52 protein-coding genes, 2 tRNA genes and 1 riboswitch are annotated in these 57,159 nt (G+C 69.9%); of the genes, 30 read left to right on the forward strand and 24 right to left on the reverse strand.

Annotated features, from left to right (window positions below):
* Window positions 1-563: 563 nt before the first annotated feature.
* From ACGFIB_RS20875 to ACGFIB_RS20900, 6 genes are all read right to left on the reverse strand, one after another.
* Window positions 564-3,152 (reverse strand): valine--tRNA ligase, encoded by a 2,589-nt coding sequence (locus ACGFIB_RS20875; RefSeq protein ID WP_393374145.1) that lies wholly within the window; start codon window positions 3,150-3,152, stop codon window positions 564-566.
* A gap of 75 nt (window positions 3,153-3,227) precedes the next feature.
* Window positions 3,228-4,511 carry an ATP-dependent Clp protease ATP-binding subunit ClpX gene (clpX, locus tag ACGFIB_RS20880; RefSeq protein WP_030509563.1) on the reverse strand — a complete coding sequence of 428 codons (1,284 nt, stop codon included), beginning with the start codon at window positions 4,509-4,511 and terminating at the stop codon, window positions 3,228-3,230.
* A 234-nt stretch (window positions 4,512-4,745) separates the two neighbouring features.
* Complete coding sequence (locus ACGFIB_RS20885; protein WP_142572131.1) at window positions 4,746-5,393, reverse strand: ATP-dependent Clp protease proteolytic subunit; 648 nt, start codon at window positions 5,391-5,393, stop codon at window positions 4,746-4,748.
* Window positions 5,394-5,407: 14 nt separating this feature from the next.
* Window positions 5,408-6,052 (reverse strand): ClpP family protease, encoded by a 645-nt coding sequence (locus ACGFIB_RS20890; RefSeq protein WP_268239486.1) that lies wholly within the window; start codon window positions 6,050-6,052, stop codon window positions 5,408-5,410.
* A 355-nt stretch (window positions 6,053-6,407) separates the two neighbouring features.
* On the reverse strand, window positions 6,408-7,802 hold the full coding sequence (gene tig, locus ACGFIB_RS20895; RefSeq protein WP_357244844.1) for a trigger factor: 1,395 nt from the start codon (window positions 7,800-7,802) through the stop codon (window positions 6,408-6,410).
* A gap of 201 nt (window positions 7,803-8,003) precedes the next feature.
* Entirely contained in the window at window positions 8,004-8,870 is an 867-nt protein-coding gene (locus ACGFIB_RS20900) for a helix-turn-helix domain-containing protein (protein WP_357244846.1), read from the reverse strand.
* 274 nt (window positions 8,871-9,144) lie between these two features.
* Here ACGFIB_RS20900 and ACGFIB_RS20905 point away from each other — a divergent pair, with 274 nt between their 5' ends.
* Window positions 9,145-9,624: an ATP-binding protein gene (locus ACGFIB_RS20905; RefSeq protein ID WP_357244848.1), complete on the forward strand. Its 480-nt coding sequence runs from the start codon at window positions 9,145-9,147 to the stop codon at window positions 9,622-9,624.
* 218 nt (window positions 9,625-9,842) lie between these two features.
* Here ACGFIB_RS20905 and ACGFIB_RS20910 read toward each other — a convergent pair.
* Window positions 9,843-9,913: transfer RNA gene (locus tag ACGFIB_RS20910), tRNA-Gly, on the reverse strand.
* Between the two features lie 90 nt (window positions 9,914-10,003).
* Between ACGFIB_RS20910 and ACGFIB_RS20915 the strand changes: the two genes are divergently transcribed.
* Window positions 10,004-10,080 (forward strand) — tRNA-Pro (locus ACGFIB_RS20915).
* Window positions 10,081-10,192: 112 nt separating this feature from the next.
* Window positions 10,193-10,954, forward strand: a complete 762-nt coding sequence (locus ACGFIB_RS20920; protein ID WP_393374150.1) for an enoyl-CoA hydratase — start codon at window positions 10,193-10,195, stop codon at window positions 10,952-10,954.
* Between the two features lie 3 nt (window positions 10,955-10,957).
* Here the strand turns inward: ACGFIB_RS20920 and ACGFIB_RS20925 are convergent, their stop codons facing one another.
* Window positions 10,958-11,380 (reverse strand): VOC family protein, encoded by a 423-nt coding sequence (locus tag ACGFIB_RS20925; RefSeq protein ID WP_223854078.1) that lies wholly within the window; start codon window positions 11,378-11,380, stop codon window positions 10,958-10,960.
* 20 nt (window positions 11,381-11,400) lie between these two features.
* Here ACGFIB_RS20925 and ACGFIB_RS20930 point away from each other — a divergent pair, with 20 nt between their 5' ends.
* The 10 genes from ACGFIB_RS20930 (at window position 11,401) to ACGFIB_RS20975 (ending at window position 21,594) form a co-directional block, all read left to right on the forward strand.
* Complete coding sequence (locus ACGFIB_RS20930; RefSeq protein ID WP_393374153.1) at window positions 11,401-11,898, forward strand: DUF2087 domain-containing protein; 498 nt, start codon at window positions 11,401-11,403, stop codon at window positions 11,896-11,898.
* 123 nt (window positions 11,899-12,021) lie between these two features.
* On the forward strand, window positions 12,022-13,380 hold the full coding sequence (locus ACGFIB_RS20935; RefSeq protein ID WP_393374156.1) for a TrpB-like pyridoxal phosphate-dependent enzyme: 1,359 nt from the start codon (window positions 12,022-12,024) through the stop codon (window positions 13,378-13,380).
* A 161-nt stretch (window positions 13,381-13,541) separates the two neighbouring features.
* Window positions 13,542-15,275 (forward strand): ATP-binding SpoIIE family protein phosphatase, encoded by a 1,734-nt coding sequence (locus tag ACGFIB_RS20940; RefSeq protein WP_142572138.1) that lies wholly within the window; start codon window positions 13,542-13,544, stop codon window positions 15,273-15,275.
* 87 nt (window positions 15,276-15,362) lie between these two features.
* On the forward strand, window positions 15,363-15,929 hold the full coding sequence (locus tag ACGFIB_RS20945) for a TIGR03086 family metal-binding protein (RefSeq protein ID WP_142572139.1): 567 nt from the start codon (window positions 15,363-15,365) through the stop codon (window positions 15,927-15,929).
* Window positions 15,930-16,183: 254 nt separating this feature from the next.
* Window positions 16,184-16,999: a DeoR/GlpR family DNA-binding transcription regulator gene (locus ACGFIB_RS20950; protein ID WP_393374159.1), complete on the forward strand. Its 816-nt coding sequence runs from the start codon at window positions 16,184-16,186 to the stop codon at window positions 16,997-16,999.
* A gap of 93 nt (window positions 17,000-17,092) precedes the next feature.
* Window positions 17,093-18,151, forward strand: coding sequence for a galactose-1-phosphate uridylyltransferase (gene galT / locus ACGFIB_RS20955; RefSeq protein WP_142572141.1), 1,059 nt, complete (start codon window positions 17,093-17,095; stop codon window positions 18,149-18,151).
* 70 nt (window positions 18,152-18,221) lie between these two features.
* Window positions 18,222-18,360: riboswitch (cyclic di-AMP (ydaO/yuaA leader) on the forward strand.
* A gap of 34 nt (window positions 18,361-18,394) precedes the next feature.
* Window positions 18,395-19,306 carry a coiled-coil domain-containing protein gene (locus tag ACGFIB_RS20960; protein ID WP_229689738.1) on the forward strand — a complete coding sequence of 304 codons (912 nt, stop codon included), beginning with the start codon at window positions 18,395-18,397 and terminating at the stop codon, window positions 19,304-19,306.
* A 428-nt stretch (window positions 19,307-19,734) separates the two neighbouring features.
* A complete protein-coding gene (locus ACGFIB_RS20965; RefSeq protein WP_393374162.1) occupies window positions 19,735-20,091 on the forward strand; it encodes a hypothetical protein in 357 nt (118 codons plus the stop codon).
* 32 nt (window positions 20,092-20,123) lie between these two features.
* Window positions 20,124-20,669 carry a TetR/AcrR family transcriptional regulator gene (locus ACGFIB_RS20970; protein ID WP_393374165.1) on the forward strand — a complete coding sequence of 182 codons (546 nt, stop codon included), beginning with the start codon at window positions 20,124-20,126 and terminating at the stop codon, window positions 20,667-20,669.
* A gap of 202 nt (window positions 20,670-20,871) precedes the next feature.
* Window positions 20,872-21,594 carry a DinB family protein gene (locus tag ACGFIB_RS20975; RefSeq protein ID WP_142572145.1) on the forward strand — a complete coding sequence of 241 codons (723 nt, stop codon included), beginning with the start codon at window positions 20,872-20,874 and terminating at the stop codon, window positions 21,592-21,594.
* Window positions 21,595-21,629: 35 nt separating this feature from the next.
* Here the strand turns inward: ACGFIB_RS20975 and ACGFIB_RS20980 are convergent, their stop codons facing one another.
* Window positions 21,630-22,868, reverse strand: a complete 1,239-nt coding sequence (locus ACGFIB_RS20980; protein ID WP_393374168.1) for a serine hydrolase domain-containing protein — start codon at window positions 22,866-22,868, stop codon at window positions 21,630-21,632.
* 202 nt (window positions 22,869-23,070) lie between these two features.
* Between ACGFIB_RS20980 and ACGFIB_RS20985 the strand changes: the two genes are divergently transcribed.
* The 3 genes from ACGFIB_RS20985 to ACGFIB_RS20995 all read left to right on the forward strand — a co-directional run bounded on the left by ACGFIB_RS20985 (window position 23,071) and on the right by ACGFIB_RS20995 (window position 24,890).
* On the forward strand, window positions 23,071-23,703 hold the full coding sequence (locus ACGFIB_RS20985; RefSeq protein WP_357266317.1) for a histidine phosphatase family protein: 633 nt from the start codon (window positions 23,071-23,073) through the stop codon (window positions 23,701-23,703).
* Window positions 23,704-23,789: 86 nt separating this feature from the next.
* Window positions 23,790-24,344, forward strand: coding sequence for a dihydrofolate reductase family protein (locus ACGFIB_RS20990; protein WP_393374171.1), 555 nt, complete (start codon window positions 23,790-23,792; stop codon window positions 24,342-24,344).
* A gap of 36 nt (window positions 24,345-24,380) precedes the next feature.
* On the forward strand, window positions 24,381-24,890 hold the full coding sequence (locus ACGFIB_RS20995) for a DinB family protein (protein WP_191049907.1): 510 nt from the start codon (window positions 24,381-24,383) through the stop codon (window positions 24,888-24,890).
* Between the two features lie 18 nt (window positions 24,891-24,908).
* On the opposite strand, the gene ACGFIB_RS21000 is transcribed toward ACGFIB_RS20995, so the two are convergent.
* Window positions 24,909-26,213 carry a M50 family metallopeptidase gene (locus ACGFIB_RS21000; RefSeq protein WP_357266319.1) on the reverse strand — a complete coding sequence of 435 codons (1,305 nt, stop codon included), beginning with the start codon at window positions 26,211-26,213 and terminating at the stop codon, window positions 24,909-24,911.
* Window positions 26,214-26,403: 190 nt separating this feature from the next.
* Here ACGFIB_RS21000 and ACGFIB_RS21005 point away from each other — a divergent pair, with 190 nt between their 5' ends.
* Complete coding sequence (locus ACGFIB_RS21005) at window positions 26,404-27,009, forward strand: response regulator transcription factor (protein WP_357244875.1); 606 nt, start codon at window positions 26,404-26,406, stop codon at window positions 27,007-27,009.
* 4 nt (window positions 27,010-27,013) lie between these two features.
* Here the strand turns inward: ACGFIB_RS21005 and ACGFIB_RS21010 are convergent, their stop codons facing one another.
* Window positions 27,014-28,126, reverse strand: a complete 1,113-nt coding sequence (locus ACGFIB_RS21010) for a PP2C family protein-serine/threonine phosphatase (RefSeq protein ID WP_357244877.1) — start codon at window positions 28,124-28,126, stop codon at window positions 27,014-27,016.
* A gap of 117 nt (window positions 28,127-28,243) precedes the next feature.
* On the opposite strand from ACGFIB_RS21010, the gene ACGFIB_RS21015 reads away from it, so the two are divergent.
* A complete protein-coding gene (locus ACGFIB_RS21015; RefSeq protein WP_393374175.1) occupies window positions 28,244-29,473 on the forward strand; it encodes a GNAT family N-acetyltransferase in 1,230 nt (409 codons plus the stop codon).
* Window positions 29,474-29,512: 39 nt separating this feature from the next.
* The gene (locus tag ACGFIB_RS21020; protein ID WP_167748302.1) at window positions 29,513-29,680 is read left to right on the forward strand and encodes a hypothetical protein; all 168 of its coding nucleotides are present in this window, start codon (window positions 29,513-29,515) and stop codon (window positions 29,678-29,680) included.
* Window positions 29,681-29,687: 7 nt separating this feature from the next.
* Here ACGFIB_RS21020 and ACGFIB_RS21025 read toward each other — a convergent pair whose 3' ends face one another.
* A complete protein-coding gene (locus ACGFIB_RS21025; RefSeq protein WP_142572154.1) occupies window positions 29,688-30,158 on the reverse strand; it encodes a ribose-5-phosphate isomerase in 471 nt (156 codons plus the stop codon).
* A 106-nt stretch (window positions 30,159-30,264) separates the two neighbouring features.
* On the opposite strand from ACGFIB_RS21025, the gene def reads away from it, so the two are divergent.
* A complete protein-coding gene (gene def / locus ACGFIB_RS21030) occupies window positions 30,265-30,753 on the forward strand; it encodes a peptide deformylase (RefSeq protein ID WP_357244881.1) in 489 nt (162 codons plus the stop codon).
* Between the two features lie 4 nt (window positions 30,754-30,757).
* Here the strand turns inward: def and ACGFIB_RS21035 are convergent, their stop codons facing one another.
* Window positions 30,758-32,164 (reverse strand): aldehyde dehydrogenase family protein, encoded by a 1,407-nt coding sequence (locus ACGFIB_RS21035; RefSeq protein WP_357244883.1) that lies wholly within the window; start codon window positions 32,162-32,164, stop codon window positions 30,758-30,760.
* 95 nt (window positions 32,165-32,259) lie between these two features.
* Complete coding sequence (locus tag ACGFIB_RS21040) at window positions 32,260-32,868, reverse strand: mycothiol-dependent nitroreductase Rv2466c family protein (protein WP_393374179.1); 609 nt, start codon at window positions 32,866-32,868, stop codon at window positions 32,260-32,262.
* A 183-nt stretch (window positions 32,869-33,051) separates the two neighbouring features.
* Between ACGFIB_RS21040 and pepN the strand changes: the two genes are divergently transcribed.
* Window positions 33,052-35,616 (forward strand): aminopeptidase N, encoded by a 2,565-nt coding sequence (gene pepN, locus ACGFIB_RS21045; protein ID WP_393374181.1) that lies wholly within the window; start codon window positions 33,052-33,054, stop codon window positions 35,614-35,616.
* A gap of 194 nt (window positions 35,617-35,810) precedes the next feature.
* Window positions 35,811-36,782 (forward strand): hypothetical protein, encoded by a 972-nt coding sequence (locus tag ACGFIB_RS21050; protein ID WP_393374183.1) that lies wholly within the window; start codon window positions 35,811-35,813, stop codon window positions 36,780-36,782.
* Window positions 36,783-36,785: 3 nt separating this feature from the next.
* On the opposite strand, the gene ACGFIB_RS21055 is transcribed toward ACGFIB_RS21050, so the two are convergent.
* Window positions 36,786-38,213, reverse strand: a complete 1,428-nt coding sequence (locus tag ACGFIB_RS21055) for an amidase (RefSeq protein ID WP_142572160.1) — start codon at window positions 38,211-38,213, stop codon at window positions 36,786-36,788.
* A gap of 195 nt (window positions 38,214-38,408) precedes the next feature.
* Between ACGFIB_RS21055 and ACGFIB_RS21060 the strand changes: the two genes are divergently transcribed.
* Together ACGFIB_RS21060 and ilvD are read left to right on the forward strand one after the other, a co-directional pair.
* Entirely contained in the window at window positions 38,409-39,188 is a 780-nt protein-coding gene (locus ACGFIB_RS21060; protein WP_229689737.1) for a nuclease-related domain-containing protein, read from the forward strand.
* A gap of 108 nt (window positions 39,189-39,296) precedes the next feature.
* Window positions 39,297-41,135: a dihydroxy-acid dehydratase gene (gene ilvD / locus ACGFIB_RS21065; RefSeq protein WP_393374187.1), complete on the forward strand. Its 1,839-nt coding sequence runs from the start codon at window positions 39,297-39,299 to the stop codon at window positions 41,133-41,135.
* Window positions 41,136-41,192: 57 nt separating this feature from the next.
* Here ilvD and ACGFIB_RS21070 read toward each other — a convergent pair whose 3' ends face one another.
* Together ACGFIB_RS21070 and pip are read right to left on the reverse strand one after the other, a co-directional pair.
* Entirely contained in the window at window positions 41,193-41,636 is a 444-nt protein-coding gene (locus ACGFIB_RS21070; RefSeq protein WP_142572163.1) for a hypothetical protein, read from the reverse strand.
* Between the two features lie 284 nt (window positions 41,637-41,920).
* Window positions 41,921-42,880, reverse strand: a complete 960-nt coding sequence (gene pip / locus ACGFIB_RS21075) for a prolyl aminopeptidase (protein WP_393374190.1) — start codon at window positions 42,878-42,880, stop codon at window positions 41,921-41,923.
* A 163-nt stretch (window positions 42,881-43,043) separates the two neighbouring features.
* Between pip and ACGFIB_RS21080 the strand changes: the two genes are divergently transcribed.
* Window positions 43,044-43,538: a helix-turn-helix transcriptional regulator gene (locus ACGFIB_RS21080; RefSeq protein WP_142572165.1), complete on the forward strand. Its 495-nt coding sequence runs from the start codon at window positions 43,044-43,046 to the stop codon at window positions 43,536-43,538.
* A gap of 74 nt (window positions 43,539-43,612) precedes the next feature.
* On the opposite strand, the gene ACGFIB_RS21085 is transcribed toward ACGFIB_RS21080, so the two are convergent.
* The 3 genes from ACGFIB_RS21085 to ACGFIB_RS21095 are packed head-to-tail and all read right to left on the reverse strand — an operon-like array spanning window position 43,613 to window position 45,226.
* Complete coding sequence (locus tag ACGFIB_RS21085) at window positions 43,613-43,837, reverse strand: FmdB family zinc ribbon protein (protein WP_191049891.1); 225 nt, start codon at window positions 43,835-43,837, stop codon at window positions 43,613-43,615.
* A gap of 52 nt (window positions 43,838-43,889) precedes the next feature.
* Window positions 43,890-44,705 (reverse strand): GNAT family N-acetyltransferase, encoded by an 816-nt coding sequence (locus tag ACGFIB_RS21090; protein ID WP_393374193.1) that lies wholly within the window; start codon window positions 44,703-44,705, stop codon window positions 43,890-43,892.
* An 11-nt stretch (window positions 44,706-44,716) separates the two neighbouring features.
* Window positions 44,717-45,226, reverse strand: a complete 510-nt coding sequence (locus ACGFIB_RS21095; RefSeq protein ID WP_191049889.1) for an HNH endonuclease — start codon at window positions 45,224-45,226, stop codon at window positions 44,717-44,719.
* A gap of 299 nt (window positions 45,227-45,525) precedes the next feature.
* Here ACGFIB_RS21095 and ACGFIB_RS21100 point away from each other — a divergent pair, with 299 nt between their 5' ends.
* Complete coding sequence (locus ACGFIB_RS21100) at window positions 45,526-47,589, forward strand: prolyl oligopeptidase family serine peptidase (protein WP_393374195.1); 2,064 nt, start codon at window positions 45,526-45,528, stop codon at window positions 47,587-47,589.
* A 10-nt stretch (window positions 47,590-47,599) separates the two neighbouring features.
* On the opposite strand, the gene purU is transcribed toward ACGFIB_RS21100, so the two are convergent.
* The 4 genes from purU to ACGFIB_RS21120 all read right to left on the reverse strand — a co-directional run bounded on the left by purU (window position 47,600) and on the right by ACGFIB_RS21120 (window position 53,007).
* Window positions 47,600-48,448 carry a formyltetrahydrofolate deformylase gene (gene purU / locus ACGFIB_RS21105; protein WP_142572170.1) on the reverse strand — a complete coding sequence of 283 codons (849 nt, stop codon included), beginning with the start codon at window positions 48,446-48,448 and terminating at the stop codon, window positions 47,600-47,602.
* A 220-nt stretch (window positions 48,449-48,668) separates the two neighbouring features.
* Window positions 48,669-50,582, reverse strand: a complete 1,914-nt coding sequence (locus ACGFIB_RS21110) for a tetratricopeptide repeat protein (RefSeq protein WP_393374198.1) — start codon at window positions 50,580-50,582, stop codon at window positions 48,669-48,671.
* Window positions 50,583-50,829: 247 nt separating this feature from the next.
* Window positions 50,830-51,396 carry a GNAT family N-acetyltransferase gene (locus tag ACGFIB_RS21115; protein ID WP_357244907.1) on the reverse strand — a complete coding sequence of 189 codons (567 nt, stop codon included), beginning with the start codon at window positions 51,394-51,396 and terminating at the stop codon, window positions 50,830-50,832.
* A gap of 21 nt (window positions 51,397-51,417) precedes the next feature.
* Window positions 51,418-53,007 (reverse strand): tetratricopeptide repeat protein, encoded by a 1,590-nt coding sequence (locus ACGFIB_RS21120; protein WP_357244909.1) that lies wholly within the window; start codon window positions 53,005-53,007, stop codon window positions 51,418-51,420.
* Window positions 53,008-53,341: 334 nt separating this feature from the next.
* Here ACGFIB_RS21120 and ACGFIB_RS21125 point away from each other — a divergent pair, with 334 nt between their 5' ends.
* The 4 genes from ACGFIB_RS21125 to ACGFIB_RS21140 all read left to right on the forward strand — a co-directional run bounded on the left by ACGFIB_RS21125 (window position 53,342) and on the right by ACGFIB_RS21140 (window position 57,070).
* Window positions 53,342-53,602: a hypothetical protein gene (locus tag ACGFIB_RS21125; RefSeq protein WP_142572173.1), complete on the forward strand. Its 261-nt coding sequence runs from the start codon at window positions 53,342-53,344 to the stop codon at window positions 53,600-53,602.
* A 457-nt stretch (window positions 53,603-54,059) separates the two neighbouring features.
* Window positions 54,060-55,070 (forward strand): mechanosensitive ion channel family protein, encoded by a 1,011-nt coding sequence (locus tag ACGFIB_RS21130; protein WP_393374202.1) that lies wholly within the window; start codon window positions 54,060-54,062, stop codon window positions 55,068-55,070.
* A gap of 35 nt (window positions 55,071-55,105) precedes the next feature.
* A complete protein-coding gene (locus ACGFIB_RS21135) occupies window positions 55,106-55,489 on the forward strand; it encodes a globin (RefSeq protein ID WP_393374204.1) in 384 nt (127 codons plus the stop codon).
* A 30-nt stretch (window positions 55,490-55,519) separates the two neighbouring features.
* Window positions 55,520-57,070: a glycoside hydrolase family 13 protein gene (locus ACGFIB_RS21140; RefSeq protein ID WP_393374207.1), complete on the forward strand. Its 1,551-nt coding sequence runs from the start codon at window positions 55,520-55,522 to the stop codon at window positions 57,068-57,070.
* The last annotated feature ends 89 nt before the right edge of the window (window positions 57,071-57,159 follow it).

Genomic DNA, 57,159 nt, shown 5'->3' on the forward strand with positions numbered 1-57,159 from the left:
GCCGCTATGACGGGGTCATGCATGATTCATGCACTGGCTTTTAGCACACTGTTGAGTTCTCAAGAAACGGACGCGACCACCATCACCCGAAACCCTTTAACAGGTCCCGCACTCCGGGGCGTTTCACCGTTTGTTCTTTTTGTTTTTCTTTTGTCCTGCTGGTCTTAATTCTTCCCGACCGGCTCTTCCGTGTCAAATCCGCCCCACCGGGACCTAATTTGACCGGAAACCCGCCAACCGACAGGAATTCGACCACCCCGTTTCCGGGGCAACCCCTCTAACTTACCCGAATTCTGAAAGCCCGTCGAATCGCGACGATGCATCCCGAAATCGGGTTCGTTGAAAGGGAGTCGCTGAGAGCCTAGCAGCCGATCTCCGGAGGGAGATTCAGGCTCGCCGGTCCTCGGCGCGTGCAGAAAGACTAGCACCCCTCGACGGGTGCCGCGCACAACTTGGGCAACTTTAGTGTCCTGCCCTGTCTTCATGCCGTTCAAACCTCAGCCGGCACAAAGCCAGGAGTGCCTGTGCGCCCTCGCCGGGACGAGGGCGCACAGAGCGACGCCCTACGCCGACAGGGCGGCGAGCTGGGCCTCAAGACGGGAGATGTCCTCGGCCGACTGCTCGGCCCGCCGGCGCACCTTCGCCACGACGTCGTCGGGCGCCTTGGCCATGAACTGCTCGTTGCCGAGCTTCGCCGTGACCTGCGCCTGCTCCTTGCGGGCCGCGGCCAGGTCCTTCTCCAGCCGCTTCCGCTCCGCGACGACGTCGATGGCTCCGGCTGTGTCGATCTCCACGAGCACCGTGCCGACCGTGAGCCGAGCTGTCGGGTTGAAGGTGTCCGCGGGTTCGTCCAGACGCAGCAGGACGCGGATCGCCCCCTCGTGGGCGGCGAGAGCCGTACCGGACAGGGACAGTCGCGCGGCCACCCGCTGGCCGGGCTTGAGGCCCTGGTCCGAGCGGAACCTGCGCACCTCCGTCACGAGGTTCTGCAGTGCGGAGATCTCCTGCTCGGCCGCGGGGTCGAGCAGTCCGGGCGAGGCCGAGTGCCAGGGAGCGACCACGATCGACTCCCCACCGGTCAGAGCACGCCACAGCTCCTCGGTGACGAACGGCACGAGCGGGTGGAGCAGCCGGAGCAGCGCGTCGAGGACGTGCCCCAGCACCCGCTTGGTGTTCTCGGCCACCGCGCCGCCCTCGGCGAACTGGACCTTGGCCAGCTCGACGTACCAGTCGAAGACCTCGTCCCAGGCGAAGTGGTAGAGGGCGTCGGAGGCCTTGGCGAACTCGAATTCCTCGAAGGCCGCGTCGACACTCGTGACGACCTCCTGCAGGCGCGACAGGATCCACCGGTCGGCAGCCGTGAGGTCGTCGGGCAGGCCGTCGGAGACGGCGCCGTTCATCAACGCGAATCGGGTGGCGTTCCAGATCTTGTTGCAGAAGTTGCGGGATCCGGCCGCCCAGTCCTCGCTGATCGCCACATCGGAGCCGGGGTTGGCGCCGCGGAGCAGCGTGAAGCGCGTGGCGTCCGCGCCGTATCGCTCGATCCAGTCGAGCGGGTCGACGACGTTGCCGAACGACTTCGACATCTTCTTGCCGAACTGGTCGCGCACCATGCCGTGCAGCGCCACGGTCCGGAACGGCGGCTGGCCGTCCATCGCGTACAACCCGAACATCATCATCCGGGCGACCCAGAAGAACAGGATGTCGTAACCCGTGACGAGCACGGACGTCGGATAGAAACGGGCCAGCTCGGGCGTGGCGTCGGGCCAGCCCAGCGTGGAGAACGGCCACAGCCCGGAGGAGAACCACGTGTCGAGGACGTCCTGGTCCTGCTCGTAACCGGCCGGCGGCTCCTCATCGGGCCCCACGCAGACCATGTCGCCGTCCGGGCCATACCAGACGGGAATCCGGTGTCCCCACCACAGCTGGCGTGAGATGCACCAGTCGTGCATGTCGTCGACCCAGTCGAAGTAGCGTTTGGCCAGCTCCGGCGGGTGGATGCGGGTGCGGCCGTCGCGCACGGCGTCACCGGCGGCCTTGGCCAGGGGTGTGACGTTGACGAACCACTGCAGCGACAGCCGCGGCTCGACCACGGTCTTGCAGCGGGAGCAGTGCCCGACGGAGTGCACGTACGGCCGCTTCTCGGCGACGATGCGGCCCTGCTCACGCAGCGCGGCGACCACGGCGGGCCGTGCCTCGAACCGGTCGAGGCCCTGGAAGGGCCCGTGGGCCGTGATGACGCCACGCTCGTCCATGATGACGAGCGACTCCAGGGAGTGGCGGCGCCCGATCTCGAAGTCGTTCGGGTCGTGCGCGGGGGTGACCTTCACCGCGCCGGTCCCGAAGGAGGGGTCCACGTGCTCGTCCGCGACGATCGGGATGCGCCGCCCGGTGAGCGGGACCTCGACGAGCCTGCCGACCAGGTGCGCGTAGCGCTCGTCGGCGGGGTGGACGGCGACCGCGGTGTCGCCCAGCATGGTCTCGGCACGGGTGGTGGCGACGACGATCTCCTCGTCGCCCGAGCCGTAGCGGATCGAGACGAGCTCGCCGTCGTCGTCGCTGTGCTCGACCTCGATGTCGGACAGGGCGGTCAGGCAGCGGGGGCACCAGTTGATGATCCGCTCGGCGCGATAGATGAGACCGTCGTCGAACAGCTTCTTGAAGATCGTTTGGACGGCTCGGGAGAGCCCCTCGTCCATCGTGAAGCGCTCACGCGACCAGTCCACGCCGTCGCCGAGCTTCTTCATCTGGCCGAGGATCCGGCCGCCGGACTCCTCCTTCCACTGCCAGACGCGCTCGACGAACGCCTCACGGCCGAAGTCGTGGCGAGACAGGCCCTCCTTGGCGATCTCGCGCTCGACGACGTTCTGCGTGGCGATGCCGGCGTGGTCCATCCCGGGAAGCCACAGCGTCTCCATGCCCCGCATCCGGGCTCGGCGGGTGAGCGCGTCCTGGACCGAGTGGTCGAGGGCGTGGCCCACGTGGAGCGACCCGGTGACGTTGGGCGGGGGAAGCACGATGCTGTACGGCTCGCGCCCGCTGCCCGGGTCCGCGGTGAAGTAGCCCGCCGATACCCAGCGCTCGTAGCTCCGGATCTCGACATCGGCGGGGGCGTACTGGGTGGGCAGCTCAGACGTAGTCACGGTGCCCAATTCTAGGGACGTCCGGACGCCGCCCGAGCCGTCACCGCACGCCCTGTGGACAACACGCCGGCGAGGGCCCCCGCCTCAGGCCGACTTCTCCCTCGGAGTCCGCTGCTGCTTGGCCTGCAGCTGGTCGCGTGGCACCAGGGTCGGATTCACGTGCTCCAGCACGGCTTCGCGGGTGATGACGACGCGGGCCACGTCCTGGCGGGAGGGCACCTCGTACATCACGGACTGGAGGACTTCCTCCAGGATGGCGCGCAGACCGCGGGCGCCGGTGCCGCGCAGGATGGCCTGGTCGGCGATGGCCTCCAGGGCGTCGTCGGAGAACTCCAGCTCGACATTGTCCAGTTCGAGCAGGCGCCGGTACTGCTTCACGAGCGCGTTGCGCGGCTCGGTGAGGATCTGGATCAGCGCGTCCCTGTCCAGGTTGTGCACGGACGTGATCACCGGGAGCCGGCCGACGAACTCGGGGATCATGCCGAACTTCAGGAGGTCTTCCGGCATGACGTCCGAGAAGATGTCGGAGGAGTCCATCTCCTCCTTCGAGTGGATGATCGCGTTGAAGCCGATGCCCTTCCTGCCGACCCTCGACTCGATGATCTTCTCGAGGCCGGCGAAGGCGCCGCCGCAGATGAACAGCACGTTCGTGGTGTCGATCTGAATGAACTCCTGGTGGGGGTGCTTGCGCCCGCCCTGCGGCGGCACACTCGCCGTCGTCCCCTCCAGGATCTTCAGCAGGGCCTGCTGCACGCCCTCGCCCGACACGTCCCGCGTGATCGACGGGTTCTCGCTCTTACGGGCGATCTTGTCGACCTCGTCGATGTAGATGATGCCGGTCTCGGCCTTCTTGACGTCGTAGTCGGCGGCCTGGATCAGCTTGAGGAGGATGTTCTCCACGTCCTCGCCGACGTAGCCGGCCTCGGTCAGCGCGGTCGCGTCCGCGATGGCGAACGGCACGTTGAGCATCTTGGCGAGAGTCTGCGCGAGCAGGGTCTTGCCCGACCCGGTGGGGCCGAGCAGCAGAATGTTGGATTTGGCCAACTCCAGGCCGTCGTCGCGGCCCCGCTCCCCGGACTGGACGCGCTTGTAGTGGTTGTAGACCGCCACCGACAGCGCCTTCTTCGCCTTGTCCTGTCCGATGACGTACGCGTCGAGGAACTCGTAGATCTCGCGCGGCTTGGGGAGGTTGTCCCACTTGAGCTCGGAGGACTCGGAGAGCTCCTCCTCGATGATCTCGTTGCAGAGATCGATGCACTCATCGCAGATGTAGACGCCTGGTCCGGCGATGAGCTTCTTGACCTGCTTCTGGCTCTTGCCGCAGAACGAGCACTTCAGCAGGTCTCCCCCGTCGCCGATGCGTGCCACCCCAGATACTCCTTTGCGTGGGACCGCCCCTGCTGCCGCGGTCGTCTCCGTCCGCACCTTGCTCACGATCCGGGCTCATGATCCTGGGTCATGAGCCGGCGATCGCGATCCGGTGCGAAAACGTCATCCCGCTCAGGTTTCGACGTTACCGTCTCTCGGGCCCTCAGTGAGCCCCCTAGCGGTGAGTCGCACCGGAACGTGCCCAAATGGGCACCGTTCCGGTGCGGCGACTCCTCAGGAAGCGGCGACAGCCGCCGTGCGCTTCTTCCGCGACGGGATGATGTCGTCCACCAGCCCGTACGCCTTCGCCTCCTCGGCGCTGAGGATCTTGTCACGCTCGATGTCCCTGCGGACCTCGTCGGGCGCCTTGCCCGAGTGCCTCGCCACGATCTCTTCGAGCAGCGACCTCATCCGCAGGATCTCACGAGCCTGGATCTCGATGTCACTGCCCTGGCCGCCGCCCTCGGTGTAGGGCTGGTGGATCAGCACGCGGGCGTTGGGCAGGGCGAACCGCTTGCCCGGCGTGCCGCCGGCCAGCAGGACCGCTGCGGCCGAGGCCGCCTGCCCGAGGCAGACCGTCTGGATCTCGGGCCGGACGAACTGCATGGTGTCGTAGATCGCGGTCATCGCGGTGAACGAACCACCCGGCGAGTTGATGTACATGCTGATGTCGCGGTCCGGGTCCAGCGACTCCAACGTCAGCAGCTGCGCCATCACGTCGTTCGCCGAAGCGTCGTCGATCTGGACGCCGAGGAAGATGATGCGGTCCTCGAACAGCTTGTTGTAGGGGTTCATCTCCTTGACGCCGTACGACGTGCGCTCGACGAAGGAGGGAAGGACGTAGCGGCCGTTGATGTCACCCGGCCGGATCAGCTCACTCATCTGGGAAGCTCCAGTCACGAGACGGCGCCCTCAGAGGGCACCTGGCGGGCGCTGCGCACCACGTGGTCGATGAAGCCGTAGTCCTTGGCCTCCTCGGCCGTGAACCAGCGGTCCCGGTCGGAGTCACGCTCGATCTGATCGAGCGGCTGGCCGGTGTGGAAGGCGATCCGCTCCGCGAGCGTCTTCTTCACGTAGAGCATCTGCTCGGCCTGGATCGCGATGTCGGCCGCGGTGCCGCCGATGCCGCCCGACGGCTGGTGCATCATGATCCTGGCGTGCGGAAGCGCGTACCGCTTGCCGCGTGCACCGGCACAGAGCAGGAACTGCCCCATGGAGGCGGCCAGGCCCATGGCGACCGTGCAGACGTCGTTCGGCACGTACTCCATCATGTCGTAGATCGCCATCCCGGCGGTCACCGAGCCACCCGGAGAGTTGATGTACATCCAGATGTCGCGGTCCGGGTCATCGGCGGCGAGGAGCAGGAGCTCAGCGGCCAGCCGGTTGGCCACATCGTCGTTGACCTGGGTGCCGAGCACCACAATCCGCTCACGCAGCAGGCGCTGGTAGAGCTGGTCCTCGAGGCGGGAGGGGCCACCCTCCGGGCTCCGGGCCTCGAAGCCGGAACCATCGGTCGGGAAGAAGGTCGGCGGGCTGGTCACAGCGTCACCTTCCGATGCGTCGAAATCGATTGGCTTTGCTTGTGACCTTAACGCGCGACGCAGACAGGTCATGCCCGTGCGCCGTACTGTTCGCTGACGGCGCATGCCCGGCTCGCGGCGGGGGCCCGCACCGCACCGCTCGGGTTTCCCGTCGTGGCCGCTCGGCCGGGGGCACAGGGATCTCGGCCGTGCGATTACTCCCCGTCACGCGGCAAGAAACAACTTTGCAGGGATTTACCCGTCTATAACCGGAAACCCCCGGCGCACCCGAGTGCGACGGGGGTTCCACCATCACCACCACACCGACCGGCCTCCCGGCCGGTCGGTGGCAGAGGTCAGGCGAGAGCCTGGGAACTCAGCTCTGCTCGGCCTCGTCGGCGGACTCCCCGACGCCCGCCTCCTCCACGCCCACAGCCTCCTGCTCGGGGTTGAGCTCGGCGTAGATGGCCTTGACGTCCACGTCGTTGCCGGCCGTGTCGGTCACCTTGGCCGCGTCTCCGACGAGGGTCTTGGCCTTCTCGCGCACGATCTCCATCATCGCCAGCGGGAGCTGGTTGTTGTCGGCGAGGTGCTGGGCCAGCGTGTTCGGCGCGACGTTCATCTGCATGGCGCGGCGCACCACGAAGTCGGTCAGCTCCTGCTCGCTGACACCGATCTCCTCCGCGTTGACGATCTTGTCGAGCACGAAGCCGGACTTCAGCGCCTTAGCCGAGGTCGCCTCGTATTCGGCGAACAGCTCCTCCTCGGTGGTCTGCTGGAGGCGGAGGTACGCCTCGCGGCTCAGGCCGCTCTCGGCGACCTGGTGCTCGAGGTTGTGCTTGCGCGCGTCGATCTCCGCCTGGAGCGCACTCTCGGGCAGCGGGATGTCGATCCTGTCGAGCAGCGCGTCGAGGGCCTTCTCGCGGCTCTGCACGACCTGGTCCACCAGCTTGTTTCGGCGAACCTGCTGACGGATGCTGTCCTTGAGCTCGTCGAGCGTGTCGAACTCGCTGGCGAGCTGCGCAAACTCGTCGTCGAGCTCGGGCAGCACCTTCTCCTTGACCGACTTGACGTTGATGATCACGTCGGCCTCCTCGCCGGCGTTCTCACCACCGACGAGCGTGGTGCGGAAGGTCTTCTCGTCGCCGGCGGTCATGCCCTCCAGCGCGTCGTCCAGGCCCTCCAGGACCGAGCCCGCGCCGACCTCGTACGACACGTCGGCGGCCTGCTGCTCGTCGAGGTTGCGGCCGTCGATCTCGGCGCGCAGGTCCATCACGACGTAGTCGCCGTTCTGGGCCGGCCGCTCGACACCGGCCAGCGTCGCGAAACGCTGGCGCAGGGCCTCGATCTGGGCGGCGATGTCCTCGTCGGTCACCTCGGCGGGGTCGACCACGACCTCGGCGCCCTGGTAGTCGGGGACGTCGAAGGCGGGACGGATGTCCACCTCGGCGGTGAACTCGACCTGCTCACCGTCCTCGATCTTGGTGACCTCGATCTCCGGCTGACTGACCGGGAAGACCTCAGTCTCGTCTACGGCCTGGCCGTACAGTTTGGGCAGCGCGTCGTTCAGGGTCTCCTCGAGAACCACCGCGCGGCCGAAGCGCTGCTCGATGATCCGGGCCGGCACCTTGCCAGGGCGGAAGCCGGGCACGCGCACCTGCTGCGCGACCTTCTTGTACGCGGCCTGCAGGCTCGGCTCGAGCTCCTTGAATGGCACCTCGACGGTGAGCTTGACCCGGGTAGGGCTGAGCTCCTCGACAGCGGTCTTCACGGGGTGGTCTCCTTGATCCAGCATCTGGTGATCGCGGGCACGTCGTGCACGGCAACCGCGGCACAATAACGCGCGCCGCGCCCACGTGAGAGGCGCAGGATCACCGTCTCGCCTGCACGCGACCTGTCTGGGCATGCTCGACTGTGGCGGGTGTCCAACGCCAAGGGCAGTCTAGAGCAGATGAGGCCCGGTAGCGACTGATCAGAGGTCGGCCATGATCTGCCGCAGTAGGTCCACCGTCTCCGTTGGGGTGGTGCTGACCGCACAGAGGCGTTCCATGACCTCGCTGTAGCGATCGACTTCTTCCCGTTTATCCAGGTAAAGCGCGCTGGCGAGCTGCTCGACGTACACGATGTCGGGCAGGTCGGGATCGCCGAACCGCAGGATGCTGAAGGCACCGCCCTCGGCGGCGTGTCCTCCGTAACTGAACGGGATGACCTGAATCGTCACGTTGGGCTGGTTCATCAGGTCGATGAGGTGCTGGATCTGACCCCGCATGACCTCGACACCGCCGATCGGACGGCGCAGCGCGGCCTCGTCGATGACAGCCCAGAACTTGGGGCTGTTCTCGCCGTCGAGGATGCTCTGGCGTTCCAGCCGCAGGTCCACCCGCCTGGCGATCTCCTCCGGCACCGCGCCGACCGCGCCGGCCATGATGACGGCCCGCGCGTATTCCTTTGTCTGCAGCAGGCCGGGAACGAACTGCACCTCATAGGTGCGGATGCGCTCGGCGGCCTCCTCCAGGCCGACGTACGCCTGGAACCACGAGGGAAGCAGGTCGTTGAACCGGTGCCACCAGCCGGGCTCGTTGGCCCGCTCGACCAGGTTCATCACGACGTCACGCGTCTCCTCGTCCTCCACTCCGTAGAGGGCGAGAAGGTCGACCACGTCGCGTTCCTTGAACCCGACCCGGCCCAGCTCCATCCGGCTGATCTTCGACTCGGACGCCCGGATGCACTGGCCGGCCTGGTCACGGCTGATGCTCCTGCTCTCGCGGAGCTTGCGGAGCTGGGAGCCGAGAAGGATGCGCAGAGCCGTCGGACCCGATCCAGCCTGGATCTGTATCACGGCGCCTCCCTCTCACCTCGGCCCTGTGTGCCGCAAGGGACGACCCGCACGACACCCCCAGCCCACACAGTGTCACCACTTCGGGCTCCGATGACAAGGTCTGATCTACGTGTCCCTGACAGTAAGGACTACCGCAGCGTGCGTCTGCACGTGACAATTGCACGTGCATTTGGGTCTTGCAGCGGCAGGAGCCGCTGATCCATCATGTCTAGGTGCATATTGGGTCAAATGTGCACCAGCCCTCGATTCAGGCCAGCGGGAGGTACGGGCAACCATGTCGGACGAGCCCAAACCCGGCGGCCAGCTGACCCGCGACGTGGGATTCGGCTGGTTCCGGAGGACGGCAGGGGCGTCCGATACGACGATGTGCCCCCTGGCCCCCCAGGCCGACTCCGTCAAGACCGCGCGTGACGTCACGCGGATGACCCTGCAGCGGTGGGGCCTGTCGGAGCTGAGCGACGACGCCGCGCTGGTCGTGAGCGAACTGGTGACGAACGCCGTCCGTTACGCGCTGTGTCCGGCGACCCGCCTCATCCACCGGCCGTTGACACTGACGCTCCTGCGCCTCACCCCGCACGTGCTGCTCGCCGTCTCGGATCCCAGTGACCAGGCGCCGTCGCCCGTGCAGCCCGACTTCGTCTCCGAGCACGGCCGCGGCCTCTACATCGTCGAGACCTACAGCCAGGCGTGGGGCTGGGACGCCCTGGACGAGGGCGGCAAGGCCGTCTGGGCCCTGTTCCATACCGGCGGCTGACCGTTTCCCGGCGCCTCGCGCCGGCTCCACGATGTACGGGCCGGAGTCGCGACGGGCGCTCACGCGGTCGGACGGCCCCGCCTCGACCGGATGACAGGCACGAGGAAAATATTCGGGCGTGTGACGGACGCGGCAGAAATCCGGAGGCTGTAAAAGATTGCGGCCCACCGTCGCGATAACGCCGCGGCGACTCCTCCGACCTGGGCCTTCATCATCAGAGCGGACGACGGGAATCGAACCCGCGTAGCCAGTTTGGAAGACTGGGGCTCTACCATTGAGCTACGTCCGCGCGCGCCCGGTGTCCATCTGGTCTAGACTTCATCCGGTCGTCAGGGCGTAAGCGTACCGGAGTCTCGGAGCGTTCGCGTACCCGACGAGACGGGGCGTGGCGCAGCTTGGTAGCGCGCTTGCTTTGGGAGCAAGAAGTCGCAGGTTCAAATCCTGTCGCCCCGACCAGCACTCAGGCACGTCAAAGGCCGCCTCCGGCGAACGGAAGCGGCCTTGTCCGGCGCGCGGGGTCCGGCGCGTCTCCCGGAACCGCCGTACCCCCCGGAACCTGAGGAGCATCATGGACGACCTGGTCCTCGTCGACCGGCCCTCCGAGGCCGTCGCGGTCGTGACGCTGAACCGCCCGCGCAAGTACAACGCGATCTCCAAGGCGCTGCTCGAGGAGTTCCAGGACACGCTCCAGCGGCTCGCGGAGGAGCCCGCCCTGCGCGCGATGGTCCTCACGGGGGCCGACCCCGCCTTCTGCGCCGGCCTGGACCTCGGCGAACTGGAAGCGGCGGTGCAGATCGGCCACCCCGACTCCATCCTCCCGCTGCGGAACTTCCCGGTGCCCGTCATCGGGGCGGTCAACGGCGTGGCGGTGACCGGCGGCCTGGAGTTCGCGCTGGCCTGCGACTTCAGGATCGCCAGCGAACGGGCGAGGTTCGCCGACACCCACACCCGCGTCGGCATCGTGCCCTCCTGGGGCATGACGGCCCGGCTCAGCCAGGCCGTCGGGCAGGCCTGGGCCAGGCAGATGACGTTCACCGGGGATTTCGTCGACGCCTCCCTGGCTCTGCGCATCGGCCTGGTGAACGAGGTGGTCGCGCACGACCGGCTGCTGCCCCGGGCCGTCGAGCTCGCGCAGAGCATCGCGACGACGACCCCGGAGACGCTGGGCAGGATCCGGGAGATCTACGACCTCCTGCGCGACGGCACCGGCGCCGACGGCCTCCGGGCCGAGCTGGAGATCGGCCGGGACGGCCTCGCCGTCGCCGGCCCCGACGATTTCGCCGCCCGCAGGCGCGCCGTGTTCGACCGGGGCCGGGCGCAGAACCGCTGAAGGTCACTCCTCCTCGACGTACGGATGGGTCAGGAACTCGATGGCATGGCCGTCGGGGTCGTCCACGTACACCCCGCGGCCGTGGTGACGGTGGTTGATCTGCTGTGGCTCCAGGTGGTGGGGGCCGCCCCAGTAGGGCAGGCCCCGCTCGGCGATGCGGGCGCAGATGTCGTCGAACTCGTCTTCGGAGACGAGGAACGCCAGGTGCTGCATGACGATCCGGTCCCGGTCGACGATCGAGTCTGCGTAGTCGATCGTCACGCCGTTGCCGACCCGGACCGTGGCGAACGGCCCGAACGCGCCGGGCTCGGGCTCGCCGAGCAGCCCGGTCAGGAACCGCGCGGACTCGAAGCGGTCGCTGCTGTGCACAATCGTGTGGTCCAGTTGAGCGGTCACGTCGCCCTCCAGGTTTCCTACGGTCTTCATCGACGCAATACCGTGGACGGGTGATCGACAAGCACATCTCCCGCGTGCTGGGGCTGCTGGGGCAGGACGACACGCTCCGGGTCCTCGCCGGGCTGGTCCTGCGTCCCGGTGAGCCGCTGGACAAGGTCACCGGGCTCGACCGGGAAGTGGTGTCCAGGGCCCTGGACCGGCTGGAGCGGGGCGGCCTCGCCGTACGGGACGGGGACGGCTGGCGGGCGCGGCCCGAGACCTTCCGCGACCTGCTGCGCACGATCCCCTCCACGCCGGCGGACCCGATGGACGCGTTCCTGGTCGACGGGCGGCTCGTCTCCATGCCGGCGAAGAGGACCAAACGGCTCATGGTGCTCGACTACATCGCCCAGGTGTTCGAGGTGGGCGTGCGCTACCCGGAGAAGGAGGTCGACGTGGCGCTGCGGGCGTTCCACGACGACTACGCCGCCCTGCGCCGTTACCTGGTGGACGAGGGGTTCCTCACCCGGGAGTCCAACATCTACTGGCGCTCGGGCGGAACCGCCTGACGCACCGCCTGACGCTCCGTCTGACACACCCTCTGACACACCGTCTGACACACCGTCTGACCGGGTCCGGCCACATCGGCGGTCGCCCTTTCCCGCCACGCCCCGGGCGCGGACACTGGAGTTATGGGCGAGCCGACCAGAGTCCTTCTCGACGAGTCCCGGATCCCCCGGAACTGGTACAACGTCGTCCCCGATCTGCCCGCGCCTCCCCCGCCGGTGCTCCACCCGGCGACGCTGCAGCCGGTCGGCCCCGACGACCTCGCCCCGCTCTTCCCGGCGGCGCTGATCGAGCAGGAGGTGTCGGGTGAGCGGTTCGTCCCGATCCCTGACGGCGTCCTCGACGTCTACCGCCTCTGGCGGCCCACGCCCCTCATCCGCGCCCGGCGCCTTGAGCGCGCGCTCGGCACGCCCGCGCGGATCTACTACAAGTACGAGGGCGGCAGCCCGTCGGGCTCGCACAAGCCCAACACGGCGGCCCCCCAGGCGTACTACAACGCGCGGGAGGGCGTCCGGAGGCTGACCACCGAGACCGGTGCGGGCCAGTGGGGCTCCGCCCTGGCGTTCGCCTGCGTACAGTACGGCCTGGCCTGCGAGATCTGGATGGTCAGGGCGTCGTACGAGCAGAAGCCGTACCGCCGCACGCTGATGAAGATCTACGGCGCGACCCTGCACGCCAGCCCGTCGGCGGTGACCACGGCGGGCAGCAGGATCCTGGCGCAGGATCCCCACTGCACGGGGTCGCTGGGCATCGCGATCAGCGAGGCGGTCGAGGTCGCCGGGCAGCACGACGACACGCGCTACGCCCTCGGCTCGGTGCTCAATCACGTCCTGCTGCACCAGACCGTGATCGGCGAGGAGGCGCTGGAGCAACTGGCCGTCCTCGGCGAGACGCCGGACGTGGTGATCGGCTGCACCGGCGGCGGCTCCAACTTCGCCGGGCTGGCCTTCCCGTTCCTGCGCGAGAAGCTGGCGGGGCGCATGAACCCCGTGCTGCGAAGTGTCGAGCCCGCCGCCTGCCCGTCCCTGACCCGCGGAGCCTACGCGTACGACTTCGGCGACACGGCGGGGTTCACGCCGCTGATGAAGATGCACACGCTGGGGCATACGTTCGTGCCCGACCCGATCCACGCCGGCGGGCTGCGCTACCACGGCATGTCGCCGTTGCTTTCGCACGTCTACGCGCTGGGCCTGGTGGAGGCCGTGGCCGTCACACAGACCGAGTGCTTCGACGCGGGGATCCGCTTCGCCAGGAGCGAAGGGATCGTGCCGGCTCCCGAGCCCGCGCACGCGGTGGCCGCGACGATCGCGGAGGCGTTGCGGTGCGCCGAGTCGGGCGAAGAGAAGGTCATCGTGATGTCCCTGTGCGGGCACGGCCACTTCGACCTGCCCGCCTACGAGAGCCGGCTCGCCGACCGCCTGGAGGATTTCACCCTCCCGCAGGAGCGGATCGACGCGGCCCTCGCGCACCTGCCCGCCGTCTGATGGGGCGCATGCCCGCTGATATCCGTTTCGTCCCTTGACCGGCGGGTACGGCTGCGCCACGCGCCGTCATACCGACTGGAGCACTCATGTCAAACGGCTGAAATGCGCGGTATCAGCTCCATACGATTCTGGAACACCATCCGCTCTCTCCGGAGAATTCGTTGAACCGGAACTGCGTCATCAAGGACCCCGCCCCGGGTAACCGGGCGCAGTGGCGCCGCAGCAGCGCCGCGTCCGCGCACGAGCGGCTGGCTTTCCTGAACGAGGCGAGCCGGCGGATCGGCAGCACGCTCGACTTATCCGAGACGAGCCGCGAACTCGTCGACGTGGCGGTCCCCCGCTTCGCCGACGCGGCGGCCGTCATGGTGCAGGACCGCCTCACGGCGGACGGCGAACTGTCGTCCCGGCCGGTGGACGGGAGCACCCTCGTACGCCGGGTCGCCGTGGCGGTGGCCGGCGCCGATCCGGACGCCTGGATGAAGGCCTTCCCCGTCGGCGAGGCGACGGTCTACCCGGCGATCCTTCCGCAGGCCCAGTGCATGGCCGGCAGCAAACCGCTGATGTATCCCGCGCTCGACAAGGAAAGCGCCCGGCTGATCGGCGCCAGCCTGGACCGGGAGGAGGCGGTCGCCTCGCTCCTGACCGACTCCTCGTTCCTCGCGGTGCCCCTGCGGGCGCGAGGGCGGGTGCTGGGCTGCGCGGTCTTCATCAGGCACCCGGGCAGCCTGGCGTTCGAGGAGCAGGACGTGGTGGTGGCCGAGGATCTGGCCGCCCGCACCGCCCTGTGCATCGACAACGCCCGGCTCTACACCAGGGAGCGCAGGACCGCGCTGACCCTGCAGAGCAGCCTGCTGCCCGTCGAACTGCCGCAGGCGCTCGGCATGGACATCGCCTCGCGCTATCTGCCGGCCAGCGACCTGATGGGTGTCGGGGGCGACTGGTACGACGTGATCGCCCTGCCCGGGTGCCGTACCGCCCTGGTGGTGGGCGACGTCATGGGCCACGGAACCAGGGCCGCGGCGACCATGGGCCAGCTCCGCACGGCCGCGCGGACGCTCGCGAGCCTCGACCTGCCGCCCGACGAGGTGCTGTTCCGGCTCAACCTGATGAGTCAGGACCTCGACCCGAGCCAGATCGCCACGTGCATCTACGCCGTCTACGACCCGGTCACGCGCAACTGCGCGCTCGCCCGTGCCGGGCACGTGCCGCCGATCCTGCTGCACCCCGACCGGTCGACCGAGATCATCGAGCTGCCCTCGGGCCTGCCTCTCGGCATCGGGAGCGACCCGCTGGAGTCGCGCGAGATGGTCCTGCCGGCCGGGAGCGTGCTCGCCCTCTACACCGACGGCCTCGTGGAGAGCAGGGAGCGGGACCTGGACGCGGGGATCATGGGGCTGCGCCGCCTGCTCGCCGGTCCGATCGAGGACCTGGAGGACATGTCCGACGCGATCATCAGCAGCCAGCGGGCGGGCCACGAGCGTGACGACATCGCCCTGATGGTGGCCAGGGTGCGCGATCTCGACCCGGACGAGGTGGCGACCTGCCCGTTGCCGTCCGATCCGCGGTTCGTCTCGCACGCCCGCCGTTTCGTCCGCGGCACCCTGCAGAGGTGGGGGCTGAGCCCCCTGGTGGACAGCACCCAGCTCATCGTGAGCGAACTGGTCACCAACGCGCTCAAACACGGCTGGCCGCCGATCGAGCTGCGCATGCTGCGCGGCCGCACGCTGGTGGTCGAGGTCGTCGACGGCTCCCCCGCCGCTCCCGCCCCGCGCACGGCCGCCCCCGACGAGGACACCGGCCGCGGTCTCCAGCTGATCAAGCGGTTCGCCTACCGCTGGGGCACCCGGCCCACCCCGTACGGGAAGATCGTCTGGGTCGAGCAGCACCTCCCTTGACCCGGGGGTTCACTCCCCTTAGAGCGTGTATGACTGATCGTTGAGAAGAGTTACGGTCGAATGGGGAGTTCGTGGCGAGGAGGGGACATGATCGACATCCGTGACGCGTACCGCAGGGCGCTGGACGGTTTCGGGGACCGCCTCCATCTCGTCCGCCGCGGACAGTGGGAGCTGCCGACCCCTTGTATCGACTGGGACGTCCGGGGGCTCGTCAACCACGTCGTGGCCGAGAACCTGTGGGCCCCCGAGCTGCTGTCCGGCCGTACGGTGGCCGAGGTGGGGGACGCCTTCGAGGGCGACGTACTCGGCGACGACCCGCTGAAGGCGTTCGAGGCCTCCGCGCAGGGCGCCGTCCAGGCGGTGTACGCCGAGGGCGCCCTCACCAGCGTGACCCACCTGTCCTTCGGCGACGTACCGGGCGAGGAGTACATCACCGAGCTGTTCGCGGACGCGCTGATCCACACCTGGGACCTGGCACGTGCCATCGGCGGGCCGGAACGGCTCGACCCCGAGCTCGTCGCCTCCTGCTCGGAATGGTTCGAGAAGGCGCGGGAGGACTACCGCGAGGCGGGGGTGATCGGGGATGAGCGGGGCGTCCCGGCCGGCGCCGACCAGCAGACTCACTTGCTCACCGCCTGGGGCAGGAACCCATAGGTCCTGCCCCGGGGACCGCCGCACGGTCCTCGCAGGGCTAACGCCCTGTGGGCCGCCTGCCGTGGTTGGCCTTCTTCTTCTTGCGTGCCTTCGACTTGCGTGCGCGCCTGCCCATCACGACCGCCTTCCGTCGAGTACGGCTTTCGCCCACTGTCCTCCCCCGGACCCCGAGCGGCAAGGGGCAGACCCCCAACTCAACACGTCTCCACGTTCGTGGGGCATAATTTGTTTGAATCTGTTGACAGGAGTGGTGAATGCTGGCCCAGCAACGGCAGCAGGCGATCCTGGAGAGGGTACGCAGAACCGGCGGGGTGCGCGTCGCGCAGCTCGTACGCGACCTCGGGGTCTCGGACATGACCATTCGCCGCGACCTTGAGGTCCTCGCGGAGCGCGGCCTGATCGTCAAGGTGCACGGCGGGGCGACCGCCACCGGCGCCGGCTCGACGGAGGAGCCGGGCTTCGCGGCGAAGTCCGTGCGGCAGCAGGCCGAGAAGGAGGCCATCGCCCGCCGGGCCGCCATGCTCGTACGGCCCGGCAGCTCCGTCGCCCTGTCGGCCGGGACCACGACCTGGACACTGGCCCATCACCTGGTGGACGTGCCCGAGCTGACCGTCATCACCAACTCCGTTCAGGTGGCCGACGTCTTCCACCGGGCGGGACGGCCCGACCAGACCGTGGTGCTGGTGGGAGGCGTGCGTACGCCCTCCGACGCGTTGGTCGGCCCGGTAGCCGTGGCGGCCGTCCGCTCCCTGAACGTCGACACGCTCATGCTCGGCGTGCACGGCATGAGCGTCCGGGCCGGTTACACCACGCCGAACCTGCTGGAGGCGGAGACCGACCGCGCCCTCGTCGCGGCCGCCCAGCAGCTCGTGGTCCTGGCCGATCACACCAAGTGGGGGACGATCGGCATCAGCACGATCGCCGCCCTCGATGAGGCCGGCGTGGTCGTGAGCGACGTCGGCCTGCCGGAGGAGGCGCGCACCGCGCTGTCGGAGCACGCCGGCGAGCTCCTCCTCGCCGATCCCTCCGGGGAGACCGAGCTGGAGACCCCGCTGGAGACCGCACTGTGACGCCGGACCTCTGGAGCGAGCCCGCTGCGCCCCCGGACGTCTCGAAGCCCGCCGCGACCCGGGACACCGCACCGTGAAACTGGAGACCGCTCTGTGAAGCGCACCATCACCCATCTCGCCGACGGCCGTGAGCTGATCTACTTCGACCGGCGCGACGACGCCGACCACAGCGCCATCGACCCCCGGGACCTGCCGCCGCGCCCGCTCGCCTCCGAACTGCGCTACGACCCCCTGATGGACGAGTGGGTGGCCGTGGCCCGGCACCGCCAGACGCGCACCCACTTGCCGTCCGCCGACGAGTGCCCGCTCTGCCCGGGCCATCCCGGCTCGGAGATCCCCTCGCCCTACGAAGTGGCGGTGTTCGAGAACCGCTTCCCGTCGTTCAGCTTCAACACCGGTGCGTACGAGCAGGTGGGCGGGCTGAGCGAGGTGCGGCCGGGGATCGGGCGCTGTGAGGTCGTCTGCTTCACCTCCGACCACAACGCGTCGTTCAGCTCGCTCAGCGACGAGCAGGCCGAGCTGGTCGTCGAGGCGTGGGCCGACCGCACGGCCGAGCTGTCCTCGCTGCCCGGTGTGGAGCAGGTCTTCTGCTTCGAGAACCGCGGCGCCGAGATCGGCATCACGCTGCCGCACCCCCACGGACAGATCTACGCCTATCCGTACGTCACGCCGCGTACGCGGCAGATGCTGGACGCCGCCGGCCGCCATCAGGGCGGCAACCTGTTCGCGGACGTCCTGGCCGCCGAGCGGAAGGGCCCCCGGGTGGTGGCCGCCAACGAGCACTGGACGGCCTTCGTCCCGGCCGCCGCGCGCTACCCGTTCGAGGTGCACGTCTACCCGCACCGTCAGGTGCCCGACATCCCTGCGCTGTCCCCGGAGGAACGGGCCGCCTTCGCGCCGCTCTACACCGAGGTGCTGCGCCGCCTCGACGGGCTGTTCGGCGTCGTCATGCCGTACGTCGCGGCCTGGCACCAGGCCCCGGTCACCTACCGGCGCGACCTCGCCTACCTTCACCTGCAGCTTTTCACGATCCGGCGCGCGCCGGACAAGCTGAAGTATCTGGCCGGATCGGAGTCGGCCATGGGCGCGTTCGTCAACGATGTGCTGCCCGAGGAGGCCGCCCGGATGCTTCGAGAGGCGATAACGGCTTGATCTCCGGTTGGTTGCGACTTTGGTGGCAGCCACGGTTTCTTTACCACTAGTATCCCTGACACCGGCCGTCACAACCGGTACGCCTAATCCCGGGCGCCCTGCCCGGGAGCCGGGGACCCAATCACGCACCTGGGGTCAAGGCAGTAGCCTGCCCGGGCTTCTCCAGCCCGAACCCGTCAGCTAACCCGGTCGGCAGATGGAGAGGAGTGGGCTCTGCCCCGCGCGTTCCCCCTGGCTGTCGGCGTGCTCGCCTCCGCCGTCCTCGTGTTCGGCACGGCCGCGCCCGGCGCCGCCGACCCCAAGCCGACGGAGAAGCAGCTCAAGCAGGAGCTGTCGGACCTGCGGAAGAAGGTCGACCGGCTGATCGGCGACTACAACGCCAAACGCGTCGCCCTCGCCAAGGCCCGCGTGGAGGAGAAGGCGGCACGCGGCCGGCTGGCCAAGGCCGAGGCCGACTACGAAGCCGCCAGCGACGCCGTACGGCAACTCGCCGGGCTGCGCTATCAGACCGAGAGCGCGATGGTGCTGCCCGACATGAACACTGCGGCCCTGAACTACCAGCTCAAAGAGGAACAGGCCGCCAGGCTCGCGCGCTTCGACCAGGTCCGCGGCGAACGGCAGCAGGCCGCGGACGCCGCCAAGACGCTGACCGGACACCTGAAGACGCAGGCGGCCGAGGTCGCCGGACAGCGCGAGGACGCCGAGGATCTCATCGACGAGATCAAGGACAAGCTCGACGCGCTGATCCCGATCGCGCCGGGAAAGCGCGCGGGCGGGTCGTGGGCGCCGGAACTGCCCAGTGGCTCCGACAACATCACGCCCCGGATGCAGTTCATGCGCACCGAGGTCGGGCAGCACTTCGCCCTGCGGTTCCCGATCGGCTGCTACCGCGCGGAGAACAGCGGCGAGCACCCCCTCGGGCGCGCATGCGATTTCATGATGAGCTCGGGCGGCGCCATGCCCTCACCCGAGATGAAGGCGCTCGGCGACAGCCTGGCCGCCTGGGCCATCAAGAACGGGCCGAAACTGGGCGTGATGTACGTGATCTGGCAGCAGCGCATCTACAACCTCGGCCGTCCGGGCTGGCGGACCATGTCCGATCGCGGCGGAATCACCGCCAACCACTACGACCACGTACACATCTCGATGTACTAGAAGGCGTGCCTATTCCGTCTGATGTGGTATCCGCATCAGTGGCATAGGCGTTCTCACAGGTCAGGCGCGGCCTTCGGCGTGAACGTAGGGGCCTGGTGATGCCTTGACTGTTGAGCTTCTGACCTTGCGCGCGTCGACGACGCCTACGTCCGCAAGTACGGGAGCCTCGCGAGTGGCGCCACCGGCGACCGCGTGCGACAGGCCACCATCCGCATCGACCCGTTCGCCGAACTGGTGGCCGCGCCGGTACCACCACCGCCGTCAACGAATGACCCTCCCGGTCCCGTTCGTGCGGTACCGGGACCGCCCCGGGAAGGACGCGTCATGCTCGCGTGGTGTCGCGAGCATCGATCCGTACCGGACTTGCGTGTCCGGTACGATGAAGGTTAACCGGACACAGAGGTCCGGATAGATGAGAGGGTTTGCTCGTGACATTTGCACGCATCAGTGACGCCATCCGCGACGTGGCGTTCGAGCCTCGACTTGACCTTCACGAGGCTCTGGACAAGTACTACGCCCCCGACTACATCCACCGCGGCGACGGACGTGTGCTAGACCGCGCCGGGTTCGCGGACATGGTCGCCGGCATCCGCAGTCGAGTCGTTGAGGGTACGGTGACCGTGCTCGACGAGTTGTACGACGGTTCGCGCTATGCCGAGCGGCACCGCTACACGATGACCTTGACCGACGGGACGATCATCAACCGGGAGATCTACTTTTTCGCGACATTGGCCGAGGACGGTCGCTTCCGCCAGGTGGACGAGGCCGGCTTCGACGTCCGCTGAAAGGAACCCGAGATGCCCGAACCCATCCGACCATGACGGTGAACGTGCCCCGGCGCGCGGACGCGCTGCGCAACCACGAGCGGGTCGTCGCGGCAGCCCGCGAACTGTTCGCAGAGCACGGCCTTGACGTCACGGTGCCCCAGGTGGCCGAGCGGGCTGGGGTCGGGCGGGCGACGGTCTACCGCAGCTTCCCCAGCAAGGAGGAGCTGGTGCTCGCGATAGCGCGGGAGAACTTCCGCTCGCTGGAGGACCGTACGCTGGCCGCTCTCGCCGCCGACGACGCCTACCGCGGATTCGCCGACTATGTGCCGGATCTGCTCGATCGTCTCGCCCGCGACCGCGGCCTCGCGGCGGCGTTCTTCGAGGCCCACCTGGTGCCTGCCGCGAAACTTGTCGACCTGATCGGCCGGCTGGTCGAGGCGGCGAAGGTATCGGGCCTGATCCGCCAGGACGTCGGCGTCCTCGACGTCCGTGTCGTTCTGTGCGGCGTGGTCCGCCAGCTCATCGTGCTGGACGAACGTGACCCGGCTGTCTGGCGCCGCTACGCGGACATCATCCTCGCCGCCTTCCGTCCCTGACCACGGCCTACGGCTCTGTAACGAATGCTCCGCAACCTTCACCCCGACACCTGAAGCTCGCAGAGGCCAGCATTCGCACAGCTTGATAAAGCCACTCCGCCAGGAGTCCGCAAGCCGTCCACCTGCATGTTCGATCCCGCCAGGTCGGGTCAGGGCACATCGAGGGCGTCTGTGTGCGTGCGGTGCGGCTTAGCCTGTCCGCATGCGACGCTTCAACGACGAAGACCTCACAGGCGCGGAGTTCCGCGAGTGCGACCTGAGTAGGGCGCGGCTGGTCGGTGTGGTCATGCAGGACGTTGAGATCGACGGTTTGGTCACGAACCTGGTGGTCAACGGCGTGGAGGTGATGCCGTACGTCGAGGCGGAGCTCGACCGCCGGCACCCGGTGCGGCTGCTGATCCGTTCCGACGAACCGGCCGACCTGCGCGAGGCCTGGCGACAGCTGCGGAAGGCGTGGGCGACGACTACCGAGCGGGCCGGGTCGATGGCCGAGGGCAGCGAGGATCTCGGCGTCGACGGCGAGTGGTCGATGGTCGAGACTCTGCGTCACCTCGTCTTCGTGCACGACTCGTGGTTTCGGCGCTGCGTGCTCGGGCTGACCGAGCCGTTCACGGCGATGGGACTGGCATCTCCGTTCGTGCCGGATCAGGAGGGGCTGGGGCTGGACAGGTCCGCCCGGCCGAGTCTCGGCGAAGTGTTGAGCGTGCGCGATCGGCAGGCGTCGGAGATTGAGGCGTGGCTGGCCGAGGTCACACCCGAGCAGCTCGCGAAGCCCGCCCCGGTGCCGGACGACGACAGATGGCCCCCGTATGCCAAGGGCCGGCGCGTGCGGCAATGCCTCGGCACCGTGCTCAACGAGGAATGGGAACACCACGGTTTCTGCGTGCGCGACCTGGACAAGCTGTCGCGTCGGGCGGCTCCGTAGGTGTGGTGATGAGGGATCTTCGCCAAGGGCGGGGGTCAGAGCCCGTAGTCGGCGAAGAGGTTCGTCGTCGGCCAGGGACTGACGGCGTCCGCCGCCTGGTGGAGCAGGAGGTCGATGTCGCCGTAGCCGAGGCCCGAGGGGTCGTCGCGCTGGTTGAAGAGCACCACCCAGCTCAGCCCGTCCCACCGCCGGACCATGAGCGTGGAGGTGCCCGGGAGCGAGCCGTCGTGCCAGGTGTTGAGGCCGCCGGTGACCGGGCGGACGAGCCAGCCGAGCCCGTAGTACCAGCCGTCGGGGTTCACGATGTCGGGCTGGGCGAACGCCTGCGCGATGCTCGACGAGGTGAGCAGGCCGGGAGCGTCGAAGATCGTGGTGAACTTCGCCATGTCGACGGCCGAGGAGAGCCAGCCCCCGTGCGCCGCCATGTTCTCCAGGTTGAAGGCGCCGTACTGGAAGGGCACGAGGTCTCCGGAGGAGTCGAGCACGGTCGTCCCGGTGTACTGCGAGGAGTAGGTCACCTCCGTCGGCTGCCGCAGGCTCTGCGCCGTGCGGCCGAGGACCATGCGCTGGATCCCCACCGGGGAGAGCACGTTCTGGCGGACGTACGTGTCGTAGGGGAGGCCGGTGACCTCCTCGATGACCTTGCCGAGCAGCATGTAGCCGTAGTTCGAGTAGGCGTAGTGCGTGCCGGGGTCGTCGTCGAGCTCGAACTGCGACGTGTAGTCCATGATGTTCGCCTGCGTCACCGGCAGCGGCACCTGGAGCCCGTCCCTGATCGCGAGGTCCCGGAACATCGGATCGAACGACCTGTCGGAGTCCCAGCCGCCGACGTGCTGGAGCAGGTGGAGCACGGTGACGTCGCCGAGGTCGGAGTCGGCGGCGGTGCTGAGCCCCAGCATGGGCGCCACTTGGGCGGACAGGCTGAGACTGCCGTCCTGGACGAGCTTCATGATCGCCGTGGCGGTGACCGGCTTGCTCATGCTCGCCAGACGGAACAGCGAGGTCGGCCCGGCCTGCGGGCTGGTGTTCTCCGTCCAGTTGTAGCCGCGCGCCAGCACCAGCCTGCCCTGGCACACCACGGCCAGCGACGCGTACGGGATGGCACGGGCCTGCATGAAGCTCTTGAGCGTGTCGTCGAACGGCTGCAGCGCCGGAGCGCTCTGCCCGGTAATGGTCCATGTGCGGGTCCCCGCGGCCGCGGGACGGGCCTGTACGGCGGTCACCCCCGCCGCGACACCGGCGAGCAGCCGGAGCGAGTCTCTACGGGTCAACATGACAAATTTCCCCCGATCTTGGTCAAAAGACGACGAGGGATGATCATAAGGTCACGAGTTGATCTCTGTCAGGAAATCTCACGCAGTCGAATTGCGAGGATCACGGGCGGCGGCCGGCGCAGCCTGCCACTCGCCGGGAGAAGGGCGGATCGGGTTATCGTCCTTCCATGACGAGTGACCTCGTGATCAGGCCCGCCCCGTGATGGATGGCTTCGTCCGGATCTGGTGCCTGCGCCATGCCGAATCGGAGAACGTCACGGCCGGTGTCGCCGGGGCCGTTCCCGCCGCGCCTCTGACGGGACGCGGGCGCGAGCAGGCGGCCGGGGCAGCCGGAATCCTCACCGGCGAGCCCATCGCCGGAATCTATTGCAGCACGGCGCTACGCGCCCGGCAGACCGCGGAGTTCCTCGCCCCCTCGCCGGATGTCACCATTGTCGGAATGCCCGAGTTGGCCGAGGTCGGCATCGGCAGGTACGAGGGGACGACCGACCCTGCCGTCCACCGGCTGACCGCGGACGTGCTGCGCGCCTGGGTCGTGGACCATGACCTTGAGCGGAAGGTCGCCGACGGTGAAACGGGTCGTGAGGTGGTCGCCCGGATGACCGCGGCGTTAGGGGTGATCACACGAGCGCATCGAGGAGAGACCGTCGCGGTCGTCGGTCACGTCGCCAGCCTTACCGCGGCGCTGGCGGCGCTGTGCCGCCTTGGAGCGGACGTCTGGGGGGCTCCATTACCGCACGCCACACCCTTCGCCGTGGACTTCGACGGCGAAGACTGGCACTGTCCTTCCTGGCCGGGGGCGCGGCCGCGGTGGACGATGGACCCGTTCAGGTGACGACGACGTGAGATTCGAAGACCTGCCGGCCGTCCGTACGGACGGCAGTGACATGCGAGGCGAATTCAGGATCGAGGAGTCAGGCCGTGGCTGAGCTCGTAGCGGACGTGTTCGTGTCGATGGACGGCTTCGCCGCCGGTGTGGACGTGGGGCCCTTCTTCGGCTACGCGGGTCCCGGCCTCGACGCCTGGATCCGCGAGGCCACCGAGCAGCCGCAGCTGATGCTCATGGGGCGCGTCACCTATGAGGCGCTGGCGGCCATCTCGTCCGCGGCCGCGGACGAGGCGAGCACCCGGATGAACGACCTGCCCAAGGCCGTCTTCTCCAACACCCTGCGAGAGCCGCTCGCGTGGAAGAACACCCGGCTCGTACGCGGCGACCTCGCCGAGCGGATCACGGCGCTCAAGCAGGAGTCGGACGTGCCGCTGCGCTCGATCGGCAGCCTCACGCTGGTGAGAAGCCTGATGGAGCTCGGGCTGGTCGACCGGTTCCGGGTGATGGTCTTCCCCCTGACGCTGGGCGGCGACGGCCGGGAGCCCGCCTACGCCGGATACCCCCGGACCGGGCTGGAACTGACCGGCACCAGGGTTTTCGACTCGCGCGTCGTCCTGCTCGAATACCGACCGGCGAGCTTCAAATGACATGACTCCGCACCGCGACTCGGGCAGGATGCCGGGATGACCGACACACGTATCGATCCCCCTGTCACCGCGGGCGAGCGCGCGATGCTGCGCGCCTGGCTCGACTACCACCGCCAGACCCTCGCGGCGAAGTGTGCGGGCCTCACGGAGGAGCAGTTGCGGCTGCGCTCGGTGCCGCCCTCCAGCATGTCGCTGCTCGGCCTCGTACGGCACATGGCCGACGTCGAGCGCGCCTGGTTCCGGCGCCGGCTGAACGGCGAGGACCTCGGCGGCATCTACTACAGCGACGACGACCCGGACGGCGAGTTCGACAACGTGGACACCGCCTCCGCCGAGGAGGCCTTCGCGACCTGGCACGCGGAGATCGAGCACGCGCGGGCGGCCGAGGAGGCCTGCGCCGACCTGGACGCGACGACGAAGACGGACCGCCAGGGAGTGCACTACTCGCTGCGCTGGATCATGTGCCACATGGTCGAGGAGTACGCCCGCCACAACGGCCACGCCGATCTGCTGCGCGAGCGCATCGACGGCGTGACCGGCGAATAGCCCCCGGCCCGACGGGGCTCAGCCGGACAGACGGACCGGGTTGACGAGGTCGGCGTAGATGAGAAGGCCGCCCATGACGACCAGCAGGGCCGCCATGACGTACGTCAGCGGGAGCGCCTTGGCCACGTCCACGTGACCGGGGACGGGCCGGCGGCGCACCCGTGCGAAGACCCGCTTGACGCCCTCCCACAGTCCGCCGGCGATGTGACCGCCGTCCAGCGGCAGCAGCGGGATCAGGTTGAACATGCCCACCGCGAGGTTCAGCGCGGCCAGCAGGTTGATGAAGATCTGGATCTTGTTTTCGACCGGGAGGTCCGAGGCGGCGATCTCGCCGCCGATGCGACCCGCCCCGACGATGCCGATCGGCCCGTTGGGGTCGCGCTTCTCGCCCGAGAACGCGGCGTTCCACACGCCGACCATCTTCTTGGGGATGTTGACCATCGCGACGGCGGTGCGCTCGGTCAGGTCCCACATCTGCCCGACGACGTAGCCGGGGCCCTTCTTCTCGACGACGGTGGCCGGGCTCACGCCCAGGAAGCCGACGTTCTTGTCGATCTTGTCGGGGTCGGTCAGCGAGGGCATGTCCTGCGCGATCAGGTCGACGCTCACGTCGGTGCGCTGCCCGCCCCGCTCGATGCCGAGCGTGGTCACCCCCGCTCCGCGCTCCCGGATCAGCCGCTGAGCGTTCTCCCAGTCCTTCACCGGCGTGCCGCCGATGGCGACGATGTGGTCGCCGGGCCGCAGACCGGCCTTGGCGGCGGGCGTCAGTGGGTCGCTGTCCCGGCAGTCGCGGTGCTCCGCCTCGGCGGCGGGGATGGCGCACTTGGACACCGAGGACACGACCGGCGTCAGCTCGCGGACGCCGAAGCCCATCATCACGACCGCGAACAGCACGAACGCGAGCACGAAGTTCATCGCCGGGCCGCCGGTCATGATGATGACCTTCTGCCACCAGGGCTTGCGGTAGAAGACCCGGCCCTCGTCGCCCGGCCGGATCTCCTCCGAGGCGACCGCACGCGCGTTCTCGATGAGGCCCTGCCACGGGCCGGTGGAGACGCTGCGCAGCCTGCCCGGCTCGTCGGAGGCCCGCGGGGGAAGCATGCCGATCATGCGGATGTAGCCGCCGAGCGGGACCCACTTCACGCCGTACTCGGTCTCGCCCCGCCTGCGTGACCACATCGTGGGCCCGAAGCCGACCATGTATTGGGTCACGCGGACGCCGAAGAGCTTGGCGGGCACGAGGTGCCCGATCTCATGCAGCGCGATCGAGACCAGCAGACCGACGAAGAGGATCCCGAATCCGGCCACGAAGAGCCAGCTCATCAGCGCGTACCCCCGAGGTGGAGAAAGTGCCCTGGCAGACGAAGCACCTTTCGAGCGTAGCCCACCCGCGTGAGCGCGAAGGCTTTTCCGGCGTGGCTTCGGCTTGCCCATGTGTGACCGATTGGGGACACTTCGTTGACAGTACGCAATTGGTCGATCACCCTTTGAGAGACGTCCAGTGAGGAGAACCTTGATCCGGATCCTGGTGGCCGAACACCTTCCGTTGGTACGGCGAGGCCTGGTCGCGTCCCTCGACGGGGAGGACGACCTGCGGGTGGTCGCGGACGTCGGGTCGGGCGAGGACATCGTGCCGGCGGCTCTGGAGCTGCGGCCGGACGCCGCGGTCATCGACGCGGACCTGCCCGGGGTGGACGGGCTCACCGCGGCCGCGCGGCTGGGAGAAAAGGCGCCACGCTGCCGGGTGATGCTGCTTTCGGCGCAGCCCAGCCCGGGTCACTTCAAGCGGGCCTTCGCGGCGGGCGTCCTCGGCTATCTGAGCATCGAGGTGGCCCCCGAGCATCTCGCGGACGGCATCCGTCGGATGGCGACCGGGCGCCGGGTCGTCGACTCCGAGCTGGCGGTGGCCGCGCTGGAGGCCGCCGACTGCCCGCTGACGCCGCGGGAGCACGAGGTGCTGCGGCTCGCGGCGGGGGGCGGGCGCTCGAAGGACATCGCCGCCGAGCTGGGCCTGTCCGTCGGCACCGTGCGCAACCACCTGTCGCGCATCCTCGTCAAGACGGGAGCGCGCAACCGCGTCGACGCCGTGAGAATCGCCACCGACTCCGGCTGGCTGTAGGAAGTCAGGGCCGCCAGATCAGGACGAGCGCGCAGTCGTCGTTGTGGCCGGAGGACATCGACTGGACGAGCTGCCGGGCCTTGTCGCGGAATCCCGACGGCAGCAGCCGCTCGGCCTCGCCCAGCAGCCGGTCGAGCCCGGCGTCGATGTCCCGGCCGGGCTGCTCGATCAGCCCGTCGGTGAAAAGCATGAGCGCGTCGCCCTTGCGCAGCACCCCGCTGTCGGTCTCGCAGGCCAGGTCGGGCACCACGCCGAGCACGACGCCCTTCGCCGTGGAGACCCGCCATGTGCCCGACCCGGCGTCGAACCGGACCACGGGCGGGTGCCCGGCGGAGGTGATGGTGTACTCCCCCGTGGAAAGGTCGAGCTCCAGGTGGACGGCGGTGACGAATCCCTCGTCGCCGAGCTGGCGGTGCAGGTAGGAGTTGCACGCGGCCAGGAAGTCGTCCACCGAGCCGAGCAGGCCGCCGAAGGTGCCCGACAGCATGAGCGCGCGGGTTCCCGCGTCCACGCCCTTGCCGGAGACGTCGACGACCGCCACCCGGACCCGGTCGCCCTCCCTCATCGAGACGACGAAGTCGCCGCCGAACGACGATCCCCCGGCCTGCTTCAGCACCACCTTGCCGCCCCAGTCCTTGGGCAGCGGCGGCAGCTCGCTCTGCCGCTTGAGCCTGTCGCGCAGCTCCAGCAGCATCGCGTCGCCGCGCAGGCCCTGGACGCCGAGCTTGCCCCGCGTCCGCGCCATCATCCAGGCCAGCACGGCGGTGAAGGCCATCGTGATCAGCAGGCCGGGGCCGACGCTGGGCACTTCCCTGATCGGTCCCATGTACGCCAGGGCTGCGACGACCACGCACAGCAGGATCGTGAGGCTGCGCAGCCGGAGCTGGAGGCCGCCGATCAGCGTGAACAGGATCAGCAGCGAGGGCGAGAACCAGTACGCCGACACCTCCGCGTCGAGCACGCCGATCACGACGGTGAGCATGACGAGAGCGATGAGGAGGTACCGGTCCTTCGACCACACCTTCCTCACGAAACGGACCGACGGCACCAGGAGCGGCACGCGCGCCAGGAGTGCACGCAGCCGAGGAGGGATCAGCGGCGCCGGACGGGAAGTCATGATGGCCTCGACTGTATCCGGACATCCCAGATGGCGGCACCTGCTTGACCAACGTCTAGATCATGCGGCACGGATATTGGGTCGCCCCACCCCGCGGCCCGCTTCTACGGTGATTCGATGAGCATCACCGTACGCCCCCTCGGGGACTCCGAGTGGCCGGCCTTCGTCGCCGTCGACTACGAGGCGTTCAGCGCCACCTATCCCCTGGAGATGGCCGACCGCTGGCGCGAGGTCGTGGAGCTCGACCGCCTGCTGACCGCCTTCGACGGCGACCTGATGGTCGGCGGCGCCGGCGCGCTGTCCTTCGAGATGACGGTGCCCGGCGGACCGATCCCGGTGGCCGGCGTCACGTCGGTGGGCGTGCTCCCCTCGCATCGCCGCCGCGGCGTGCTGACCGCGCTGATGACCCGGCAGCTGCACGGCCTGCACGAGGACGGGCGTGAGGCCGTCGCCGCGCTCTACGCCAGTCAGGCGGGCATCTACGGGCGCTTCGGGTACGGCAGGGCCGCCGACACCCTGTCCTTCCGCATCCCCACCCACGGCTCGGCCTTCACGCGCTCGGCCCCCGCCGACCCGGCGCTGCGCCTGCGCGTGGCCGCCCCCGCCGACGCGCTGCCCGGCCTTCGGCGGGTCTACGACGCCGTACGGCCCGGCCGTCCCGGCATGTACGCGAGGTCCGACGGGTTCTGGAAGACCGAGATCATTCCGGACACCGAGCACGACCGGGGCGGGATGGGCCCGCTGCGCTGCCTGATCGCGGAGGACGCGACGGGGGTGCGCGGCTACGCGCTGTTCCGGGCGAAGGCCGGCTGGAACGAGCACGGCGTGCCGGACGGGGAGGTCCGGCTCCTGGAGCTGATGGCCTCCGATCCCGCCGCGTACGCGCTGGTCTGGCGCGGCGTCCTCGACCGGGACCTGTGCTCGGTCGTCCACGCCGGGCGGCGGCCGGTGGACGACCCGATCATGCACCTGCTGGCCGAGCCCCGCCAGCTCAACGCGGTCTGGCTCGACGACCTGTGGATCCGCCTGGTGGATGTGGACCGGGCCCTGGCCGCCCGCGCGTACGCGGCTCCGGCCGACCTGGTGCTGGAGATCGAGGACGAGGTCTGCCCGTGGAACGCCGGCCGCCTCCGCCTGGTCACCGGCAAGGCGTCCTGCGAACCGACCGGCGCGCCCCCCGACCTCACGCTGCCGGTCGACGTGCTGGGCGCGGCCTACCTCGGCGGGCGGCCCCTGCGGGCGGCGGCGGACGCCGGGCTGGTGCGGGAGCACCGGCCGGGGGCGCTGCGCGAGCTGTCGGCCGCGATGGCGTGGGACCCGGCCCCCTGGGGCTGCCGGGTGTTCTGACCCGCGCCCCGGGCGTCCGGACCGCGTAGGCTTCGGGGCATGGCGCTGCAGAGTTTGCAGATCACCGCGATCACGGCCATGCGGGCCCGCGACGTGTCCCGGCCGACGGCCGAGCAGCAGGAGGCCGCCGACCAGCGGCCGCTGCGCGACGAGACGCCCCGGCGGGAGCCCCGCCGGGGCCGGGACAGGGACAGGGACACCCGCTAGAGGCAGCTCAGGCAGGCAGCGGCGGCAGTTCGCCGGTGGTCTCGAAGTCGGCGAGCTGGCGGATCCGCCGGGCGTGCCGTTCGGCCCCGGAGAACGGCGTGGCCAGGAAGAGCCCGACGAACCCGGCGGCCTCCTCAGGCGTGTGCTGCCGGGCGCCCAGGCTGATCACGTTGGCGTCGTTGTGCTCGCGGGCCAGCTTCGCCGTTTCCTCGTTCCAGGCGAGGGCCGCGCGCACCCCCCGCACCTTGTTGGCGGCGATCTGCTCGCCGTTCCCCGAGCCGCCGATCACGACCCCGAGGCTGCCCGCGTCGCCGGCCACGCCCTGCGCGGCCCGCAGCACGAACGGCGGGTAGTCGTCCTCCGCGTCGTAGACGTGGGGACCGCAGTCCTCCACCTCGTGGCCCTGCTCCTTCAGCCAGGAGACCAGGTGATTCTTCAGCTCGTAGCCGGCATGGTCGGCACCGATGTAGACACGCACGACATGAGTTTCCCAGAAGGACCCTGGCGGAGACGACCCCGGGCTCCATTAAAGTAATAGCCAAGACGGGCTTCCGTCCCTTACACCCCGGCCTCCCAGGAGTGTCATGCGCGAGCTTCGTTATGTCGGCGACCCGGTCCTGCGCACCCCCGCCGAACCGGTGACGGACTTCGACCGCGAACTGCGCCGGCTGATCGACGAGATGTTCGCGCTCATGTACCAGGCCGACGGCGTCGGGCTCGCAGGGCCGCAGATCGGGGTGGGCCGGCGGCTGTTCGTCTACGACATCAGCAACCGCAAGGGCCACGTGATCAACCCGGAGCTGACGATCGACGACCCCGAGCAGGTCGTCGAGGAGGAGGGCTGCCTGTCGGTGCCCGGCAAGGAGACCGGCAAGCCGCTGTACGCCCCGACCGCCCGCGCCGCAGGGGTGACGGTGCGCGGGGTCGACAAGCTCGGCCGGTCCGTCACCGTCAAGGCCCGGGGCATGCTCGCCCGGTGTTTCCAGCACGAGTTCGACCACCTTGAGGGCACGCTGTACGTCGACCGGCTGGGCAAGGACGAGCGCCGCAAGATCCTCCTGCAGACGCCCTGACGTCCTACAGCTGGATGGCCTTGACCTCCAGGAACTCTTCCAGGCCGAACTCGCCGAGCTCGCGGCCGATTCCCGAGCGCTTGTAGCCGCCGAACGGCGCCATCGTGTTGAACCGGCCGCCGTTGACCGCCACCTGCCCGGTGCGCAGGCGGCGCGCGACCGCGAGCGCCTTGTCCTCGGTGCCCGCCCACACCGCCCCCGACAGCCCGTACGGCGTGCCGTTGGCGATCTCCACGGCCTCGCGCTCCGACCCGAACGGGACGATCACCAGCACCGGGCCGAAGATCTCCTCCTGCTCGATCGCCATGCCGGGCGAGACCCCCGCGAATATCGCGGGCTCGACGTAGTAACCACGTTCCATGGGGTTGTCGGTCCCGCCGAGCACGAGGCGGGCGCCCTCCTCCTGGCCGCGGTTGATGTACCTGACGACCCGGTCGCGCTGGGCCGCGGACACCAGGGGCCCGAGGCGGGTGCCCTCGGCGAACGGATCACCGGGGACGTAGGCGCCGGCCGCCTCCACGGCGAGCCGCACGGCCTCGTCGTACTGGTCCCAGTGGACGAGCATCCGGGTCAGCGCCGAGCAGGTCTGGCCAGAGTTGAGGTAGGCGCCCGCGACCCCGTGCTTCACCGCCTTCTCCAGGTCGGCGTCGGGGAGGATGACGTTCGCCGACTTGCCGCCCAGCTCCAGGGCCACCCGCTTGACCGTCTCGGCCGCGAGGGCCGCGACCCTGCGGCCGGCTCTGGTGGACCCGGTGAACGAGACCATGTCCACGTCCGGGTGGGCGGCGATGACCTCGCCGACCACCGGCCCGTGGCCGCTGACCATGTTGAACACGCCGGGCGGCAGCCCGACCTCGTGGAAGATGTCGGCCAGCGCGTACGCCGCCAGCGGCGCGACCTCGCTCGGCTTGAGCACGACGGTGCAGCCGGCCGCGAGGGCCGGGGCCACCTTGCACACCACCTGGTGGAGCGGGTAGTTCCACGGCGTGATCGCGCCGACCACGCCGACGGGCTCCCGCACGATGAGCGAGTTGCCCACGCGGCCGCCGTCGAACTCGTACCGCTTGGCGAGGTCGGCGTAGGAGGCCAGCACCTCGGCGGGCATCAGCGTCTGCACCTTCAGCGCGAGCGTGAGCGGGGCGCCCATGTCGGTGGCGATCGTCGCCGCGATCTCCTTGGCGCGCTCCTGCAGCAGCCCGGCCGCCGCCCCCAGGAACGCGGCGCGTTCCGCCGGGTCCAGAGCCGACCATGCGGGGAAGGCGGCGCGGGCGGCGGCGACGGCGGACTCGACGTCGGCGGGCGCTCCGGCGGGCACCCGGTCCACGACCTCCTCGGTCGCGGGGTTGACGACGTCAACGGCCTCGCGGGAGGAGGACGGGACCCAGGCTCCGTTCACGTAGAGGTGACGCATGCCACTCATCCTTGCGCCTCGGCTGTCAGATGGCGAGTCCTCGGACCGAAACCTTTCCGCTCGGTTCGCGCGGGAGTGAAGGAGCCTGTGAAGTCTCAGGTGAAGATCGGATTACGGGTCCTCGACCTCTTCAGCTCGAAGAAGCCGTCGGTGCCGGCGACGAGCAGGACGCCGTCCCACAGGCGCGCGGCGGCCTCACCCCTCGGGATCGGCGACACGACCGGGCCGAAGAACGCCGCGCCCTCGACGGCGATGACCGGCGTGCCGACCTCCTGGCCGACCAGGTCGATGCCCTCGCCGTGCGAGCGCCGGATCTCCTCGTCGTACTCGTCCGAGTCGTGGGCCGCCACCAGCGCGGGGTCGAGCCCGGCGGCGGTCAGGGCCTCGGCGATCGTGTCGTGGCCGCGCTCGCGCCCCTCGTCGTGGAAGCGCCTGCCGATCTCGGTGTAGAGGTCGCCCAGGACCTGCTCGCCGTACTTGTCCGCGGCGGCGGCCAGCACCCGTACGGCGCCGAGCGTCTTCTTGACCCCCTCGCGGTAGTCGGCGGGGATGTCCTTGTCCTCGTTCAGGACCGCCAGGCTCATGATGTGCCAGCGCACGTCGATGGGACGCAGCGCGGCCACCTCGTGGATCCAGCGTGAAGTGATCCACGCCCAGGGGCAGGCGGGGTCGAACCAGAAATCGACAAGCTTTCGGTCGGACACTGTGACACCCTCTCGAACGGAATATGGTTCCCTCGGTCGTCAACCCGGGCAGGAAATCTCCTATTCCAGGTAGGAGCGATCTCGAACCCGTCATGTCTCCGCGACGTGGCAGGATTCATGCAATCCCTGACGCGACGGGGCGGCGGGGATCGGGGGCGTCGACCATGCGATGAGGAGCTGTGTGTGGCAGGGAATCTGACACGGGACGAGGCTCGGGAGCGCGCTCGGTTGCTCTCCGTCCAGTCCTACCAGGTCGAACTCGACCTGACCGAGGGCGAGGAGCGGTTCGAGAGCGTCACGACGGTCCACTTCACGTCGGACCGCGAGGGGGCGGACACGTTCATCGACCTCCACGGTGCGCACGTGCGGAAGGTCGTGCTCAACGGCAGGGAGCTGGACGTCAGCACCTACGACGCCGAGAAGGGCCGCATCCCGCTGCCGAGGCTGGCCGCGCGCAACGAGTTGCGCGTGGACGCCGACTGCTCCTACATGCGCACCGGTGAGGGCCTGCACCGCTTCGTCGACCCCGTGGACCGGCAGGTCTACCTGCACAGCCAGTTCGAGACGGCCGACGCGCACCGGATGTACGCCTGCTTCGACCAGCCGGACCTCAAGGCGACCTTCGAGCTGACCGTCCTCGCCCCCGCCGCCTGGGAGGTGGTGTCCAACGCCGCTCCCGACACCGCGGAGGCGCTGGAGGAGCACCACGGGCGGCACGGCACGCTGCAGGCCGCCAAGCGCTGGCACTTCCCGCCGACCCCCGTGATGTCGACGTACATCACGGCCCTCATCGCCGGGCCGTACGCGGTCGTGCGGGACGAGCACGACGGGATCCCGCTCGGGATCTACGTGCGGCGCTCGCTCGCGCAGTATCTCGACCCCGAGAACATCTTCGAGGTCACCAAGCAGGGCTTCGACTTCTTCCACCGCGTCTTCGGCCTGCGCTACCCCTTCGGCAAGTACGACCAGCTGTTCGTGCCGGAGTTCAACGCGGGCGCCATGGAGAACGCGGGCGCGGTGACGTTCCTAGAGGACTACGTCTTCCGCTCGCGGGTGACCGACGCGCTCATCGAGCGCCGCGCCGAGACGATCCTGCACGAGATGGCGCACATGTGGTTCGGCGACCTCGTCACCATGCGCTGGTGGGACGACCTGTGGCTGAACGAGTCGTTCGCCACCTACATGTCCGTGCTGTGCCAGGCCGAGGCGACCCGGTGGGGCCAGGGCGCGTGGACCACGTTCGCCAACGTCGAGAAGGCCTGGGCCTACCGGCAGGACCAGCTGCCCTCCACCCACCCGATCGCCGCCGACATCCCGGACATGCAGGCCGTCGAGGTCAACTTCGACGGCATCACGTACGCCAAGGGCGCCTCGGTGCTCAAGCAGCTCGTCGCGTACGTGGGGCTCGACAACTTCCTCGCCGGGGTGCGCGACTACTTCAACGAGCACGCCTGGAAGAACACCTCCCTGCAGGACCTGCTGTCGGCGCTGGAGCGCACCTCCGGGCGCGACCTGTCGTCCTGGTCGAAGGAGTGGCTGGAGACCTCGGGCGTCAACACGCTGCGGCCGTCTTTCACCACCGACGACGAGGGCCGGTTCCTGAGCTTCGACGTGCTGCAGGAGGCCACGCAGGAGCACCCGACGCTGCGCTCGCACCGGGTGGCCGTCGGTCTGTACTCCCTGCGCGACGGCGTGCTGTCCAGGACCAAGCGGGTCGAGCTCGACGTCGTCGGCGCGCGCACGGCCGTGCCCGAGCTGGTCGGCGAGGTCCAGCCCGACCTGGTGCTGGTGAACGACGACGACCTCACCTACGCCAAGATCCGGCTCGACGAGCGGTCGCTGCGCACCCTCGTGGGCGGCGGGATCACCGCGTTCACCGAGTCGCTGCCCCGCGCGCTGTGCTGGTCGGCCGCCTGGGACATGACGCGGGACGCCGAGATGGCCACCCGCGACTACGTCAAGCTGGTCGTCTCCGGCATCGACTCGGTGCGCGACATGACCGTCCTGCAGACCGTGCTGCGCCAGGCCCGGCAGGCCGTGCAGCAGTACGCCGACCCGGCGTGGCGGGCCACCGGCCTTGCCGAGCTGGCCGGCGCGCTGCGCCGCCTCGCCGCGGCGGCGGAGCCGGGCTCGGACCACCAGCTCGCCTACGTCAACGCCCTCGCCGCGACCGCCACCTCGCCCGAGGACCTCGCGTTCCTCAAGGGCGTGCTCGACGGCGGCGAGGCGCCCGAGGGCCTGGCCGTCGACACCGACCTGCGCTGGACGCTCATCCAGGCGCTCGTGTCCGGCGGCGTCCTCGGCGCCGGCGACATCGACGCCGAGCTGGCCAGGGACGCCACGGCGACCGGCGAGCGCTCGGCCGCCACCAGCCGGGCCTCGGTCCCGACCCCGGAGGCCAAGGCCGAGACCTGGGCGACGATCGTGGGAGGCAAGCTGAGCGGCGCGCTTCTGCGCGCCACGATCCTCGGCTTCGTGGACCCGCACCACCCCGAGCTGCTGGAGCCGTACGCCGACCGGTACTTCGAGGAGGTCGGGCGGATCTGGAGCGAGTGGACCTCCGACATGGCGCAGAACTTCGCCATCGGCTGCTACCCCGCGCTGCTGATCCGTCCGGAGACCGTGGCCCGCACGCAGGACCACATCAGCGCCGCGCAGCCGCCGCACGCGCTGCGCCGCCTGCTGCTCGAGGGCGCGGACGGCGTCAGCCGGGCGCTGCGTGCCCGGGCGCGGGACGCCTCCGCCTGATCAACGTCTGTCTGGTCCGCGTCCGCCTGATCCACGTCGGGCCGCACGATCACGATCCCGAGGGCCCCGGCACACCGCCGGGGCCCTCGGGCGTGCCGGGGGACAGGTGGTACGGCGGGCGGGCACCTGAAGGCGGGCACATGAAGGCACGGCGGGAGGCGGACGCCCGTCGGCGTGCTGAGTAGGGTCGTCGGGTGCACTCAGCCCACGACCTGTTGAACGCCCTGGCCGGGAGGTACTCGTTCGGCGACGTCGGCGCGCTCGCGCCGGCCGTGCTCGGGGAGGGCGGGCGGGCCGCCCTGGTGGCGTCGGTCTGCGAGTTCGGCCAGCGATTACTCACCCTCGACGCCGAGGACTTCCACGCCGAGATCGACGCCCAGACGGTGCCGGCCGACCTCCGTAGGCGCGCCCGCGCGTGCCACATGCCGCAGACGCCGAGAGAGCAGCCGCGCGGCGCGCTCGACTCGCTTCGGCCGGCGTACGCGTTGCTTCTCGAGGTCGTCGAGGCCCGCTGGCGGCGGCGCGAGCTCAGCTCGATGATCGCGGCCGTGCACATCTGCAGCGAGTATCTTCCGCTGCTCGCCTTCGAGCCCGCGCTCGGCCACGCGGGCGACCCGGTTCGCTGGCCTGAGGGCCTGCGCGCCCCCGGCAGCCGCTTCGGGGTCATGCCCGACCGGGAGTGCGACCACACGAGAGCGGAGCGTTCGGCGGCGGAGCGGACGCTGCGGGTGGCCGTGGAGCCGCCCGCGGGCTGGCGGGCCTACTTCGACCGGCAGCACAGCCAGGTCGCGGGGGCCCTCGCCACCTGCGCCGGCCGGTGCCGCACTCCCTGCCCCGCCCTCGGCTGGGTGCCTGACCTCGCCGGCCTGGCCACCCGCTGCCGGATCGCGCTGGCGTTCGCCGAGACCCCGCTCGTGCGGCTGCGCCACGCCGCCCCGGTCGGCCACGGCTTCGGCGTGCCGTCGCCGGAGGAGGTGCTGGAGGCGTGGGAGCGCAGCCGCACCGCGCTGGCCAAGCACGACGCGGCCGCCGCGGTCACCGCCGACGACGGTTTCCCGCTGCCGGGGCTTCCCGCCCTGTTCTCCGCCGTCGCGGCGGCGCCGGTGCGGCCGGCCACGCTGCTCGCCGACGTCTCGGCCTACGTCGTCGAGCTGCTGCGGGGTTAGCCGTCACCAGACCGGCGGCCTGCGGTCCCCCCAGAAGCCGCCGACCGACGCCTCCACCTGGGACGACAGCGAGATGAGCGTGCCCTCGTCGCCGTACCTGCCGGCCAGCATGACGCCGATGGGGAGGCCGTCGGGCGTCCAGTAGAGCGGGAGGTTGACCGCGGGCTGGCCGCTCACGTTGTAGATGGCCGCGAAAGGCGCGAAGCGCATCATCCGCTCGAACGTCTCCTCGGGCGACTCGACGTCCTCGAACCAGCCGACCGGCACGGGCGGCTGGGTGACGGTCGGCGAGAGCACCGCGTCGTAGGCGTCGGTCACGAGCAGCGCGAACCGGGTGGCGAGCTGGAGCGTCGACTGCGCCTGGAGGAACTCGGGGGCCGAGATCGCGTGGCCGCGCTCGCGCAGCCACGCGGTGAGCGGGCGCAGCTTGGGTTCCAGTTCCTCCGCCACGGGATGCATGCAGGAGAAGCTGAACCACATCTTGACGAACTCGGGCACCACGTCCGGGCCGAACGGCGGCGCGATCTCCTCCACCTCGTGACCGAGCGACTCCAGCACCGCCGAGGCGCTCTCGTACGCCGCCAGCACGTCGGGGTGGACCTCCGCGCCGGGCACGGCGGGGGTGGCGAACCGGGCGATCCGCAGGCGGCCCGGGTCCCGCCCGGCGTAGGCCGAGAACGACCCGAGCGCCGGCGCAGGGGCGTGATAGAGGTCGCCGGGATTGTTGTGCGCCATGGCGTCCAGCAGCGCCGCGGCGTCGGCGACGTTCCTGGCCAGCGGCCCGCTGGTCGACAGTCCCGCGAGGTCGGGCATGATCGGGGCCGAGGAGATGCGGCCGCGGCTGGGCTTGATGCCGTACAGGCCGCAGACGGAGGCGGGAATGCGGATCGAGCCCGCGCCGTCGCTGCCCTGCGCGGCGGGCGCGAGACCGGCCGCGACGGCGGCCCCCGCTCCCCCGCTCGATCCCCCGGCCGACCGCGTGGTGTCCCACGGCGTGCGGGTGGGCTCGTGCAGGTAGGTCTCCGTGTAGCAGGGCATGCCGAACTCGGGGGTGCTGGTCTTGCCCAGCATGATCGTGCCGGCGTCCCGGAGGCGCTCGACCATGCTGTCGTCCGCGGGCGCGACGAACCCCTCGTACGCGGCCGAGCCGAAGTGGACCGGCACGTCCTTGACGAAGTTGAGGTCCTTGATCGGGATCGGCACGCCCAGCAGCGGGGGCAGGTCCTCCGCGTCACCGGCGGCGAGCCGGGCCTCCTGCTCGCGGGCCTGGACCAGGGCCCGGTCGGCGGTCACCGTGACGAACGCCCCCAGACGGGGGTTGAGCCGTTCGATGCGCTCCAGGTAGTGCTCGGTGATCTGAACAGGAGAAAGTTCACCCGTACGTACGGCTGCCGCCTGCTCAAGGGCGGTAAGATCGTGAATGTGCGCCACGCTACCGAACGGTAAGGCCCCTGGCCGCGGATATCTAGAGAAGATACCCGCACTTCCGCGCAACGAATCGGCTCAAGCAGGCCACAAAAGTATGAACCATCCAACACTAGGCAAGCCGCTGACGGCTCAACTACCGTGAGTGATGTGGATACCGGTCTAGCGCCAGAAGACGGTCACGATACGTCACCTATATGGGTGGGTGACCAAACCTCAGAGCAGGCGGAACGCCCTTCGGCGCCACCTGAGGCGCCGGCGTCTCCCACGTACGCTCCGGTCGAGCGCACGTCGCTGAGCATCCTGTGGCAGGACACGCGATACCGCCACCTTCGTCGCCGGGCCGTCATCGCGGTCGCGGCGGGCGTGGCGTTCGGCGTGCTGTTCGGCAGCTGGCGGCTCGGGCTTACCGCGGCCATCCTCGCGTGCGTCGCCGACGCCGTCTACCGGGCGAGGACGGTCTCGTCCATCCCCGCGTGGCGGCGCGCCTCCGCGGCGGAGCGTCAGACGGAGGCCCAGCTCAAGAAGCTGGAACGCAACGGCTACAAGACGCTGCACGCCCGCGCCATCCCCGGCAGCGAGGCGCAGATCGACCACCTCGTGGTGGGGCCCACCGGCGTGTACGCGGTGGACTCGGAGAAGTGGGACAAACGGCTGCCCGTGCGGGTCCAGTCGCACCGCAAGCTCTTCCACGGCCCGTTCAACCAGAAGCCGCGGCTCGACGAGGCCCGGTGGGAGGCGGCGCAGGCCAGCGACCTGATCAGCAAGGCGCTCGGCCGGGAGATCACCGTGGTGCCGTCCCTGGCCATCTACGGGCCGCCGATCCCGTGGCGCATCCTCAACATCCGTGAGGTGGACGTCTTCTCCGGCGGGCTGGTGCGCAAGTGGATCACCAAGCGGGAGAGGTCGCTCACCAACGCGGAGATCGACGCGATCCACCGGGCCGCCGAACGCGTGCTGCCCGCGCGGTATCCCGAGTAGACACGTCCCGACACCAGACGTGTCCCGACTCGTGGACAGCGGGTCTCGGCAGCCGGGCGCTGGCCGTACCATTTGAAGACTCAGTAGTCTCCAGATGGGGGTCCATCGATGCCCGCACTCAGGTCCCGCACTGTCACTCACGGCAGGAACATGGCCGGCGCCCGCGCGCTGCTCAGGGCCACGGGCGTAGCGGGCAGCGACCTCGGCAAGCCGATCATCGCGGTCGCCAACAGCTTCACGCAGTTCGTGCCCGGCCACGTGCATCTGCGCGAGGTCGCCGAAGTAGTGGCCGGCGCGGTCCGCGAGGCGGGGGCCATCCCGCGCGAGTTCAACACGATCGCCGTGGACGACGGCATCGCGATGGGCCACGGCGGCATGCTCTACTCGCTGCCGTCCCGCGAGCTGATCGCCGACGCGGTCGAGTACATGGTCAACGCGCACTGCGCCGACGCGCTGGTCTGCGTCTCCAACTGCGACAAGATCACGCCCGGGATGCTGCTCGCCGCCTTCCGGCTCAACATCCCCACGATCTTCGTGTCCGGCGGCCCGATGGAGGCCGGCAAGGTCCCCGGCCGCAAACTCGACCTGATCGACCCGATGATCGCCTCCGCCGACGCGAGCGTGTCGGACGCCGAGCTCCTGGAGATGGAGGAGAACGCCTGCCCGACCTGCGGGTCCTGCAGCGGCATGTTCACCGCCAACTCCATGAACTGCCTCGCCGAGGCGATCGGCCTGGCCCTGCCCGGCAACGGCACCACGCTGGCCACCCACAAGGCGCGCAAGACCCTGTTCGAGAACGCGGGACGGCAGATCGTCGACCTCGCCCGGCGCTACTACGAGGACGACGACGAGTCGGTCCTGCCGCGGAACATCGCCACCCGCGAGGCGTTCGAGAACGCGATGGCGCTCGACGTCGCCATGGGCGGATCGACCAACACGATCCTCCACATCCTGGCCGCCGCCCGTGAGGCGGGCGTCGACTTCGGGCTCAAGGAGATCAACGAGCTGTCGCTGCGGGTGCCGTGCCTGTGCAAGGTCGCCCCCGCGACGATGAAGTACCACGTCGAGGACGTGCACCGGGCGGGCGGCATCCCCGGAATCCTCGGTGAGCTGGACCGGGCCGGGCTGCTCCACCGCGACCTGCCGACCGTCCACTCCGCCTCCATCGCGGAGTACATCGCCAAGTGGGACCCCAAGTCTCCCGAGGTCACCGGCGAGGCCGTGGAACTGTGGCACGCGGCGCCCGGCAACGTGCGCACGGTGAAGGCGTACTCGCAGGACGCCCGCTGGGAGTCGCTCGACCTCGACCGCGCCGAGGGCTGCATCCGCGACCTCGACCACGCCTACACCAAGGACGGCGGCCTCGCCGTGCTGTACGGGAACATCGCGCAGGACGGCTGCGTGGTCAAGACGGCCGGCGTGGACGAGTCGATCTGGCGCTTCTCGGGCCCGGCGGTCGTGTTCGAGTCGCAGGAGGATGCCTCCGAGGGCATCCTCGCCGGCAAGGTCAAGGCCGGCGACGTGGTCGTCATCCGGTACGAGGGCCCCAAGGGCGGCCCGGGCATGCAGGAGATGCTCTACCCGACGAGCTTCCTCAAGGGCAAGGGCCTGGGCAAGGCCTGCGCGCTGATCACCGACGGCCGCTTCTCCGGCGGCACGTCGGGCCTGTCCATCGGCCACGCCTCTCCCGAGGCCGCCGAGGGCGGGACGATGGCCCTGATCGAGGACGGCGACATCATCGAGATCGACATCCCCGGCCGCTCGATCGAGCTCAAGGTGGCCGAGGACGTGCTGGCCGCCCGCCGCGAGCGGCTGCTGGCCGACCTCGGCGGCTACCGGCCGCGCGACCGCCAGCGCACGGTCTCGGCCGCCCTGCAGGCGTACGCCGCGCTCACCACCTCGGCCTCGACCGGAGCGTCCCGCGACCTGTCCCAGCTCTCCCGCTGAAACCATGAGAATGCGGGGCCGCCCCTCCGAAGGGGCGGCCCCGCATTCTCATGCGGGTCAGCTGTAGGAAACCGACTGCACACTGCAGTTGGTCATCCACGGACCGGGATAGACCGGGGCCGTCGTGCAGCCCCAGGTGGCGGTCACGGTGGTGGTTCCCGCGGGGATGCTGACGCTGCCGGCGGAGCCGGCGAAGTCGTACATATGGCCCTCGCTGCACATGGCGGAGACGCTGACTGACGTCGTCCCACTGGCCAGCGTCTTCGTGAACTGCCACGCGTGCGTGGCCGGGACCGCGACCAGGCTGGCGTACGGCACCCCTACGACGGAGATGGGGTACCAGTCTCTGGTGTCCCCGAAACTGTTGTAGTTGAGGCAGTCCACCGTGGCGTTCAGCGTTACGGCGTCGGCCGCGGCGGGGTTGGGCGCGAGCGCCACGCTCAGCACACCGGTCGTGACGAGCGCCGCACCGAGCGCGAGCACCCTCCGGGCTGGATTCACAGCGAACATTGATGTCCCTTCTCCGGCATTTGAAAGCAGCCACAACGAATGCACCACCTCTCCCAGGAACGGTCAATCACCCGAGTTTTCGGCAGGCCGGAACATCACGTCAGCTGAAAATGCGCCCAACCAATGGCCCGAAACTGTTTCCGGCGGACCATGCGGCCGAAATCCGATAAGCAGCGGCGATCGCGACCCTTTTACGAGCGATTCGGCGAAATATTTCGATTACCCGGCTCACCGTGCTTTCCGGGCGGAGCCCGGCCGCTGAAAGTTTCAGCGCGTCATCCGCCCGCGGCGCTCGCGAAGCCGTCCAACGCCGCCCCGATCTCGCGGCGCATGGCCGCGCTGCCGGTGTGGCCCGCGTCGTCCACCACGACCAGACGCGCGTCCGGCCAGGCCTGGGCGAGCTGCCAGGCGGTCTCCAGCGGTCCTCCCAGGTCGAGGCGGCCGTGGACGAGGACGCCGGGGATGCCGGTGAGCTTGTGCGCGTCGCGCAGCAGGACGCCCTCCTCCAGCCAGGCGGCGTTCGAGAAGTAGTGGGTGCAGATTCTGACGAAGGCCTGCAGGGCGTCGGAAGGCCGGTCGCTGTAGGCGTCCGGCTTGCCGTTGACCTCGTGCGCGATCACCGCGTCCTCCCACGTCACCCACTCGTGAGCCGCCCTGGCCCGCACGCCCGGATCGGGGTCGGACATCAGCCACGCGTAGGCGGCGAGCAGGTCGCCGTCGCGCCGGTCCTCCGGCACGCCGGAGCGGAAGCGTTGCCATTGCTCGGGGAGGAACCGGCCGACTCCCCGGTAGAGCCAGTCGATCTCGGAGCCGCGGGTCATGGTGACGCCGGCGATGACGATCTCCGACACCCGTTCGGGGTGAGCCTCGGCGTAGGCGAGGATGAGCGTGGATCCCCAGGACCCGCCGTGGAGCAGCCATCGTTCGACGCCGAGACGCTCACGCAGCCGTTCCATGTCCGCGATCAGATGATGGGTCGTGTTGGTGCTCAGGTCGGCCGCCGGATCGCTCGCGTGGGGCAGGCTCCGGCCACAGTTGCGCTGGTCGAACAGGATGATGCGGTAGCGCCCGGGGTCGAAGGCCCGGCGCTGGCCGGGTCTGCAGCCCGAGCCCGGGCCGCCGTGGACGACGAGCGCGGGCTTGCCCTCGGGGTTCCCGCAGACCTCCCAATAGACGAGATGGCCGTCCCCGGTGTCCATATACCCGTGGTCGTACGGCTCGATGGCGGGATGCACTCTGGAGAAACTACAGCGGCCGGTACGGGCGGGAAAAGCGGTTTCCCACGCGGGCGGTCAAGCGTCCCGGACAGCAAACAGTGACCGGAAAGACAGATCAACCTGTCGTTCTTCCCGAGCAGGCGTTCGGAAAAATGTCAGTCCTCGTCGTTATTGTCGAGGTATGGCCAACGTCATTCGGCACTCGCTGACCGCCGAGGAAATCGCCGCCCTCGCCCTGTCGCTCGCCCACCTCGGTGCCGGCCCGCAGTCGGTCACCGCCCGGCGCGGTCTGCGCCACGCCTTCGAGCACCTCGACCTGGACGACGACGTCATCGCCGCGACCCTGACCACCCTGACCACCCCGCTGCCCACCGACGTCGCCCGGCGGGCGCGGGCGGTGGCCAACGCCATCACCGCGCGCCTGGTCATCCGCATCCAGTACCACGACGCCGCGGGCCGGATGACGGTCCGCGACGTCGAGCCGGTGACCTGCCTGGTCCACGGCGAGTTCTGGTACCTGGTGGGCTGGTGCCGCATGCGCCGGTCGATCAGGGCCTTCCGCTTCGACCGCATCCTGGCGGTCGAGCCGACCGACCTACCGGCCCGCGCCCATCTGCCGCAGCGCTACCTGCCGTTCCAACGACGCTCGCGGGCCAGTCGCCCGTCCGCGGCCTGACACACCGCGGCCCGCGGGCGTGGCGCCCGCGGGCCGCAGGCCTGACCCTGACCACGCGGCAGGACACGCCCGGGTCAGCCGCCGCAGCAACCGCCGCCGCAGCAGCCGCCGCCCGCGCCGCCCGCCGGACGGGCGGCGGGAGCCCCGGACGCCCTGCCCGTGACGGCCACGGTGGACAGCAGCTTCACGGTGTCGTCATGGCCGGAGGGGCAGACCGCCCGGTCACCGGCCTGCGCCATGGGACGGTTGAGCTCGAACGTCGATCCGCACGCGCGGCAACGGTAGTCATAGCGAGGCATGCGTCCAGATTACGGCCCGGCGCGGCGACCGCGCGCGCCGCGGGGAGGCACCTCAGGTGAAGTGGATGGTGGCGTAGTCGGCGATGGGCCGGTAGCCGAGCCTCTGGTAGACGGAGTTCGAGATGGGGTTGCCGAGATCGGTGAACAACAGCACCTCGGTTGCTCCGTCGTCGAGCGCGTTCCTGCTGGCCGCGTGGCTGACGGCGCTGCCGTACCCGCGCCCGCGCAGATCGGGCGGGGTGTAGACGGGCCCGATTCGCGACATGCCGGCGATCGGCGCGCAGACCCCGGCGATGGACACGGGCCGGGCGCCGTCCTCCCACAGGACCAGTTCCTCGCGGTTGACGCGCGCGGCGGCGACCGGGGTGGGATCGGCGGTGCGCTCGGCGTGGGCCTCCTGCTGGAACTCCCGGAAGAAGCGCACCACCGTGGGCAGGTCGTCGGGGCCCGCCACGCGGGGCTTCCCCGGCGCGGAGGGAGCACGCAGCGCGCCGAGGCGATAGAGCCGCTCGGCCCGGCGATGTGTCTGCGGCCGCCACCAGGCGCGTGCGAACGCCTCGGCGACGGCCGCCGGACCGCCGACGGCGGGCACGTCGTGGTCCCTCTCGATCAGGTCCCGCGCCAGCGGGGCCAGCGCCGCGAGCGGGACATCGCCCAGCGCGAGGGGATAGGGCGGCGTCCGGCAGGCCGCCCCCACCACCGTGCCGTCGTCCTCCAGCCAGGCCAGGAGGGGATCGGCCGCGAACCGGCCGTCGCGGATGCCGCTCAGCACGGTCAACATGACCGTGCTGCGCACGGGGTCGCGCAGCAGCCAGGACTCGGCCGCCGCGGCGTACTCCTCCACGTCGGCGGTGATCGTCCATCTCATGACGTCATCCGTCAGGCCGCCGTCTCCGACAGGTAGGGCGCCCACTGCGGATCGCCGTCGAGTTGCGCGCCGATGAGCCGCCAGTGCGCCCCGTGCGGCACCACGGGAGCCACGCGCAGCGCCCACCCGATCTCCTCCAGCAGCCTGTCGGCCTTCCGGTGATTGCACGGCATGCACGAGGCGACGCAGTTCTCCCAGGTGTGGGGGCCTCCCTTTGACCGCGGGATGACGTGGTCGATGGTCTCGGCCCGCTGTCCGCAGTAGGCGCAGCGGAAGTTGTCCCGGCGCATCAGCGCCGCCCGGGTGAGCGGGATACGCGTCCGGTAAGGGATGCGGACGTAGCGCCGCAGCCGGATGACCGACGGGACGTCGAGCGTGCAGGTGGCCGAGCGCAGGACCGCGCCCCGGCCGTCGCGGTGGACGACGTCCGCCTTCTCTCTCAGCACCAGGATGACGGCCCGGTGCAGGGAGAGCGTGGTCAGCGGTTCGTATGTGGCGTTGAGTAGCAGGACTTGGCGCATCAGCCGGCCTCCACAGCGGTCTCGGCTGTGCGCCTGGGTTGTGGCCCCGTCTGTTGGGACCCGGGTGCTTCCGTCACAGGGACCTCCGCCGGACGGCCCAGCGGATCGTCACCACGGCACCGCCCTTCACCAAAGTGTGGCCTTGTCGGCGGCCTCTCCGCCACCCCATAAAGGGTCCGTGAGGTGAACGACGGGTACGCCTGCAGCTTCTATGCCCAGCTGTTCGCCCCTTTATTCCCGTCTTGGCCGGGTAGGGACGGTGTACCGTCGCAGTCGGCCGGTTGATTTAAAGTGCCAGCATGAGCCGAGTGCCGTACCCGCCAGCCCGCCGTGACGACATCGTCGACGATCTCCACGGAACGCCCGTCCCCGACCCGTACCGGTGGCTGGAGGATCCGGACGATCCGGCGACGAAGGAGTGGCTGGACGCGCAGGAGACCCTGTTCCGGTCCGCCGAGCTCGAAGGGCGCGACCACTTCCGCGAGCGCATCGCCGAACTGCTGCGGTCCGGGTCGGTGGGGACACCGTCCTGGCGCGGCGAGCGCCGCTTCTTCACCCGCCGGGCCCCCGACCAGGAGCATCCGGTCCTGTACGTCGCGGACGCAGACGGCGAGCGCGTGCTGCTCGATCCCACCGCCCTCGACCCCTCGGGCCTGACCACGCTCGACTCCTACCAGCCGGACAAGGAGGGCAACCGGCTGGCGTACCAGATCTCGGTCGGCGGTGACGAGGAGTCGCGCCTGTACGTCGTCGACGTGACGACCGGACAGATCGTCGAGGGGCCGATCGACCGCTGCCGCTACTCCCCCGTGGCCTGGCTGCCCGGCGGCGAGGCGTTCTACTACGTGCGAAGGCTGGCGCCCTCGCTGGTCCCGGCCGGTGAGGAGCAGTTCCATCGCCGTGTCTACCTGCACCGTGTCGGCGCCTCCCCGGACGACGACGTGCTGATCTTCGGCGACGGCCTGGAGAAGACCAACTACTACGGAGTGTCGGTCTCGCTCGACGGCAGACGGCTGTCGATCTCCGCCTCACGGGGGACCGCCCCGCGCAACGACCTGTGGGTGGCCGACCTGGACGCCTCCTCATCGGAGGCGCCGGAACTGGTCACCGTGCAGCAGGACGTCGACGCCCAGACCGGGCTCCACTTCGGCCGCGACGGGCGGCTCTACGTCTTCACCGACCTCGACGCCCCGCGCGGGCGGGTCTGCGTCACCTCTCCGGAGACGCCCGGGCCCGAGCACTGGCGCGACCTCGTCCCCGAGGACGCCGAGGCGGTGCTGTCCGACTTCGCGATCCTCGACGGCATGGCCGAGCCGGTCCTGCTCGTCGGCTGGACCCGGCACGCGATCGGCGAGATCTCCGTCCACGCCCTGGAGACCGGCGAGCGGATCGGCGAGGTCCCGCTGCCGGGGCTCGGCTCGATCGGGGGGATCTTCGAGCGTCCGGAGGGCGGGCACGAGGCCTGGTTCAGCTACACCGACGGCATCACCCCGACCGCGGTCTACCACTACGACGCGCTGACCGGCGAGACCTCCCTCTGGGAGGCGCCTCCCGGTGCGGTGGAGGTGCCTGAGGCGACGACCGAGCAGGTGGTCTACCGGTCCAAGGACGGCACCGAGGTGCACATGCTGGTCACCGCACGCCCCGGCTCCGGGCCCCGTCCCACCATCCTGTACGGCTACGGCGGCTTCGGCGTCCCGATGAACCCCGGGTTCTCCGCCACGACGCTGGCGTGGGTCGAGGCGGGCGGCGTCTACGCGGTCGCCCAGCTTCGCGGCGGCGGCGAGGAGGGCGAGCAGTGGCACCGGGACGGCATGCTCGGCAACAAGCAGAACGTCTTCGACGACCTGCACGCCGCGGCCGAGCACCTCATCGCCACCGGCGTCACCAGCCCGGACCGGCTCGCCATCTCCGGCGGCTCCAACGGCGGCCTGCTCGTCGGCGCGGCGCTCACCCAGCGCCCCGACCTGTACGCGGCCGTCGTCTGCCTGGCCCCGCTGCTCGACATGATCCGCTATGAGAAGTTCGGCCTCGGGGCGACCTGGAACGTCGAGTACGGCTCGGCCGACGTGCCGGAGGAGTTCGCCTGGCTGTGGGGCTACTCGCCGTACCACCACGTGCGCGAGGGGGTGTCCTACCCGGCCACGCTGTTCGCCGTGTTCGCCTCCGACACCCGCGTCCACCCGCTGCACGCGTGGAAGATGGCGGCGGCCCTGCAGCACGCGCAGGCGGGCGACCGGCCGATCCTGCTGCGCAACGAGACCGAGGTGGGGCACGGCGCCCGGTCGGTGAGCCGGTCGGTCGAGCTCTCGGCCGACCAGCTCGCGTTCGTGGCCCGGCACACCGGCCTGAAGGCCGGCTGAGGCGCGGAGCTCAGCGCGGGAAGATGACGGTCTTGTGGCCGTCCAGCAGCACGCGGTGCTCGGCGTGCCAGCGGACGGCCCGGGCCAGCGCCTGGCATTCGAGGTCACGGCCGATCGCGGCAAGGTCCTCATGTGAGTGGGTGTGGTTCACCCGCGCGACCTCCTGCTCGATGATCGGCCCCTCGTCGAGGTCGGGCGTCACGTAGTGCGCCGTGGCGCCGATCACCTTCACGCCCCGGGAGTACGCCTGGTGGTACGGCTTGGCGCCCTTGAACGACGGCAGGAACGAATGGTGGATGTTGATCATCCGACCGGCGAGCTTGGCGCACATCTCCGGTGAGATCACCTGCATGTAGCGGGCGAGCACGACCAGATCGGCCTGGTAGTGGTCGACCAGCGTGAGGATCTCCTCCTCCTGCCGCGGCTTGGTGTCCGCGGTGACCGGCAGGTGGTGGTAGTCGACGCCGTACGACTGGGTGAGGGGACGCAGGTCGGGGTGGTTGGACGCGACGCCCACGATCTCGATGGGCAGCAGGCCCGAGCGCACCCGGTAGAGCATGTCGTTGAGGCAGTGGTCGAACCGGCTGACGAGCACCAGCGCCCGCGTCCGCACGGAGAGGTCGAAGAGCTGGAACTCCATGGCGAACTCCGACGCGAGCGAGGCGAACGCCGCTCGCAACTCGTCGACCGCGCTCCCGCCGGAGAACTGCACGCGCATGAAGAACCGCTCCTCGACCGGATCGCCGAACTGCTGGCTCTCGATGATGTTGCAGCCCTTCCCGGCCAGCAGCCCGGAGACGGCCGCGACCACTCCGGGCCGGTCCGGGCAGGACAGGGTCAGCACAAATTCAGCGCTCATGCTCAGATCCTCGACGGGGGACGGTGTCGGCTTCAAGGGTGTCGGCTTCAAGGGTGTCGGCTTCAAGGGTAGGGCCAGCCGGTCGGAGAGTGCGGACAGGCGGAGGCGGGGCGGCGGAGGACCGGCTGATCGGTTTGACCGGCTGATCGAGTGATCGGCTTGACCGGCTGATCGGCTTGACCGCTGGCTGGCCGCCCGCCCGCTGTGAGCGTCCCCCGCGTCAGCCCTCCTTGTCGTGCCGCTCCAGCGCCGCGCCCACGTCGGGGTCGTCGGGAGCCAGCGCCGACGCCCTGCGCAGGTCGGCCAGCGCCTCCTTGCCCCGGCCGAGCGCGTCGAGCGCGGTCGCCCGGTTGAAGTACAGGGCCGCGTCCTCGCCCAGCTCGATCGCCCTGGTCAGGTCGTCGACGGCGCCCCGCGCGTCGCCGGTCTCGAACCGCAGGGTCGCCCGGTTGGCCCAGGCCGAGGCCAGGCGCGCGTCGGCGGCCAGCGCCGCGTCGAAGGCCAGGGCGGCCTCCGCGTAGCGGCCCGCCTCGGTCTCCAGCTGCCCGAGCACGCCGTGCAGGTGCGCGTTGCCGGGGTCGAGGGCGAGCCCCGCCTCGACGTCGCGCCTGGCGGCCTCGTGCTCGCCGAGCATCTCCAGCACACCGGCCCGGTTGACGTACGCGTCAAGAAAACCGGGGTCGAGGTCGAGCACGTGGTCGAGGTCGGCCCGGGCGCCGTCCAGGTCTGCGCCGGCCAGGCGCAGCTCCGCCCGGTTGTAGTACGCCTCGGGCAGCGGCGGGCTCACCCGAATCGCCGTCTCGTAGTCGGCCAGCGCCTCGTCCGTGCGTCCCATCTCCAGCAGCAGGTTGCCTCGGTCGAGATAGTGGTCGGGGAAGCCCGGGTCGATCGCGACGGCGCGGTCGAAGTCGGCCAGCGCCTCCTCCTTGTGGCCCGTCCGCGCGAGGAGCTGCGCGCGGTTGGCGAACAGCACCATCCGGTGCACGGGGTGGGCGTCCGGAGGGAGGTCGCGCTCGGCCAGGTCGATGGCCGAGCGCACCAGGCCGAGTGCCTCGTCGATGCGACCCTCCCGCAGCTCGATCAGCGCGCGGCCGTTCTGGTCGAACCCGAGTTTGAAGGCGCGCGTCCGCCGGTCGGGAAGCAGTGTGGAGATCGCTATCGCCTCGTTGATCCAGGCTCTGGCCCTGGCCAGGTCGCGCCGCGCCGGATCGCGGTCGCGCGCGTCGAGCATCGCCGTGCCGTACGCGGCGGCGGCGTGCACGGCCGGATCGACGCTGGCCCTCCGGGCCTGGTCGTACAGCTCCTGCGCGTGCGCCCGCCGGCCCAGCCCCGCCAGGGCGGTCGCGGTGCGGTGGGTGAAGCGCCACCACAGGTCGGAACCCGGCGACACCAGCCGCAGGCCGCGCGGGCCCAGCTCCACGACCGCGTGCAGGAGACCCTCGGTGACGCAGTGGTCCACCGCCGCCCACAGGGCCCGCGCCGCCGCGTCAGGGTCGCCGCCGTGCTCCAGGTGGTAGGGCACCGCGCCCAGAGCGTGCTCCGGCGCCGCGGCGTCGGCCCTCAGCTCGGCGGCGCGCCGGTCGTGCCGGCGCGCCCGTTCCTCTGGCGGCAGCGACAGGTACGCCCGGTGGGAGCGGGGGTCGTCGGAGGTGCAGTCCGAGACGACGTAGTCGTCGGGCGGACCGCCCTGGGCCGGGGCCTCCACCAGCCGCGTGCCCTCCCATTGGGGCTCCGCGGAGGCCAGGGCCAGCGTCAGATCCGGCACCCGGCGCGCCAGGACGCCCAGCAGCTCGCGGTCGGCCGGGTCCGCCTCGTGCAGGTTGTCGACCAGCAGCGTCCGCGGCCCGTCGAGGCAGTCGCGGACGAACTCGGCGATCCCGTTGGCGATCCGCAGCGTGCGGCGCGGCGCGGGCACGAGGATCCGCTCGTCCTCCGTCAGGCGGGCCTCGACGGTCTGCCGCCGCGCCGGCACCAGAGGGCGCAGGCTGGGAGCGACGGCACGGATCTCGATGTCGTGTTCCGCCACCAGGCCCGGGGAACGCTCCAAGGCGACCGGAACGAGGGCGCGCAGGATCGCGCCACCGATCGTGTACGGACCGCGTAACCGGCGGTGCCCGTTGACGACGGGCGCCACAGGAGGCGGCACCTCCAGGACAAGCGCTCGGAGGGCCGCCAGGCGGTCCCGGGAGAGATCCCCCCGGACCCAGATGTGGCTCGGGTGGTCCCTCACCCCTTGTGGATCACGCTCGCGGTGCCGCTGAGCTTGGTCGTCCCCGGCTTACGGATAATGATCTTCTTCATCACGCCTCTTTCCCCACTCTTGTGGACAAGGCACAAGTATTCGCAGGGATCAGCTATCCGCCAAGGGATGGAAGCATTATCTATCGGGAGAAAAGCGGAGAGACTACGGCATTCAGCTGCTTCTCGATATAAATCACCACATTCTCACCGCACACCTCGCGCCGCAGCTCCCGCCAGCCGGATTTGCGATAGAGCTCCAGCGCGGCGACCTGACGCAGGGTGGTGTCACCACGCAACGTCCGGTAGCCGAGCCGGCTCGCCCGATCCTCAAGCTCCTGCGCGATCCGGGCGCCGTAGCCGCGCCGCTGATGATCGGGGTGGACCCGGAGCCGGCACATCTCCGCCGTGTCGGCGTCGATACGGCGCAGGCCGCCCATCGCCACGAGCCCCGCCCCGGACACCTCGCCCACCAGGAAATCACCCCCCGCGGCCAGGTAGACCTCGGTGATCCGGGGGAAGTCGTCGTCGTAGTAGACGCCGTCACCCGGCACGACGCCCACCTGGGCCAGGCCGACCTGATGGAGGGACCACACCGCGTCGAGGTCGGACCACCGGTACCGCCGGATCCTCAGCGGTGCCGTCCTGCTCTGCCCGCCCCTCACGGGATCTCCCGGCTCGAGATCTCCCGCCAGCGCGTCTCCTGCCACACGTCCTCCTCGGTACCCACGTCACCCGACGTCACGGAGCAGCTCCGGCGGGATCTCGACCCGGCTCTGCTTGATCACCTCGCAGAAGGCCTGGAGCCGGGGCGAGTCGCCGTGCTTGGCCCTGACCTCCTTCACCAGGTCGTACGCCGGTTTGAGCAGCAGGTCGGTCCGGTAGTCCTTGTCGACGAGCTCGATGGCCTCCTGACCCAGCTTGAGCGCCGCATCGACGTCGCCGTCGATGAGCCGGCACATCGCCCGGTCGAACCGGATCAGGGTCTGGTCGAGCAGGTCCTCATCCGTGTACTTGTCGAGCGCCTGCTGCAGGACGACGTCGGCCTCCACCGTCTGCCCCAGCTTCACCAGGACGTCGCCCTGGTAGAAGTAGAGCTGCCGCTCGGTGTAGCCGAACGCCGGATCCTCCCGGTCGCTGTCGTTCATCTGCTGGAAGGCCGCCCTGGCGCGATGCAGGGCCCGCTTGGCCTGTTCGACCACCTCGTGCCGCGAGCCGTTGACACCGGCGATCTTCGCCAGCGCCCTCGCCTCGACGACGGGCGCCATGGCCCGCGCGGCACAGGGGGTGTGGCCGGCCAGGTCGCGGCTCTTCTTCGCCAGCGTGAGCGCCTCGCGCGGGTCGCCGTAGTAGAGCGGGACCAGCGCCTCCCGGGCGGTGACCCAGGCCCGCAGGGCCCGATCGCCGGTCTCGTCCGCCGCCATCCGGCCCGTACGGAAGAACGACCGGGCCATCCGCTGGTCCCCGAGGTCGATCATGATCATCCCCGAGAGCCCGGCGAGCTGGGCGGCCATCCGGCACAGCCGCTCCTGCACGTCGATGGGCTGCCGTCGGTCCAGGGCCTTGCGCACAGCGGTGAACTCCAGCATGACGTCACAGAGCAGCCGTACGGGCGGGGTGTTCATGTACTGCCGCCCGAAGCCGAACGTGGCCTGCTCCCACTGGTCCAGCATCGCCGGCGAGACGGTGGCCATGACCATCGTCTCGTCCATGCGCCGGCGGAGGTTCTCCACCGCGCCGAGCACCTCTTCGTTGAGCTCCTTGAGCCCAGCCGCCCCGACGGTGCCGCCGGCGAGGAGCCTCAACAGCGTCCTCCGTAGCACGTTCTCGTCCTCCTCGCCCCCGTCCACCGGATGGGTGCCGCCGCCCGACGGGGCCTGCGCGCCCCACGGAGCGGGTGAAGTGATGGGTCTGTCCTGTTCAGGAGCACCGCCACCTGATTCGGCCAGGTGTCCGTGGCCGCAGATGCACGGGCTTTCGAACCCCAGGGCCGGGGGTTCCACCCGGTAGACCGAGCACAGGTAGTGGAGATACTCCGGGCCGGGCCGCTTCATGCCCGACTCGTACGCGGACAGTAGCGTCTCGCCGATGCCGGGGACGGCCTTTCCGTCTCTCTCGAAGAGCGCACGCACCTGCTCGATCACGTCGGCGAGCGCCACACCGTGTGAGAGGCGATGCGCCTTGATGCGAGTCGTGCCGAACTGCGCTCCACAGTCGTCGTGGATCTCCTTGGCGATCTCGGCCAGGCTGCGCCCGGCTGCCAGGCCTCGCGCCCGGATCCGGCGCGCGGTCTCCGTCTCTCTGTGTTGCCTGCCGGACATTCCGGCCCCTCTCTCGTGGCCGGCCGCACTCGCAGCCCGTGGTCTCGAGCGGTCCTCACCTAGTGACGGAGAGTGACGCACCCGTCGCGCTCCGACCACACCATAATGATGGACCATAGTTGGCGCGGCCAAGCCCCCAACTTGAACGTGCCGACTAAGGATCGTCCCCCGATAGGGGTTTTCTTTCAACTGACACGGGTTTTCCTCCACCACAGCGGCTTGTCGCCCTCGTTGACCAGAGCACTTCTGTGAGCCATCTTTGGCGCACCAGAGTGAACAGGCGGAGACGGAAAGTACACATTCCATCCGCGAACGAAATGAAGGAGGACCTACGGTGGGGGAGGACGATTTCCGGCATCTGGAACATTTGGTGGCCGAACTTGATGCGCGGGGGCTGCTCGCGCGAGTCGTTCGCACCCCGTCGGGCCGCGCCTACGTACGCGTGATCAATCCCGACGCGACGAGCCTCACGGAGAACGTCGTCTGCCAGGCGGCCGACTACTGGTGGTCCTGGGGTGAACGGATGCACCGGGCCGACGACCCCGCCGGAGCGGCCACGAAGGTGGCCCGCGTGCTTGCCGCGGTGAGCGAGTAGGGGAAGGCGGCGGCCCGGGTGACGGTGAAGTCGCCGTGGCCGCCGCATCCACCGCGGCCTCAGGGGGCGGGCAGGACGCCCGGTGCGGAGCGTGGCCGTCGTGCCGCCCCGGCGCGACGGCTGTGCTGCGGCGTCCCGCCCGCCCCGACCCCGTCCGCGTCCCGCGGGCGGGCCGACCGGCTCGCCGGTCGGCATCGACCGCCGTCCGGCCCCGTCGAGCAGGTGGGGCCGGACGGTGATCGAGGGGATCCCCGCTTGGAGAACGGCGCCGGGCGCGCTTCCGGGTGCGCGCCCGCGCCCTGCCACACCGTCACTGGAGCGTGTCCGGTCCGCCCTCCGCGGCCCCGGACGGGACGCGTTCCCGTCTTCCCCGGCGATGTGACGGAGGCCGGATCAGTCGGCAGTATTGGCTACGTTCATGACCTGCCGTTGAACCGATCCAAGGGGGATCCACCTCGTGTTACCACTGTCGCCCGCGACGCCCACCCCAGCGCCGACCGTGCCGGATCTCGATGTGATCGGCGAGCAGGTGGCAAAGGCGTGTGACAACAACGACGGCATCTTCTGCACCGTCCTGAACAGCACCTTCCCGGAGAAGGACTTCCCCGCCTGGGTGCAGCTCGTGGCGGGCATCGTGGACGTGCTGCTGCTGATCGCCCTCATCCTGGCCGGAGCGCTGGTCGTCCGGAACGTCGTGCACCGGCTGATCACCCGGCTCACCGTGCGGGCCAGCGTCGGCGTGCTGCCGGAGCGGCTGCGCGGCAAGACCGTGCTGACGAGCACGGAGGCCGCGGCGGCGATCATGACGGAGCGCCGCAGGGCACGCGCCGAGACAATGGGCTCGGTGCTGCGGAGCCTCGCGTCCGTCGTGATCCTGGGCACCGCGGCGTTGATGGTCTTCGCGAAGCTCGGGGTCGAGCTGGCGCCGCTGCTCACGAGCGTCGGCATCATCGGTGTGGCGGTCGGCTTCGGCGCCCAGGAGCTGGTCAAGGACTTCATCGCCGGCATGTTCATGCTCCTGGAGGACCAGTACGGCGTGGGCGACGTGATCGACACCGGGGTGGCCGTCGGCACGGTGGAGGCCGTCACGCTCCGCATCACCCGCCTGCGCGATGCCGACGGCAAGGTCTGGTATGTGCGCAACGGCACGATCACCCGCATCGGCAACGAGTCGCAGGGCTGGTCTCGGGCCCTGGTGGACGTGCCGGTGCCGTACGACAGCGACGTGGCGACGGTCCGCGAACTGCTCAACGGCCTCGCACACGACATGTGGGAGGACCCGGACTACCGGGACACGGTCATCGTCGAGGAGCCGCAGGTCTTCGGCCTGGAGTCGGTCTCGGGCTCGTCCGTCATCTTCCGGATCAGCGCGAAGACCGTGCCCGCGCGGCACCTGGAGGTCGCCCGGGAGCTGCGCCTTCGGGTGAAGCGGGCCTTCGACGACAAGAGCCTCGTCTTCGCGGCCTGACCCTTACCGTTCGGTAGCTGACTTAGGCTGAAACCGTGACCAGCGAGCAGACCCTGTCCTTCTACGAGGCGATCGGCGGTGAGGAGGCCTTCGAGCGCCTCGTCCACCGGTTCTACGAGGGCGTCGCGGAAGACCCCCTGCTGCGCCCGATGTACCCCGAGGAGGACCTCGCGGGCGCGGAGGAGCGGCTGCGCCTGTTCCTCATCCAGTACTGGGGCGGCCCGAGGACCTACAGCGAGCAGCGCGGCCACCCCCGCCTGCGGATGCGGCACGTGCCGTTCGTCGTCGACGAGGCGGCACGAGACGCCTGGCTCCGGCACATGGGCGACGCCGTACGCTCCCTCGGCCTGCCGGCCGAGTACGAGAACCAGCTGTGGGACTACCTCGTCTACGCCGCCCACAGCATGGTCAACGCATAAGTAACGGAAGCAGCGGGCAGCCAAAGACTCATGGAAACAACCCCTTGGTGGCGTGATGCCGTTGTCTATGAGATCTATGTCCGCAGCTTCGCCGACGCCTCCGGCGACGGCACGGGCGACCTGGCGGGAATCCGCGACCGCCTGCCGTACCTCGCCGAGCTCGGCGTCGACGCGATCTGGCTGACCCCCTTCTATCCCTCCCCCATGGCCGACGGCGGCTACGACGTGGCGGACTACCGCGACGTCGATTCGTTGTTCGGGTCGCTGGCCGACTTCGACGACCTGGTCGCCGACGCGCACGCGCACGGCCTGCGGCTGATGGTCGACATCGTGCCGAACCACAGCTCGTCGGCTCACCCATGGTTCCAGAAGGCCCTGGCGGCCCCCAGGGGCTCCCAGGAGCGCGAGCGGTACATGTTCAGGGACGGCGGCCCCGAGGGCGGTGGAAGCGGCCACGGAGAGCCGAACAATTGGCTGTCGACCTTCGGGGGCCCGGCCTGGACCCAGGTGCCCGAAGGGCAGTGGTACCTCCACCTGTTCGCGCCCGAGCAGCCCGACTTCAACTGGCGCAACCCGGAGGTGCGGGAGGAGTTCCTCGACGTCCTGCGGTTCTGGCTCGACCGGGGGGTGGACGGCTTCCGGATCGACGTCGCGATGGGCCTCATCAAGGCAGAGGGGCTGCCCGACACCAATCCGGGCTTCACCTCAAGGTCGCCGATCTGGAGCCGGCCGGAGGTGCACGACATCTATCGCGACTGGCGACGGGTGCTCGACTCCTATCCCGGCACCCGTGTCGCCATCGGCGAGGTCTGGACCGACTCGGCCGAGGACCTCGCGTTGTACGTGCGGCCCGACGAGCTGCACCAGAGCTTCAACTTCGCCTGGCTGGAGGCCCCCTGGTCGGCCACGGCCTTCAGGAAGGTCATCGACGACACCCTCAAGGCCGTCGGCTCGCCGACCTGGGTGCTGTCCAACCACGACGTCGTACGGCACGTGACCCGCTACGGCCAGGGGTCGCTCGACCCACAGGCCGGTCCGGCCCGGGCCCGCGCGGCGCTGCTCTCCATGCTCGCCCTGCCGGGGTCGGCCTACCTGTACCAGGGTGAGGAGCTCGGGCTGCCCGAGGTCACCGACCTGCCTCCGGAGGCGCGGCAGGACCCGATTTTCGCGCGGTCGAACGGCGAGGTGCCGGGCCGCGACGGTTGCCGGGTGCCGCTGCCCTGGTCGGGCACCGAGCCGCCGTACGGCTTCGGGTCCGGCGGGTCGTGGCTGCCGCAACCGGCGAACTGGGCGGACCTCACGGCCGAACGGCAGGCGGCGGACCCGTCCTCGACGCTGTGGTTCTACCGACGGGCGCTGCAGACGCGGCGGGAGCTGCGCGGCACGCTGCCCGACGCGATCACCTGGCTGGAGTCGCCGGAGGAGACGCTGTTCTTCCGGCGGGGCCGGCTGCTCTGCGTGATCAACTGCGGCGAGGGCGCGGTGGCGCTCCCGCCCCACGACCAGGTGCTGATCACCAGCGGTCCGCTCGACGGCACCGCTCTTCCCGCCGACACGGCGGCCTGGCTGCTCACCGGCTGACCGCGCCCCGCCTCCGGACAGGCCACCCTCTCCGGACCGGCCTTGGCTTCCCGACCGGCCACCGTCTCCGACCGGTCCACCGTCTCCGG

This window comes from Microbispora bryophytorum (assembly GCF_043197435.1).
Lineage (GTDB): Bacteria > Actinomycetota > Actinomycetes > Streptosporangiales > Streptosporangiaceae > Microbispora > Microbispora bryophytorum.

Coding starts and splice junctions, on each gene's coding strand:
- ACGFIB_RS21035 (WP_357244883.1), bottom strand. CDS start 32,164: ATGCGTCACCTCTACGTGAACGGAGCCTGGGTCCCGTCCTCCTCCCGC.
- ACGFIB_RS20975 (WP_142572145.1), top strand. CDS start 20,872: ATGCGACGCTTCAACGACGAAGACCTCACAGGCGCGGAGTTCCGCGAG.
- purU (WP_142572170.1), bottom strand. CDS start 48,448: ATGAGCGCTGAATTTGTGCTGACCCTGTCCTGCCCGGACCGGCCCGGA.
- ACGFIB_RS21015 (WP_393374175.1), top strand. CDS start 28,244: ATGAGCATCACCGTACGCCCCCTCGGGGACTCCGAGTGGCCGGCCTTC.
- ACGFIB_RS20935 (WP_393374156.1), top strand. CDS start 12,022: ATGGGCGAGCCGACCAGAGTCCTTCTCGACGAGTCCCGGATCCCCCGG.
- ACGFIB_RS20925 (WP_223854078.1), bottom strand. CDS start 11,380: ATGAAGACCGTAGGAAACCTGGAGGGCGACGTGACCGCTCAACTGGAC.
- def (WP_357244881.1), top strand. CDS start 30,265: ATGCGCGAGCTTCGTTATGTCGGCGACCCGGTCCTGCGCACCCCCGCC.
- ACGFIB_RS21100 (WP_393374195.1), top strand. CDS start 45,526: ATGAGCCGAGTGCCGTACCCGCCAGCCCGCCGTGACGACATCGTCGAC.
- ACGFIB_RS21140 (WP_393374207.1), top strand. CDS start 55,520: ATGGAAACAACCCCTTGGTGGCGTGATGCCGTTGTCTATGAGATCTAT.
- ACGFIB_RS21000 (WP_357266319.1), bottom strand. CDS start 26,213: ATGAGCTGGCTCTTCGTGGCCGGATTCGGGATCCTCTTCGTCGGTCTG.
- ilvD (WP_393374187.1), top strand. CDS start 39,297: ATGCCCGCACTCAGGTCCCGCACTGTCACTCACGGCAGGAACATGGCC.
- ACGFIB_RS21010 (WP_357244877.1), bottom strand. CDS start 28,126: ATGACTTCCCGTCCGGCGCCGCTGATCCCTCCTCGGCTGCGTGCACTC.
- ACGFIB_RS20885 (WP_142572131.1), bottom strand. CDS start 5,393: ATGAGTGAGCTGATCCGGCCGGGTGACATCAACGGCCGCTACGTCCTT.
- ACGFIB_RS20995 (WP_191049907.1), top strand. CDS start 24,381: ATGACCGACACACGTATCGATCCCCCTGTCACCGCGGGCGAGCGCGCG.
- ACGFIB_RS21090 (WP_393374193.1), bottom strand. CDS start 44,705: ATGAGATGGACGATCACCGCCGACGTGGAGGAGTACGCCGCGGCGGCC.
- ACGFIB_RS21085 (WP_191049891.1), bottom strand. CDS start 43,837: ATGCCTCGCTATGACTACCGTTGCCGCGCGTGCGGATCGACGTTCGAG.
- ACGFIB_RS20985 (WP_357266317.1), top strand. CDS start 23,071: ATGGATGGCTTCGTCCGGATCTGGTGCCTGCGCCATGCCGAATCGGAG.
- ACGFIB_RS20905 (WP_357244848.1), top strand. CDS start 9,145: ATGTCGGACGAGCCCAAACCCGGCGGCCAGCTGACCCGCGACGTGGGA.
- ACGFIB_RS20945 (WP_142572139.1), top strand. CDS start 15,363: ATGATCGACATCCGTGACGCGTACCGCAGGGCGCTGGACGGTTTCGGG.
- ACGFIB_RS21080 (WP_142572165.1), top strand. CDS start 43,044: ATGGCCAACGTCATTCGGCACTCGCTGACCGCCGAGGAAATCGCCGCC.
- ACGFIB_RS20920 (WP_393374150.1), top strand. CDS start 10,193: ATGGACGACCTGGTCCTCGTCGACCGGCCCTCCGAGGCCGTCGCGGTC.
- ACGFIB_RS21020 (WP_167748302.1), top strand. CDS start 29,513: ATGGCGCTGCAGAGTTTGCAGATCACCGCGATCACGGCCATGCGGGCC.
- ACGFIB_RS21120 (WP_357244909.1), bottom strand. CDS start 53,007: ATGTCCGGCAGGCAACACAGAGAGACGGAGACCGCGCGCCGGATCCGG.
- ACGFIB_RS20950 (WP_393374159.1), top strand. CDS start 16,184: ATGCTGGCCCAGCAACGGCAGCAGGCGATCCTGGAGAGGGTACGCAGA.
- ACGFIB_RS21095 (WP_191049889.1), bottom strand. CDS start 45,226: ATGCGCCAAGTCCTGCTACTCAACGCCACATACGAACCGCTGACCACG.
- ACGFIB_RS20970 (WP_393374165.1), top strand. CDS start 20,124: ATGACGGTGAACGTGCCCCGGCGCGCGGACGCGCTGCGCAACCACGAG.
- ACGFIB_RS20980 (WP_393374168.1), bottom strand. CDS start 22,868: ATGTTGACCCGTAGAGACTCGCTCCGGCTGCTCGCCGGTGTCGCGGCG.